Source organism: Vibrio sp. B181a (assembly GCF_030248375.1).
Lineage (GTDB): Bacteria > Pseudomonadota > Gammaproteobacteria > Enterobacterales > Vibrionaceae > Vibrio > Vibrio campbellii.
On the sequence record NZ_JAHGAD010000027.1, the window covers coordinates 1 to 57,671 of the forward strand.

The 57,671-nt window shown below is 45.1% G+C and carries 45 protein-coding genes (1 of these 45 running past the window's edge); 19 read left to right on the forward strand and 26 right to left on the reverse strand.

Going from position 1 to position 57,671, the window contains the following annotated elements:
* Positions 1-7,844, reverse strand: a 7,844-nt coding sequence (locus KIO97_RS13330; RefSeq protein ID WP_285382909.1) for an Ig-like domain-containing protein, incomplete at its 3' end; no start/stop codon positions are given.
* Between the two features lie 291 nt (positions 7,845-8,135).
* On the opposite strand from KIO97_RS13330, the gene KIO97_RS13335 reads away from it, so the two are divergent.
* The 3 genes from KIO97_RS13335 (at position 8,136) to cqsA (ending at position 11,978) form a co-directional block, all read left to right on the forward strand.
* Positions 8,136-9,122 (forward strand): peptidoglycan DD-metalloendopeptidase family protein, encoded by a 987-nt coding sequence (locus tag KIO97_RS13335; protein WP_285382911.1) that lies wholly within the window; start codon positions 8,136-8,138, stop codon positions 9,120-9,122.
* Between the two features lie 320 nt (positions 9,123-9,442).
* A complete protein-coding gene (gene ylqF, locus KIO97_RS13340; RefSeq protein ID WP_005426767.1) occupies positions 9,443-10,387 on the forward strand; it encodes a ribosome biogenesis GTPase YlqF in 945 nt (314 codons plus the stop codon).
* A 289-nt stretch (positions 10,388-10,676) separates the two neighbouring features.
* Entirely contained in the window at positions 10,677-11,978 is a 1,302-nt protein-coding gene (cqsA, locus tag KIO97_RS13345) for an alpha-hydroxyketone-type quorum-sensing autoinducer synthase (protein WP_268989382.1), read from the forward strand.
* A 106-nt stretch (positions 11,979-12,084) separates the two neighbouring features.
* Here the strand turns inward: cqsA and KIO97_RS13350 are convergent, their stop codons facing one another.
* Positions 12,085-14,130: a response regulator gene (locus tag KIO97_RS13350; RefSeq protein WP_285382914.1), complete on the reverse strand. Its 2,046-nt coding sequence runs from the start codon at positions 14,128-14,130 to the stop codon at positions 12,085-12,087.
* 304 nt (positions 14,131-14,434) lie between these two features.
* Between KIO97_RS13350 and KIO97_RS13355 the strand changes: the two genes are divergently transcribed.
* On the forward strand, positions 14,435-15,052 hold the full coding sequence (locus tag KIO97_RS13355; RefSeq protein ID WP_285382916.1) for an HAD family phosphatase: 618 nt from the start codon (positions 14,435-14,437) through the stop codon (positions 15,050-15,052).
* 339 nt (positions 15,053-15,391) lie between these two features.
* On the opposite strand, the gene KIO97_RS13360 is transcribed toward KIO97_RS13355, so the two are convergent.
* Positions 15,392-15,940, reverse strand: a complete 549-nt coding sequence (locus KIO97_RS13360; protein ID WP_005426812.1) for a GNAT family N-acetyltransferase — start codon at positions 15,938-15,940, stop codon at positions 15,392-15,394.
* Positions 15,941-16,233: 293 nt separating this feature from the next.
* On the opposite strand from KIO97_RS13360, the gene KIO97_RS13365 reads away from it, so the two are divergent.
* The 4 genes from KIO97_RS13365 to KIO97_RS13380 all read left to right on the forward strand — a co-directional run bounded on the left by KIO97_RS13365 (position 16,234) and on the right by KIO97_RS13380 (position 21,792).
* On the forward strand, positions 16,234-17,358 hold the full coding sequence (locus KIO97_RS13365) for a fatty acid desaturase (protein ID WP_045369066.1): 1,125 nt from the start codon (positions 16,234-16,236) through the stop codon (positions 17,356-17,358).
* Positions 17,359-17,740: 382 nt separating this feature from the next.
* The gene (gene dcuC, locus KIO97_RS13370; protein ID WP_012129600.1) at positions 17,741-19,108 is read left to right on the forward strand and encodes an anaerobic C4-dicarboxylate transporter DcuC; all 1,368 of its coding nucleotides are present in this window, start codon (positions 17,741-17,743) and stop codon (positions 19,106-19,108) included.
* Positions 19,109-19,333: 225 nt separating this feature from the next.
* On the forward strand, positions 19,334-19,924 hold the full coding sequence (locus KIO97_RS13375) for a LemA family protein (protein WP_038891689.1): 591 nt from the start codon (positions 19,334-19,336) through the stop codon (positions 19,922-19,924).
* The gene (locus tag KIO97_RS13380) at positions 19,924-21,792 is read left to right on the forward strand and encodes a M48 family metallopeptidase (RefSeq protein WP_285382920.1); all 1,869 of its coding nucleotides are present in this window, start codon (positions 19,924-19,926) and stop codon (positions 21,790-21,792) included. Before KIO97_RS13375 ends, KIO97_RS13380 begins: the two co-directional genes overlap by 1 nt.
* Positions 21,793-21,857: 65 nt before the next feature.
* Here the strand turns inward: KIO97_RS13380 and KIO97_RS13385 are convergent, their stop codons facing one another.
* Positions 21,858-22,214 carry a hypothetical protein gene (locus KIO97_RS13385; RefSeq protein WP_005447150.1) on the reverse strand — a complete coding sequence of 119 codons (357 nt, stop codon included), beginning with the start codon at positions 22,212-22,214 and terminating at the stop codon, positions 21,858-21,860.
* Positions 22,215-22,790: 576 nt separating this feature from the next.
* Here KIO97_RS13385 and KIO97_RS13390 point away from each other — a divergent pair.
* Both KIO97_RS13390 and KIO97_RS13395 read left to right on the forward strand, forming a co-directional pair.
* A complete protein-coding gene (locus tag KIO97_RS13390) occupies positions 22,791-24,023 on the forward strand; it encodes an OFA family MFS transporter (protein ID WP_010452181.1) in 1,233 nt (410 codons plus the stop codon).
* 95 nt (positions 24,024-24,118) lie between these two features.
* Positions 24,119-25,735 (forward strand): VRR-NUC domain-containing protein, encoded by a 1,617-nt coding sequence (locus KIO97_RS13395; protein WP_285382923.1) that lies wholly within the window; start codon positions 24,119-24,121, stop codon positions 25,733-25,735.
* A 19-nt stretch (positions 25,736-25,754) separates the two neighbouring features.
* On the opposite strand, the gene KIO97_RS13400 is transcribed toward KIO97_RS13395, so the two are convergent.
* Positions 25,755-26,828, reverse strand: a complete 1,074-nt coding sequence (locus KIO97_RS13400) for a tetratricopeptide repeat protein (protein WP_285382925.1) — start codon at positions 26,826-26,828, stop codon at positions 25,755-25,757.
* 10 nt (positions 26,829-26,838) lie between these two features.
* On the reverse strand, positions 26,839-28,161 hold the full coding sequence (locus KIO97_RS13405) for an anaerobic sulfatase maturase (protein ID WP_285382927.1): 1,323 nt from the start codon (positions 28,159-28,161) through the stop codon (positions 26,839-26,841).
* Between the two features lie 176 nt (positions 28,162-28,337).
* Between KIO97_RS13405 and KIO97_RS13410 the strand changes: the two genes are divergently transcribed.
* The 4 genes from KIO97_RS13410 (at position 28,338) to KIO97_RS13425 (ending at position 31,411) form a co-directional block, all read left to right on the forward strand.
* Positions 28,338-29,126, forward strand: coding sequence for an SUMF1/EgtB/PvdO family nonheme iron enzyme (locus KIO97_RS13410; protein ID WP_285382929.1), 789 nt, complete (start codon positions 28,338-28,340; stop codon positions 29,124-29,126).
* A gap of 166 nt (positions 29,127-29,292) precedes the next feature.
* A complete protein-coding gene (locus tag KIO97_RS13415) occupies positions 29,293-30,273 on the forward strand; it encodes an HAD family phosphatase (protein ID WP_285382931.1) in 981 nt (326 codons plus the stop codon).
* Positions 30,274-30,410: 137 nt separating this feature from the next.
* Positions 30,411-31,058 carry an AcfA family outer membrane beta-barrel protein gene (locus KIO97_RS13420; RefSeq protein ID WP_285382933.1) on the forward strand — a complete coding sequence of 216 codons (648 nt, stop codon included), beginning with the start codon at positions 30,411-30,413 and terminating at the stop codon, positions 31,056-31,058.
* Between the two features lie 17 nt (positions 31,059-31,075).
* Positions 31,076-31,411 carry a YgiW/YdeI family stress tolerance OB fold protein gene (locus KIO97_RS13425; protein WP_285382935.1) on the forward strand — a complete coding sequence of 112 codons (336 nt, stop codon included), beginning with the start codon at positions 31,076-31,078 and terminating at the stop codon, positions 31,409-31,411.
* Between the two features lie 65 nt (positions 31,412-31,476).
* Here the strand turns inward: KIO97_RS13425 and yegS are convergent, their stop codons facing one another.
* A complete protein-coding gene (gene yegS / locus KIO97_RS13430; protein ID WP_285382936.1) occupies positions 31,477-32,379 on the reverse strand; it encodes a lipid kinase YegS in 903 nt (300 codons plus the stop codon).
* 13 nt (positions 32,380-32,392) lie between these two features.
* Positions 32,393-33,298 (reverse strand): LysR family transcriptional regulator, encoded by a 906-nt coding sequence (locus tag KIO97_RS13435; protein ID WP_038892363.1) that lies wholly within the window; start codon positions 33,296-33,298, stop codon positions 32,393-32,395.
* A gap of 352 nt (positions 33,299-33,650) precedes the next feature.
* On the opposite strand from KIO97_RS13435, the gene KIO97_RS13440 reads away from it, so the two are divergent.
* The gene (locus KIO97_RS13440) at positions 33,651-33,869 is read left to right on the forward strand and encodes a hypothetical protein (protein WP_045384288.1); all 219 of its coding nucleotides are present in this window, start codon (positions 33,651-33,653) and stop codon (positions 33,867-33,869) included.
* 210 nt (positions 33,870-34,079) lie between these two features.
* On the opposite strand, the gene KIO97_RS13445 is transcribed toward KIO97_RS13440, so the two are convergent.
* The 18 genes from KIO97_RS13445 to KIO97_RS13530 form a co-directional block, all read right to left on the reverse strand.
* Positions 34,080-34,505 (reverse strand): bifunctional diaminohydroxyphosphoribosylaminopyrimidine deaminase/5-amino-6-(5-phosphoribosylamino)uracil reductase RibD, encoded by a 426-nt coding sequence (locus KIO97_RS13445; protein WP_285383164.1) that lies wholly within the window; start codon positions 34,503-34,505, stop codon positions 34,080-34,082.
* Positions 34,506-34,712: 207 nt separating this feature from the next.
* A complete protein-coding gene (locus tag KIO97_RS13450) occupies positions 34,713-35,150 on the reverse strand; it encodes a F0F1 ATP synthase subunit epsilon (protein WP_005431788.1) in 438 nt (145 codons plus the stop codon).
* A 15-nt stretch (positions 35,151-35,165) separates the two neighbouring features.
* Positions 35,166-36,551, reverse strand: a complete 1,386-nt coding sequence (gene atpD / locus KIO97_RS13455) for a F0F1 ATP synthase subunit beta (protein ID WP_005431749.1) — start codon at positions 36,549-36,551, stop codon at positions 35,166-35,168.
* A gap of 23 nt (positions 36,552-36,574) precedes the next feature.
* Entirely contained in the window at positions 36,575-37,435 is an 861-nt protein-coding gene (gene atpG / locus KIO97_RS13460) for a F0F1 ATP synthase subunit gamma (protein WP_005431811.1), read from the reverse strand.
* A 21-nt stretch (positions 37,436-37,456) separates the two neighbouring features.
* Positions 37,457-38,995, reverse strand: coding sequence for a F0F1 ATP synthase subunit alpha (atpA, locus tag KIO97_RS13465; RefSeq protein WP_285382940.1), 1,539 nt, complete (start codon positions 38,993-38,995; stop codon positions 37,457-37,459).
* 12 nt (positions 38,996-39,007) lie between these two features.
* Complete coding sequence (locus KIO97_RS13470) at positions 39,008-39,550, reverse strand: F0F1 ATP synthase subunit delta (protein ID WP_005431763.1); 543 nt, start codon at positions 39,548-39,550, stop codon at positions 39,008-39,010.
* A gap of 8 nt (positions 39,551-39,558) precedes the next feature.
* Positions 39,559-40,029 (reverse strand): F0F1 ATP synthase subunit B, encoded by a 471-nt coding sequence (locus KIO97_RS13475; protein WP_005431830.1) that lies wholly within the window; start codon positions 40,027-40,029, stop codon positions 39,559-39,561.
* A gap of 43 nt (positions 40,030-40,072) precedes the next feature.
* A complete protein-coding gene (gene atpE, locus KIO97_RS13480; protein WP_004727739.1) occupies positions 40,073-40,309 on the reverse strand; it encodes a F0F1 ATP synthase subunit C in 237 nt (78 codons plus the stop codon).
* A 49-nt stretch (positions 40,310-40,358) separates the two neighbouring features.
* Positions 40,359-41,126, reverse strand: a complete 768-nt coding sequence (atpB, locus tag KIO97_RS13485; RefSeq protein WP_285382942.1) for a F0F1 ATP synthase subunit A — start codon at positions 41,124-41,126, stop codon at positions 40,359-40,361.
* Complete coding sequence (locus tag KIO97_RS13490; protein ID WP_285382944.1) at positions 41,127-41,525, reverse strand: ATP synthase subunit I; 399 nt, start codon at positions 41,523-41,525, stop codon at positions 41,127-41,129.
* A gap of 606 nt (positions 41,526-42,131) precedes the next feature.
* On the reverse strand, positions 42,132-43,439 hold the full coding sequence (locus KIO97_RS13495; protein ID WP_285382946.1) for a BatD family protein: 1,308 nt from the start codon (positions 43,437-43,439) through the stop codon (positions 42,132-42,134).
* Positions 43,436-45,181: a VWA domain-containing protein gene (locus KIO97_RS13500; protein WP_285382948.1), complete on the reverse strand. Its 1,746-nt coding sequence runs from the start codon at positions 45,179-45,181 to the stop codon at positions 43,436-43,438. Before KIO97_RS13500 ends, KIO97_RS13495 begins: the two co-directional genes overlap by 4 nt.
* A complete protein-coding gene (locus KIO97_RS13505; protein WP_285382950.1) occupies positions 45,174-46,265 on the reverse strand; it encodes a VWA domain-containing protein in 1,092 nt (363 codons plus the stop codon). The genes KIO97_RS13500 and KIO97_RS13505 overlap by 8 nt, the downstream gene beginning before the upstream one ends.
* Positions 46,258-46,809, reverse strand: coding sequence for a DUF4381 domain-containing protein (locus KIO97_RS13510; RefSeq protein ID WP_285382952.1), 552 nt, complete (start codon positions 46,807-46,809; stop codon positions 46,258-46,260). The genes KIO97_RS13505 and KIO97_RS13510 overlap by 8 nt, the downstream gene beginning before the upstream one ends.
* A complete protein-coding gene (locus tag KIO97_RS13515) occupies positions 46,810-47,772 on the reverse strand; it encodes a DUF58 domain-containing protein (RefSeq protein WP_285382954.1) in 963 nt (320 codons plus the stop codon).
* 12 nt (positions 47,773-47,784) lie between these two features.
* Complete coding sequence (locus KIO97_RS13520; protein WP_038892350.1) at positions 47,785-48,768, reverse strand: MoxR family ATPase; 984 nt, start codon at positions 48,766-48,768, stop codon at positions 47,785-47,787.
* Between the two features lie 125 nt (positions 48,769-48,893).
* Positions 48,894-51,200 carry a tetratricopeptide repeat protein gene (locus KIO97_RS13525; RefSeq protein WP_285382955.1) on the reverse strand — a complete coding sequence of 769 codons (2,307 nt, stop codon included), beginning with the start codon at positions 51,198-51,200 and terminating at the stop codon, positions 48,894-48,896.
* A gap of 150 nt (positions 51,201-51,350) precedes the next feature.
* Positions 51,351-52,898: an arylsulfatase gene (locus tag KIO97_RS13530; RefSeq protein WP_005431765.1), complete on the reverse strand. Its 1,548-nt coding sequence runs from the start codon at positions 52,896-52,898 to the stop codon at positions 51,351-51,353.
* Between the two features lie 345 nt (positions 52,899-53,243).
* On the opposite strand from KIO97_RS13530, the gene KIO97_RS13535 reads away from it, so the two are divergent.
* From KIO97_RS13535 to KIO97_RS13550, 4 genes are all read left to right on the forward strand, one after another.
* A complete protein-coding gene (locus KIO97_RS13535; protein ID WP_005431821.1) occupies positions 53,244-54,809 on the forward strand; it encodes an arylsulfatase in 1,566 nt (521 codons plus the stop codon).
* Between the two features lie 209 nt (positions 54,810-55,018).
* The gene (locus KIO97_RS13540) at positions 55,019-55,777 is read left to right on the forward strand and encodes a response regulator transcription factor (protein ID WP_306417173.1); all 759 of its coding nucleotides are present in this window, start codon (positions 55,019-55,021) and stop codon (positions 55,775-55,777) included.
* Positions 55,774-57,114 (forward strand): sensor histidine kinase, encoded by a 1,341-nt coding sequence (locus KIO97_RS13545; RefSeq protein ID WP_285382959.1) that lies wholly within the window; start codon positions 55,774-55,776, stop codon positions 57,112-57,114. Before KIO97_RS13540 ends, KIO97_RS13545 begins: the two co-directional genes overlap by 4 nt.
* 108 nt (positions 57,115-57,222) lie before the next feature.
* Positions 57,223-57,671, forward strand: partial view of a TonB-dependent receptor domain-containing protein gene (locus tag KIO97_RS13550; RefSeq protein ID WP_285382961.1) — the beginning only. 1,477 nt of this gene lie beyond the right edge of the window; the window shows 449 of its 1,926 coding nt (coding positions 1-449); its start codon is at positions 57,223-57,225; its stop codon lies off the right edge, out of view.

Genomic DNA, 57,671 nt, shown 5'->3' on the forward strand with positions numbered 1-57,671 from the left:
GGCGTGATCGTCAAGATTGGGGTAATTGGCAATGTATATGACGTGTTATCCTCGCCCACATTTCCTACTAAGTCTTTATATTGACTCACCACTAGGCCGACACCGAGTTCTGGTACGTCTGGGACATTAACGGTACCGGTCCAAACTTTCTTATCAGCAGGATCAGCCGTTAGCGAAGTAACATTGTTCGCACCTAGTGTTGCCTTTGCTTCTTGTAACTCTTTGTCAAACTCAAGCTTAACGTCTACTGCCTTTCCGATATCTTGATGCAGTGGATCAAACGTTACTTTAGTAAGCGTTGGCAACACCCCATCAACGTCCAGTTGAAGGCTATCTCCTTTACCATTTATATTATTGGCACTCTTGTAAGTGTTATCTTCAACCGATATGGTTACTTTTTTATTTTCATCTTTTGGTGTTACGTATGTAACTGTCCAAGTTACGTTGTCAGTGGTACTCCAAGATAAAGGTTTTAGCTCACCGCCATTATTCTCATCTAACTTTACGTCTGAAATATCGAATTCTTCGACTTCTTCAGTAAAAGTAAACGTAAGCGGGACTTCGACGCCGCCAGCCAAAGGTGTGCTTGCAGTCGTCGATATTGTTAGCTCAGGGACTGTTGCTGCTTCTACTTTGTATGTTGTCGTTTTTTCCGTTTGATTGCTGACTGCATCAAACGCGGTTACTTTTATCGTATAGTCTCCTGGCGATAATAAGTAGCGGAACACATAAGGGTCGCCATCGTTAGTAGGTTTCTTGATTGGCTCTGGCCTTACTGTTTGACCCGAACCATTATCAGCTGTTGATTCTACTAAACTTAAGTTTTTATCAGTCACATCAGCAGTTACATCCAAATAATATTTGCCATCATCTGTCGCTTCGTCTTCTTGCTTGCTATCGCGAATCGACACTTCAGGATCTTCATAATCAACAACTGATGCGATACCCTCGGCATTATAAGTCTTATTAAAAAGCGTAAAGTCTTTAATAGCACGTCCCATTGAGTCAGTAACTGTCACTTTGTACATGTATTCAGCTTGATCATCGATTGCAAAATCCATGGTACCAGTCGGGGTTGACGGCGTGATATCTCCGTTGAATTTAAGCGTATCTCCGGATGTTGGGACCATATCAATGGAATATCGAGTTGCCTTGACAGGCCCCTTCTCTGTTGAAGTAATCGTGAATGATTGACTTTCTTTAGTGAATGCTAGCTTGCCTCCCAGCAAGCTAGCCATATCATTAAATGAGAGAGTAATTGTCGGCACTGTCAGATCGATAGTCTTGTCTTCACTACTTTGGTTATCCACCGCATCTTTCGCGATTACCTCAACCGTAATTTTATCAAGACCTGAAAGCTCACCTTTGGATAGCTCGAAATAAGTTATGTATTCCTTATCGTTTTCCTTATTCGTTTTTTCTTCTTCAAAGTCAAGCGCTCGCACCGTGTACTTAACCTTAGCTAAACCACTGACGTCATCTTTCATCTCGACAAAAGTGAACCTAACTTTGTCATCTGGTTGCTCAGTAACCGTGATCACATCTCCAATGACAGGAGCTACATTATCGAATCTAATATTTTCAACGTCTGCACTTCCGGCGTTATCCCAAACATCTGTAACAGTCACATTTACATTTAATGACCGGTTTGCAAGATCCTCATCCAACTTATCACTACGAAATGTTGAACAGAGAAATGTATCGTCATCAGTACATTCATTGAAATTCCTGAAGTTATCAGCATTATTTTTTGAGTCATAGGACTCGCCACCAAAGGTAACACTGACGTTTTCTATTTTCGAGTTTTCGGCAAGCTTAACTCTAAAGTCTACATCGAGGTATTCACCATTTAATACATCATTACCTTCAGGGCTTGTAATTTTAACATCTGGCTTTTGAGTTGGTAATACAAATTCAAACGCATGATCTGATGCTAAGTTGCCTGCATTATCCTTAATGTTCTTAATTATGTAGGGATACTTACCATCCAACTTTCGAATAATATCGTAATATTTTTCTTTGTAACGGCAAACAGCTTGCCCTTCACCATTCAAAACACAACTCTTGGCATCAAATGTCGTATCCCCAGACGTCTTACTTAACTGAGGTTTGTCGTTAATATCTACTCCAGACAGTTCATCTTTGAATATCAGGTCGAATGCAAGATACTTAGTTGAGTCATCTGAGTCATAGCTTACCTCACCGCCTTGAAATTCGAATTTATCATCTTTAGGTGAGACTGTCTCTGGAGCCTCTGCATCCATCATTTGAAAGTCAAACTTCTGCACTGCTGCGGCTCCGTTCGTGCCCTTGGTTTGTACAATTAAAACGGCAGGTTTTAACGAAGCCCCTTCAGAGTCAACGCTGCAGCTAGGATCTTGACCCGGAGAGATATTCTTCTCGCCAGAGGTAGGCTTTTCTTCTGGGGGAGGTGCGACCTCGCTACTGTATTCTTGACGAACCCAACATTGAATTTTGGCTGCTTTAACTTCACTTTTAGTTGTGAATTTAACGTCTAGCACCCCATCAGAAACATAGCTCTGAAAATCTGTAGGCGCTGGCTCTGCAATTTCAAGCTCGACACCATTACGCTGGACGCTTAACGTGCGGTTAATGTTGCTAACTAGTGGAGTACCGTTATGTTGGACATTATTTTCAACACTAATACTTAACTCATAGTTTCCATCTATACTTAGTTGAGCCTGGGTTAACGTCGCTTCCCAAGTGTCCTCTGAACCGTCAACTTTAGAAAACTGAAAGTCTGTCGCATTGCTTTCACCAGAGTATTTATAAGTAGATATAATTTTATTAACCCCACTCACATCGTTTACTTCGAGTGTGAGTTTAATGTCACCATTGTCATAGACCACGTTATTATTAATTTCTTGGCCTTCTGAGTCACCATTAGCATAAGTAATCCCTAATTTTAAATCAGGTTTCTTACTGCTCACGTTAATTAAAAAGTCACTTGTCGATGAGTTGCCACGAGTATCTGAACCTTTAACTTTAATTGTATGCTCACCATCACTTTGCCCACCTAAAGGAATTTTAAGAGCGTCGGCATTGACTATTTTCGTCCCCGGAGTTCCCGGAGCTAGTTCACCATCAAATATCCAATACTCTAGACTTTCTCGATCTACTCCTTCAGGAGAATCGTTGCCATTCGGGCCTAAGTCTTTAGCTCTCAGTTCAAAAACATAATCACTATTGTAATAACTATTAACATCGTGCCCCATCAAGCTAAATTCTGGGCCTTGATTGTCAAAAACTACGCTATTTGTATTCGATTGACTTTCAAAACCATGAACATCTTTTGCTTTAACATAGAGACGGATGCGATTTCCTTCATTCAGGTCAATATTCTTAGTCTCATCTTCCAAAAGTGGCATTTCGAACTTTTGACTTGGGTTCTCAGGCTTAAACGTTTTTAACACTGTAGGGTTATCTACCTGGAACAAGGATACTTCTTCAATACCGGAATCATCTGTCACAGATTCAAAAAGCACATTGAACTCACGTCCTACTACGGTGTTTTCTTTATTCAAAGCGTCTTCAATCCAAGGGGTAGAAAGTAGAATTACTGGTCCCTTATTATCAACTTGAAAGCTGAACGTCCCCTTCCTACTCTCGTTTGCTGGATAGGCTTTATCCTTTGCCGTTACATAAAATTCATTTTTGGAATCGTAATTAAAGGCTTCTGCAACCAATTGAACTTTAACATCCGGCTGCTCACCAATGAGGTATGGTTGATCACAAACGCTTGTTTCAGGATCGCAAGCTTGTAACGTTTGGGACTGACCTGAGCCTTTCCTTAGTTCGACTTTTACATTGCTACCTTGACTAAGATCACCCCAATCAATCACCGGAGTCCAAATATCGTTGCCACCCAATCGCTCTGTAATTTCCGCATCATTAACAACCGGTGGCTCAGAGTCGATATAAATACGAAACCTTGGGGCTCCATTGTCGGCATCTGATACCGCGTTCCCCAAGTTATCTTCGGCGCTAACTACCGCTAACCAGTCACCATCACCTGGGTTAATTGTTGTTCCTTGAGTCGAGCAATCTTCCTGACTGCATAGGCGTACGACAAACCGATCGCTTTGATTAGTATAAAACTGCTCATATGAAACTGGGTATCTTTCGCCAGATGTCTTATAGAAAAGTAAGCTACGTTTCTCGAGTTTATCATCAACCACATCATCCAACTCAAAAGTTAGATCGTGGATGTTATTTCTAATACTCAGATAAACATCTTCCCCTATAGGGTTATTATCTGGACCTATAGGAGGGATGTAACTTGCCTCCGGATAGTCATTGTCCACATACAAACGCTCCACAAGAGGGTTGGCCTCAGTATATCCATTACCTTTGGTATCGAATGCCGTTGTCTCCAACGCAAACTCGATGATATCGGTGAGATCTGCTGACTCTGTATTTAAGGTAAAGAAGTACTCTTTTCTAAATTTATTACTATCGCCAGATTCTTGTGGTTTAAGTTCCAATGGAATTTCAGTATTAGGGTCTCCCACTGCATACCACATGCTTTGGAATTTCGGGGCTTGGTCGCCTTCCTCTACAATCCCAGATGGATCTTCTAACACTACTCTAGATACCACTTCACCCGCGACATATAGCTTGTCGCCAACCATGGTTGTGCGGCCAGTCTCTATTGTTAGCGTTTGTTTCGGCGGATAAATATCAATACTGCCGCCCCCACTATCAAAGATATTGTCTTCGCCAAGTTTAGGATTAGCCGTAGAAATATCATCAGCATAAAGCTGAGCAATATTATCTGGGATGCCGTATTTTTCAGTCATGATGTTGTAGTAGGACTGAGCAAGGTCTTTACGGTAGGTATCAGGTTTAAATACATAACCATCTAGTTGGATTTGGTTCCCACCAGCGCCAATCCCGTTTGCTTTACCATCGTAGCTAAGATCGTCATAAATAGCGGAGGCGAAATCAGAAGAGTTATTACGAGGTGTGTCCTGAGATAAGTCATCAATTGCTTCAACAAGGAAACGGTGCAGGTAGTCGTTAGAGAGATCGCTAGGAATTGTCTCCTCAAGCATCTCATTTGTAGCGTACGCCGTGATGGTTGGATCGAATCCAAAGAACGATTCGTTACCGCCCGCTAAAGCGTATTTCACTTCCGTAAGAATTTGCGAAGCGCGTTCTGATGTTTTGTCACCAGCTTCTACCTGATTCCAACGATAATCGAACAAACCTGTCTGGTAAGTGGCAAGCTCGGTCACGTAATACGTATTTGAACCGTCAAGTTCAAAATATGCGCCGATATTGGCATTGTTTAGATTAACGCTCGCTTTGGCGCCTGCATCGTCTTTCCATTGATAGTAGTGAGGGTCCGTCCCTTCTACACCAATTAAACGTACTCGCATGAATTCATAATTGACAACGTCCGTCGTGGTTTCACACGAAGCAACATCAAGCGCGGTAGTTTGATCACTTTCTGGCTGCTGAATGGTGGTACAACTTGCTAGAGAGGTGAATTCACCATTTGGGTTCAAACCTTCTAATTGTACACGTGCGCCAATGAAAGGCGTGACAACTGTCATCGTAGGTAGGTCAAAACTGCTTCGGAAGTAAACTTCTTGAGTCGCACTTTCATTGTCGGACTCATCGATGGTTTGAATCACCAGTTTCTGACTGGCGTTTTCTGAAACGTTTTTAAAACCATCACCAAGCACCTCTTTTACGAAAGGAACGTAGTAAATAACCTCATCAACTCTGCCTTCGCTATCTAAAATAGTTTCATGGGGGATACTCGCGGTGATAGTGTCCGTCGATGCTACGGTTTGTGTTGTGTTTTGAAATGCGTAGTTGTTGTCGTTGTTTTGGCTTACGTAGTACTTCACTACGAGTTTAAGCTTGTCGGCACTTGAACCTAAAACCGTATCGGAGTTCACATCTGCAACTCGAACTCGCACGTAAGGGATCTTATTCTCTTTCAACACGTTGACGTGAAAATTGGCGAAATCAACGCCTTGAATAGACTTCAGGCCAGAAGCGGCATAGACATAATCGATCTTCAAGTAGTCTCGGCTCGACTGCACGTTATCTGAAGTATAAGTATCTTGCGTGTAAACCCCTTCGTACGTAGACCTTTCTCCATCGACGGTCACATTGACGTAGTTCATCGATGTCCCTTCAGGGTATGTAATGATCTGAGCAGGCGCTTGGTCGTCACGGCTTACTGCATGCTGGTATTCACCGACGTTGTCTTTGGTGTCAGTAGCCCTAACATCGAACGTAGTCGTAGATAAGAATTCGTCCGTCGAATAGGCTTTACTAAATTCACAAGCACTACCCGACTCTGCCGTTACAGGAGTACAAGCCACATCTTCTGGTAGCCCGCTTTTAAATGAAACGCTGACAGATTTAATTTCTTGAGATGCTTCTTTTACTATGCCTTTTAAGACGTACTCTTGAAGTTCGTTGTTGATAGCGCTTGCAGAAGTGACAGAGATAACCGGTGCGTCATTATCCCACTCGAAATTCACGTAGTGGCCTGAATTGCTACCAGGGATAAGTTCATTGCCCAAAACGTCTGCCGTGTAAAACACCAAACGTGCTGCAGTCACATTCGAAAGGCCAGTATCTGGGTTGACCTCAACGGCATCAATCGCCTTTGTATCGACACTTACCTTGATGTTTGTTTCACGAACACCGACTTCAAAGCCGCTTGCATCTACCGTACAAAACTCACTGCCAGACGTCTGCTGATCGTTACATTTGAATTCATCCGACCAAACACCGTTAAGTTGGTATTGCACATAAGCAGAAACAGATTGAACACCAATATCGTCATTGAGCCGGATATCTACATTATCTGTTTTAGTCAGTACATCATTATCGGTACGCGTGATGGTTGGTGGCACGGTATCAATATCAGTTTCATCGCGTGGTGGAATAACACCATCAGTTTCGCCATGGCTTCCCAAGTCATTAATTTTTTGACTAAATGCAACGTAATCATCAGCGTCCGTCCCTGAGATATTAAGCTCTGGATCGTTCACCACAATCAAAACGTGCTGGGAAAGATCTTGAGTGTAAACGTCGCTGGTAATTCTCTGCTGGCCAAACGTAAGCGGCGTCACCGCACCAGTAGACTCACTGATCTCTAAACCATCTAAAAGACCATCAGCGATGACATCGCGAAATTGAATGTCAGCGAAATGCATTGAGGTATAGACCTTGTCCTCAGACTGGCCATATTTTTGAATTAAGTCATATGAGTAAGACGAATAGGCAGTCAGCAAAGCACCATATTGGTGTCCTGGTGTAGCAAAACTGCTCTGGCCACCTTTGGTGATATCAATTGGCTTGGTTTCGTTAACATTAAACCCGTACATGCCATTGATACTATCTAAGGCTTCAGAAACCGCATCCGAACCGGATTCACCATTGGCGATTTTATACTTCGCAAGCCCAGAGACGATATTTGTCAGTGGTGTGAGCATTAATTTTTGGTCACTACCTTCACTAAAGTTCACGATCCCCTCTAAACGCAGGGTTTTATTCGCGCTCGACGATACAATCTCTTTTGTAAGGGGATCGGTATAGCTACCCTGTTGCGCGACAACATACAAAGGCATCGAAGAAGATTCGAATTCTAGCTTGTAGTCACCAAAGGCATCGGAAGTTGTGCTGTCTAGCTTACGACCAACCTTTCCATCCTTGTATTCAAACACATCGATCTTGGCACCGTTAACTGGAGCGTCAAAAACGTTACCCGATATGCTTCCGGTATTCCTAGCTGGCGGAGTGTTATCACCACCATCCCCACCGCCACATGCACTTAATAAAAGTGAAGCAGCCATGAGACCTAACGTTGGTTTTATCGTATTTTTAGTGAACATAGTAATTTGGCAGAGTCTATTTTGCCGCGATTATATTATTGTCTGGAATTTTCTCAACGTGACAAAATAACCATAAAATTAAGCATAAACGCTAAGCAAACAGGCAGTTTTCAACCTCTTTGGCAGCGCTACTTCACATCTATCGTTATTTACTTAGTAAAAACACAGGAATTGGCATTAACGGCGTGTAAGATTTTATTTTAAATATTATACTCCCCTCAATTTTTCGCCGATAAGCATAATTTCGATTTAATGACAAGTTTAATATTAAGACAGTATACTCAAAACATTGCGTTACCCCTCGTATTCATTGCATTCGTTATCATTGCTGGCGTGTCTTTCACTCATTACCTGCTCACTCCGGAAGAACAGGTTCAACCTGTCACCACTAGGCTTCAAGCAACTGTTTTTAAAGAGATAAACCACAACAACATTGAACACACCTACGAAATCTACTTTCAGCGGGAAAAGATCACTACCGGCGTTGTAGATTACTCTTTCGTGACGTCTTTAATTAACGCTGGACTGTCTCAGCATGAGATAAAGTCTTTGATAAAATTAATTGAGAATGAATTCGATATTATCGGCTCGGTCCGAAAAGGTGACAAATTCTCTATAAAAACCAAAACCAATAGTTATAATGAAAAATACATTAGTTCTTTTTACTATTCTGGTAGTAAAAGAGACTTTTTTGTTATTAATGATGGCAATAACAACGCGTACGATGAATATGGTAATAAGTTAATCCGCCAGCCTTATTATGCATTTCCACTAGCAAAAAAGTATAAAGTGAGTTCTGGTTTTAATTTAAAGCGAAAGCACCCAGTTACCGGTCTACTCACTCCACATCTAGGTACCGACTACGCAGTGCCGATCGGAACACCAATACAAAGTATCGCAGATGGTATTGTTGTTAAGTCACGTTACAACCGCTTCGCTGGTAACTACATTAACATCCGCCATAGCAACGGTTCCCTATCTCGTTATTTACATCTATCTCGTAGCGATGTTCGCGCAGGTGACCACGTAACTAAAGGACAGACCATCGGCCGCACAGGTAATACAGGAAGAACCACTGGCCCTCACTTACATGTCGAACTCATTGTAGAAGGCGTCCCTGTTGATTATGCACGTTACATCCGAACTAACCCTGCGCCGCCTGCAAACACGCAGATGATGCTAGCGGCAAGAACAGAGCGTGCAGAGCTTATTAAAGAACTGCATAAATACGCCTCTTAGTGTCTGGGGTGATTTCTTTTCAGCTCATCGCGAAACAAACTTTGGGGCATAATGAGCTGAGATCCCGTCACTGTTAATGAGCTTCGATTCGAAAGTGACCAAATCGGAGCCAAAGCTGTACTTAAGTCCTTAAATATCTTCCTATCGCTCTTGCTCTAACATTTCCGCTCCCCCAATAAAGTGTTAAGATCATCACATGACTCGCTGTAGTGGTAACGAGTGGTGATGATTAGCCCCACTCCCTTAACATCCTCATCAATGATGTAAGTAAGATGAATAACCCACCAGCATAACCATGAAACAATAAGGCGATTTTTCAGATGGTTAACAACTCTATCCAGTGGTTTCCGGGCCACATGCATAAAGCCCAAAAAGAGATTGCTGAAGCGATCCCTCAAATAGATGTCATTATTGAAGTGCTTGATGCTCGTATCCCTTTTAGTAGTGAAAACCCTATGATCGCGGAGCTCAAGGGCGATAAGCCAGTAGTAAAAGTGCTTAACAAACGCGATCTTGCGGATCCGGAGTTGACTCAAGTTTGGATTGACCACTTCGAGAAAGAGCACAACGTAAAAGCGATTGCCATTACTACTTCTCAACAGTCAGAAGTCCAAAAAATTATGGAGTTAGTACGTAAGCTTGCTCCGCATCGCGAAGAAATTGGCAAGAACATTCGTACCATGATCATGGGTATTCCAAACGTTGGTAAATCCACCATTATCAATGCCTTGGCGGGCCGAACTATCGCAGTGACAGGTAACCAACCAGCGGTTACACGTCGCCAGCAACGCATTAACCTTCAAAATGGCATTGTGCTTTCAGATACTCCTGGGATTCTTTGGCCAAAAGTAGAAAACCCGCACAGTGGCTTCCGTCTTGCTGCAACTGGCGCAGTAAAAGACACGGCAATGGAATACGACGAAGTGGCATTTTACACCGTCGAATACCTAGCCGCTCACTACCCGGAGAAGTTGAAAGAGCGCTACCAAATCGATGAGCTTCCAGAATCGGATATTGAGATCATGGAAGAGATTGGTCGTCGTCGTGGTGCACTTCGTGCTGGCGGTCGTGTAGACCTTCACAAAGTATCAGAGATCCTTCTTCATGAACTTCGCCAAGGCACCTTGGGCCAGATTACTCTAGAGCTTCCTGAGATGATTACTCAAGAGCTAATCGAAGTAGAAATCGAAACCGCTCGTAAAGAAGAAGAGAAAGCGAAACGCAAAGAAGAACGTCGTAAACGCTACCTTCGCAACAAACGATAATAGCGCTCCTATCTCCCTTCTCAAGGCACGTGTTACACGTGCCTTTTTTTGTGCTTAAATTTTTCATCTCAGTGCAAAAGCGCGACGCTTTTCTCATTACTTATGGAATGAAGACCACTAAACGTAGATCACCACTCAATACCTTCCAATTTGCATTTCATCTAAGTTTCGTAGGAAAAACCAAACAAATTCATAAATATTTATTATGTAATTTGACGATTACTTTTTAAGCACGATCTTAGTTAGACCCCCGAACAGTAAGGAGTTACAAAGCTCACCCAACCCTTAAATGCGGAGTTTGCAGGCGCACGCAAACTTATGCAACTTGACTAATGACACCGAGCTCATATTGGTCAAACTATATAGCTGTCAGCGCTGGCGTTTTCCTGTGTTACGAAGAGAACTTATTATGAGTGATAAACCGAAAACAAAACCACTTCCTTCCTTTGTTGAGGAACGCCTAGACTTTTATATTCAAGATCTGATTGAGCAGAACGAAAACCAAAAGCACTTGGTATTAGGGAAGCGACCACAACAAGGAGCGGTGGTCATGCAAAGTAACGACTACTTGTCGTTGTCCCACAATCTACAAATTCAGCAGGCACATCGTGATGCTATCTACGAGCACGATGATAACGTTGTCATGTCTGCGATTTTCTTACAAGATGACGACTCAAAACCTGCATTTGAAACGCAGCTCGCGGATTATGTCGGTATGGGCAGTTGCCTATTATCCCAGTCCGGATGGGCAGCCAATATTGGCTTGTTACAAACGATTTGTCCGCCAGAAACACCGGTCTATATCGACTTCTTTGCACATATGTCTTTGTGGGAAGGGATTCGAGCGGCAGGAGCCCAAGCGCATCCATTCATGCATAACAACATGAACCATTTGCGCAAGCAGATACAGCGTAACGGCTCTGGCGTTATCGTTGTGGATTCGGTCTATAGCACGATAGGTACGATCGCCCCACTCCACGACATCTACGAAATGGCGCGTGAGTTTGATTGTGCTTTGGTGGTCGATGAGTCCCACTCATTAGGCACGCATGGGCCAAATGGTTCTGGCTTGGTGAAAGCATTAGAACTCACTGATCAAGTGGATTTCATTACGGTGAGTTTGGCAAAAACATTTGCTTATCGGGCTGGGGCGATTCTTGGTCCAGAAAAGTTGGCTAGAACGCTACCCTTTGTCGCATTCCCAGCCATCTTTAGTTCGACGGTCCTGCCACAAGAGATCGTTCGACTTGAAAAGACTCTCGAAGTCATTCGAAGCGCAGATGATAAGCGAACCATGCTGTTCAATCGCGCTAAGGAGCTCAGAACAGGCCTAAAGCAGATTGGCTTTCATATCCGCAGCGAATCGCAAATTGTGGCGTTAGAATGCGGTAGTGAGCGAAATACGGAACGAGTACGTGACTTCTTAGAAGAACGAAACGTGTTTGGCGCTGTATTCTGTCGTCCTGCAACGGGCAAGAATAAGAACATTATTCGATTTTCGATCAATGCTGATATGACATCTCGTGACATTGACCATGTCTTGACGGCTTGTCAGGAAGCGTATAACCACCCAGAACTAGAATTCGCCTAACGAATCGAAAGCGGCACATTTGAATGGAAGCTTGTGAATGCCGGAATACAAAGAGCTCAGCATAGTGCTGAGCTCTATTCGTTTTCGTCACCCTATTGAGCAAGAACTAAATCCAGTTCGCAATCTTGTCGAACAACCTGTTCTTATCCGCAGGTTTAACGATGAAATCCGACATGCCAGATGAACCAATCTTGTCCAGTGTTATCGGTGAGCTATCACCAGTATGCGCAATAATAGGTACCGAAGCGTAGGCCTTATTTGAACCTCTGATTTGACGAGATGCTTCTACACCATCCATCACCGGCATTTCGATGTCCATTAGGATTAAGTCAACATTGTTCTCATTCAATGCGTTGATTGCCTGCAGCCCATCTTCGGTTTGGATCACTTCAAAACCCTGCTTCTCAAGCAGCATGGCCGTAAACTTGCGTAAAGACTCATTATCGTCAACCACCATAATGGTTCGCTTGTTTGTTGAATCGAGCGGCTTCGCTGGCATCGATGGAACAACATAATTAGCGTCATACAGTAAACGGTCGATGGTCGCTCGAGTATTCAGAAGCCAGGCTTGTGTCTCTACCCAAATAGGTTCAAAAGAAACGCTTCTCGCTCTTTGAGTTGGATGGTGCTCAAACATGAAAACAATGCGAGCTTCAGTGAACGACAGTAACGACTCAACCTTATCTATATGGCTGCCACGGGCGTCTAAACTCTCCATATCGATCAGGATTAAATCAAACTCGAACTCGTATTCTTTCTTTTTAAGAACCGCGGGAATATCGAGAACCGTGAGTTCGAATCTCATAAAACGAGCAATGTCCGTCACTTTCGAAACTAAGATGTTTTGCTCACTCACAAACAAAATCGTTTTTAGCTTGGTTAGCTCACTCTTAATCTCTTTGACTGCGCTTGAGCCAATCGTAGGGAAAGTCATCGTGAACTGAGACCACTCGCCGACTTCTGATTGGCAACGAATATCACCGCCAAATGAACGCATCACTTTCTTACAGAAAGGCAGTCCAAGGCCGTAGTTTCCTGACTTACCCGTAGTGTAGAAATCTTGGAAAATACTTTGAAGAACTTCTGGCGCAATGCCCGAACCGTTATCAGTCACCACAATTTGGTTGGCAAATTCATCACTGTACATGGTGACGTGTATGTGGAAGTCTTCTGAACTACGGTGGTGGAAGGCGTTCTTGAACAAGTTGTACATCACATACTTAAGCAATGTATCGCTGCCCAAGAAATCGAACTCACTTCTTACATCCAAGGAGATAGCAAAACGGTCTGTCGATCGTTTGTAACTGAAACTTTCAATCGCACTCTCAACGACAGATTGTGCAGAGTGTTTTTTAAATGTCGAGCGAGAAACACGGTTCTCATCAATTGAAGTAAGAAGCAAATCAATGGTTTCGTTTCCGGAATGAATGATCTTCATTGCGTCACTGCTGACTTCTCGTAACAGTGTCACGTCTTCATCACTTAACGTGTACTGCTCTTTCTTGCCCTCTTTCGGATTTGGCAACACGGATTGAATGACATCGATAGAAGTTAATAAACCACTAAGTGGGTTTCGCATTTCATGGGCGATACCCGCCCCAAAAGACTTTGCGATTGAGACTTTTGCTTCATGCTCTACCTGGTTTCGGAAGTAGAACAAGTTACCAAAGAGATAAATAAACAAGAAGATCGGTACGTGCGTCCAATCCATGGTGAGTTCGAGGTGAAACCCCTGTGCTACCCAAGCAAAAAACGTCGCAAGACCAATTCCCACAAATGTCTGAACAAACATCACCGATGTGATATGCACGAGCAGTATGTGCAAAAAAATCGCCGACATAAACGACATCACCCAAACATTCGACCAATTGTTCATCAGCAACATGTAAAAGAAGAAACAAGGTAAGCAGAGCGTTGTGACCACTTGATAATAGGCGGGTAAGAACCCACGCCACTCAAATGGCGTACGATTACGATAAATGATGCCGAAGAATAATATTGAGCAAAGAATACGAAGCGGTAGGTTTTCGTATGGCTGCGGGAACATGAACTCCCAAACGATGTAGTAAATAGGAAAGCCTATGAAGCCCATCCATCCTACGAGGCTAAGGTTGGGTTCTGCGTACTGATATACTTTGCGAATCGCGTCCATATTTACTTTATCTACTGAGCCTAGCACTTACTAATTTTATGTTTAGCATTGTTTTCTTTGTATTTGTCTTTCAATTATATATTAGTTATCGCACATAAGCAGTGAGACATTAATCAAATATTTCGCGACACTCCTCTTTTAAATTCAGAGTTTTATATTCACAAAAAGAATCTCCGGGTAACTTTGATTGTTAATTAATCAGAAACTGAGAAGTGGCGCAACGTCATGTACATGAATGCCATGCAGCATACAAACACCAGCACAGTGGTCACTTCCCTATTCAACTTATCAAACAAGGACACATATGCAACCAGTAGAAATTAAAAATGTCGTATTCGATGTAGGTAATGTACTCGTAAGGTGGTCACCAATCGAAATCGTGAGACTGACTTTTGGAAATGATGTCGATGCCGAGGCGTTAGCGAAAGATCTTTTCACGAGTGCGATTTGGTTGGATTTGAACAAAGGGCTGATTACAGAAACACAAGCCAAACAGCGGTATCAACTCGAAAAACAGTTGTCTGAGAGCGAAGCAGAGCGTTTCTTTTACTACGTGAAGCATACCCAACTTCTGATTTATGGCAGTGTGGACCTTCTAAAGCGCATAAAATCAGCAGGATATCGTGTGTTCGCTCTGACTGACAATGTAGTAGAGATCGTTGAATATCTAAAAGCTACGTATGACTTTTGGCCGTTATTTGAGGGCACAACAGTATCTGCAGAACTTGGCTTGTTGAAGCCTCAACCAGAGATCTATCAGAGCCTATTAGAAACCCATCAACTTTTAGCGAAAGAAACCGTGTTCCTCGACGATATGCCCTATAACGTTGAAGGCGCACGCGAGGTAGGCATTGAGGCGATTCAATTTAAGCACGCAGAACAATGTGAGTATGAACTAAAAGCCATGGGGTTGAGCTTTTAGGATTGGTTCTAACGACAAAGAGCAGCACTTCGCTGCTCTTTTAGGCTCTACAGGGTGTATACCCAAGTGACTTCAAGATGCAGGATTCAGAGCGTTGTCATTGATTCGAGAGCAAGAAAAACAACGCAGTGTAATAGCCAGCTATTTCCAAGTTGTTTGACGCAGCAATCGGGTCAATGACACGCTCCCAAAGGGCGAGCTGTTTTGGCTTGCATACTTTGTTGCCTATTCTTGATTTAGACCCACTAAACCTTTAAATCGCCGCCGCGTCTACAAACCAAGTCAGTCTCGCTGAACCTAGCATCTCGAGGTTACTTGGGTATAAGTCAATGACAAGGGCTATGAGTAAACCACGTTCTCTTCGATGCCATTAACGAGTGATTGCGCACTTGACCAACGAAACACCTTCTCTAGCACTTCATTACCACCTGGCGTTTTCCAGTTTCGCTCTTGGCATTCTTGTCCACCAATGTGTTGATAAAACTCAACCGCAGGTTCGTTTTGGGAGACCACCTCAAGGTATAAACCACTGTCCTTAAAGTATTGCTGGTGCCATTCTGCTACAGCAAGAAGTAACTGTTTACCAATGCCTCTTCCGCGGTAGCTATCATCAACGTGTAATGCCTCAATAAAGCTACCACGCTCAAAGTCATGATTACCAAACACGCAAATGAAACCAAGAAGAAGTCCCCCCTCTTCTGCTAAAACAATGTGTTGGTTGAATGGCGGGTTGGTTAAGCGCGTTTGCCATATCAACAGCTTGTCGTCGATGGCTTCACTATCCAAGTACGCATCACTTAACACTCCGCGGTAATGACGCTTCCAGCTGTCCGCATGTAACTGCGCGATGCGTTCATAATCCTTATATTCCGCTAATCGTAATTCCATTACGTATTCCTATTTTCTTTTATTGCTTCTCTAACGAGCTTTGGCATTTTCCACCTCATTAACTACATATTATTGGCAGATTTTACAAATCTATAGCCACAGCTCATTGATTAATACTACTCATTATTCGTTTAAAAGCAAAATATCCCACCGACAACCGCTGTTTATTGCGAGCTTGCCCTTAACGATAGAACTGTCACAACTCGAAACAAAGTCATCTAACTTTAGTTTGACTTACACGTGTACGCTGATATTCTGGCGTACAGTTGTTAGCTCAAAGTTAGGGACACACCGTGACGCATAATAAACCGCCTCTTATCTGGCTGAATATATTGATATTTTCTGCCAGCTTTATACTGACCTTCGTTGTATTGCCTTGGTATGCATACCATTACGGATTAGGTTGGGAACATCTGATCTGGGGCATTCTCGCCTTTAGCTTTACCAATCTCTCCATTACCGCGGGTTATCACCGCCTATGGAGCCACAAAACCTACGAAGCTCACCCAGTTTTACGATTCATCTTTGCCATCGGTGGTGCCTTCTCTCTTCAAAACAGTGCGATGCATTGGTCCTCTGATCATCGAGTTCATCACAAACATGTCGACGATAACGACAAAGACCCGTATTCAGCAAAACGCGGTTTTTGGTACTCGCATATTGGTTGGATGCTTCGTGATTACAACAAATCAAGAGAGAACGAGTACACGAACTGTCGCGATTTGAAGCGAGACAAAATCGTTGCATGGCAGCACAAGTATTACGTTCCTTTAGCTATTGTGACTAATATCGGCTTCCCTCTTTTATTGGGTCTTATCTATGGTGATATCTGGGGAATGTTCCTGATCGTTGGTGCTGCTCGCCTGTTTTTGAGCCATCACACAACTTTCTTTATCAATTCATTGGCACATGTTTGGGGCAAACAAACCTTTACTGATAAGAACACCGCTCGTGACAATGGTATTTTGGCATTCTTTACGTTTGGTGAGGGCTACCATAACTTCCACCACATCTTTGAAAACGATTACCGCAATGGTGTCTACTGGTGGCATTACGATCCAACAAAATGGCTGATCAAGTCCTGTTCTTGGTTGGGCTTAACAACGAAGCTTCGCACGACATCGACGTTTCGCATCGAGAAAGCGCGTGCAACTCAGTTATTGAAAAAAGCGAAAGAGAAACTTGAGAGTAAGCCGAACAGCCAATCAATCAGAGACCAGCTCCAGCAAGAGTTTGATGCTCTAGTCCATCATATGCAGGAATACTACGAAGTGCGCAAAGAAGTGCTCGGAGAGAAAACAGCGACAGTAGTGAAAAAATACGAGCGCTCGGTATCAAAGTTGAAGTACCAACAAATTAAAGAAGAATTTGAGCGTCAACAACGCAGTTGGAACCTTTTAGTACGTCGCTACGCCTAATCTGCGCTTCAATATAACAACGTTGAAATAACGACCTCAAAACAAAAGCTCCGATCATTCGGAGCTTTTTTGTACAATCAAGTCCCTTTAACGTGATCTAGCTCGAAGTATCACTTTTGCCACTTTTTAATCATTTCGTACGATTTTTATTCGATAAATTGTTCATATTTTCGTTTCATTAAAATCCATAAAACCAGTACATAACACCTAAAAAACGTAATTTAAACAATATAATCCAAGGCAATTATTTATTAATCTATTATTTGTTTTAGATCATGCTAGCTCTAATTTAGTCTCGTGCCACAGGAAAGAATTCTGTAAATTCACAGACATAAACTGAAACAGTTTCTTTCTTTTTTTCATAATATCTGGAGACAACCCTATGTTAGAGCTCTTAATTGGCTTGGTAGTGACCATTGCTGTGGGTTATTTCATTGTCAAAGGCTACAAAGCCGCTGGCGTGTTATTAACCGCGGGTATTAGTTTGCTTCTAATGACTGGCATCCTTGGCCATGACGTTCTGCCATCAAAAGTAACCTCAACGGGTAATATGGTGACGGACGCACTAGAGTACGTAAAATACATGCTTCAATACCGTGGCGGCGGCCTTGGTATGCAAATCATGCTACTTTGTGGCTTCGCGTCTTACATGACACACATCGGTGCAAACAATGTAGTCGTAAAACAGTTCTCTAAACCGCTTTCTGTCATCAAGTCTCCATACGTCCTTTTGGTAGCGGCTTACATCGTGGCATGTTTGATGTCTCTTGCAGTGAGTTCAGCAACAGGTCTAGGCGTACTATTGATGGCTACCCTATTCCCAATGATGACGGCAATGGGTATCTCTCGCCCTGCTGCGGTAGCAGTGTGTGCTTCACCTGCGGCAATCATCCTTTCGCCAACTTCTGGTGACGTGGTTATCGCAGCAGAAAAATCAGGCCTAGCACTTGACGTGTTCGCGGTTCAAACCGTACTGCCTGTTTCTATCTGTGCAATCATCGTAATGGCTGCAGCGGCTTTCTTCTGGAATAAATACCTAGATAAGAAAGACAATACGCCAATGGAAAAGATTGACGTATCTGAGATCAAAGCAGATGCGCCAGCGTTCTATGCGGTTCTTCCTTTCCTACCAATCATCGGCGTATTCCTATTCAACGGTCGCACGATTCCTGGCCTGACTCTAGACATCTACACCATCGTTGTAGGTTCTATCTTCTTGGGTGCAGTAATTCACTATGTGGTGAACAAATTTGACGGTAAGAAGTCGCTTGAAGATCTTGATTCTTGTTATGCGGGCATGGCAGATGCGTTTAAAGGCGTAGTAATGCTGTTGGTTGCGGCGGGTGTTTTCGCACAAGGTTTAATGTCAATTGGTGCTATCGATAACCTACTTCATCTTGCAGACAATGCAGGTGCTGGCGGTGTTGCACTAATGCTTATCCTAACTGGCCTAACTGTTGCCGCTGCGATTGCGACAGGTTCTGGTAACGCTCCATTCTATGCGTTCGTAGAGCTTGCACCTTCACTGGCTGCGAAGATGGGTTTAAACCCTGCGTTCCTAATCATCCCAATGCTACAAGCTTCTAACCTAGGTCGTACTATCTCGCCGGTATCTGGTGTAATCGTTGCGACTTCTGGTATGGCAAACATCAGCCCATTCGAAGTAGTGAAGCGTACATCAGTGCCTGTTCTCGCAGGTCTGATTACTGTGATCATCGGTACTATGGTGCTTGTACCAATGACGGCATAAACTGAAGTTACATCGCGCAAATCAACAAAAGCTCGGCTTCTATGTCGAGCTTTTTTATCCATTCAATACACCTTATCGTCACCTATCCCCTCTCTTAATACTCCGCATTGAATACACAATGTGTCTCTTATTTACAAAACACTGCACATTATAAGCAAGACCAATTTGCTTAATCTCTCAGGTACTTATATAACGTTCCAATACATTCACAAAATGGAACTTACTATGACTTCACTTATTGTTTTTATCGTCATCGTTTTGCTTATCGCGGTGTTTGCGGTCAGCATTTACAACAAACTAGTGACGCTACGTAATCGCTTTAAAAACAGCTTTGCTCAGATTGAGGTTCAGCTAAAACGTCGTTACGACCTGATCCCAAACCTTGTTAGCACTGCGAAAGGTTACATGGAGCATGAGAAAGAAACGTTTGAGCGTGTCATCCAAGCACGTAACCAAGCGATTTCTGGCTTGAAAGCAGCAAGTGATGCGCCAGATAGCGATGCGGCCATTAACCAACTGGCACAAGCAGAAGGCATGCTACAAAATGCGCTAAGTAAGTTAAATGTTGTTGTTGAAGCTTACCCAGAACTGAAAGCCAACGAAACAATGACTCAACTGCAAGAAGAGCTGACTAGCACAGAGAATAAAGTCGCTTTTGCTCGCCAAGCTTTTAACGATGCTGTCACCAGCTACAACACTTACAAGCAGACTTTCCCACCAGTTCTATTTGCCAATATGTTTGGCTTCCAAGACGGTAAGCTGCTTGAGTTTGCAGACAGTGAAGCAATTCAAGAAGCGCCAAAGGTTGAATTCTAATGGATTTCTTTGACCATCAAGATACCGCACGTCAGCGTACCGGGCTTTTGGTGTTTCTGTTTTCCTTAGCAGTATTAATCATCACTGCCTTGGTCAGCGTACTGTCGATTGCCATTTATTACGGGGTCACTGGGGAGCCGTTTGATCAACGAACCGCCATCACCTACACCTTATTGTGCTTTGGAGGCGTGGCACTGGTTGTCGCCATCAGCTCTATGTTTCGCTTATCTGAGCTCTCTTCCAATGGCGGTCGCGGCGTTGCTGAAAGTATTGGGGGTAAGCTTATCTCCTCGAATACAACTGACACGAAACACCGTCAATTGCTTAATGTGGTTGAAGAGATGGCAATCGCATCTGGCATTCCCGTTCCTCCTGTTTATGTCATGCAGGAAGAACGAGGTATTAACGCGTTTGCTGCAGGCATGAGTATTGATGATGCCGTAATCGGTGTCACACAAGGCGCGCTAGACAGCTTTTCCCGTGATGAACTGCAAGGTGTTATTGCTCACGAGTTCAGCCACGTATTAAATGGCGATATGCGTATGAACACGCGCTTGATTGGCGTCTTGTTCGGCATTACTTGTATTGCGCACTTGGGTCACTTGGTTCTCGACAATACACACTACACGAGCCGCGCATCAAGAAGCTCTTCGGATTCCGATAAAGGCTTCGCTGTCATTATGTTGATCGCGATTGTATGTTTGGTGCTTGGCTGGGTTGGTACTTTATTTGGATCAATGATCAAAGCAGCTATCTCACGACAACGTGAGTTCTTGGCGGACGCGAGTGCGGTTCAGTTTACTCGTAATGACCAAGGTATTTCAGGTGCTTTGAAAAAGATTGGCGGTCACGCATCTGGCTCTAGCTTGGATGCGCAAGCGAGCAGCCAAATGAGCCACATGATGTTTGGACAAAGCAACTTGTCTGGCTTTACCGGCTTCTTCGCTACTCACCCGCCTCTGGAAGAGCGAATCCGTCGTATAGAGCCCAACTGGGACGGCAGCTTTTCGCACAGAAGTCAGAGCAACACTTCAGCGTTTGGAAGTGAACAAGTCAGTGGATTTGCGTCGGATGCCGATTTCAACTCTCAAGACCATGAACCACAAAGAGCCACGCCAACTTCCTCAGAACTAAGTGATACAGGTAAACAACTGATCAGCCAATTGCCCCAAGACTTGGTAGACATTGCACGTGAGCCCTACAGCTCCCGCTTTATTGCATTGCTCCTGATCTTTGATGGCAGCGATGTGCAACGTGAGATGATCAAAGGTCATATTCCAATGGTCTCGCACGCAAAGCTGTTACCATGGCTGGATTACGATTTGCCCCTGCACTTAAGGCTTCCTCTGCTAGAGCTCGCTATCCCAGCACTTAAATCAATGAGTGAAGGTCAGAAAAATAGACTTTGCCAAGTTCTGCGAGAATTGTCTCAAACGGATAATCACTACTCACTGGGTGAATGGTGCGTCGTTAACTTGTTGGAAAAGCAGCTTCTTGCGCCTTTTGGTTCTACTCGCCAAAACAAGACCTTCAAGCAACTCCAAGAAAGCGTACACTGGTTGCTACGTGAATTGGCGTGGGTCACGCATTCAGAACGAGAAGGCGCACAACGCGCATTCAACGCTTCGCTCACCTCGCTAGGATTTGCAGAAACGACATTGGAAGAGCCAAACAACAACTGGCGTTTAAGTCGCGCGGCATTAGAACTGTTGCTACAACTGAAGCCAGCTCAACGACGCCAGTTCGTTAAGGCGTGTCGTTTAGCAATTGAGTCTGACGGTAAGATCACCGTTGCAGAAGGCGAACTGTACCGAGTGGTAGCGTGTTTCTTGGAAGTTCCAGAACCGCCGCTTACCGTGACGCTTTAACGGCACAAAGTAAAACGCCAGCGATGATCGCTGGCGTTTTTGTATTCGGCTATAAGTGACGCTGATTAAGCAGCTTTAAAGCGCTCTGGAATCTTGGTAATGCTTTGACGATAACTGAACCATAGGTAGGTTACTGCTAGTGAGAAGAACAAGTAAGACAAAGCAAACACGATAGGAGAAGTAATCAGCTCTGCTGACATACCCCACATTACGCCGATCACTGTAATCGTCAATTTAGATAACATGCCACAGATCAGTAGGAACAAAGCAAGCTGTGGGAAACGCGAACTACGGAATGCGAAGAAGTAGCAGCTACCTACTGCAAGCGATGCAATAGAAAGACCTAGCATGAATGAATGGATGTGATCTGCTGATGCGACACCTGCAGAAACAGAAGCCATAAGTAATAGGAACAATTTCATAAGTCACCTCACTACGAGTAGAGAAAAGCATCCTTTCATTAATGAAAACTCATTTTGCGCCCTATTTTGCTTATCTATTTAGCAATTACAAGCACATTTTTTGCTCACTTTATGTTCACCCTCCCCCTTGAAATCAAGTTATTACAAGTGGTTAACATTCTCTAATTTATAAACCCTTTAGATCCTGCACTTACAGAAAACAGTCTCTATTTTGGCCACTTTTGTTACAGAACATTAACACTAAAATATTTTGAAACTTTTTGCTTAAACTGTGAGCCAAACACTTAACTTCACGCTATCCATCTCGTTTCACTTAGGATCTCACTACCAAATCAACGATTCTTTACGTTAGATCAACATTTCCTTCATATATAAAACCATCCCATTACAAACATTTTTAATGTTTCAAATTATTTTTAGTCATAGGGGTAAAAAGAGATTCCAATCACACATTTATTGGTTATAATCCGCGCTCATTACGTTATACGTTGAAAAACGCAAACTTATTTTGAGCAAACCCTATCTTTAAACCGACCCCTCTTTGCTATCCGCCAAGAGGTATTACTGAGAACAAAAATGAGCAAGATTGATAAAGCTATGCGCATCCTGCTAGCAGGATTCTGTATCAACCTTTGTCTTGGCATCCTGTATGCTTGGAGTGTATTCAACAAAGCACTAGTGACTGAGTCAGGCTGGAGCGCAGCAGAAGCATCTGCACCTTACGCGACTGCAACTATTACTTTCTCTATCTGTCTTCTTGTTGCAGGTATTCTTCAAGACCGTATGGGTCCACGTTTGATCCTTATCCTAGGTACTGTTCTAACAGGTCTAGGCATGATCGCGTCTGGTTTTGTTAACTCACCACTAATGCTGAACATCACTTTCGGTGTGATCACTGGTGCAGGTATCGGTTTTGGTTACGCGTGTCTTTCTCCTTCAGCAATGAAGTGGTTCCACGCATCTAAGAAAGGTATGGTTAACGGGATCATCGCAGCAGGTTTCGGTCTAGCAGCTATCTACCTAGCTCCTGTGACTTCTGCGCTGATCGACAGCATGGGCATCCAAACGAGCTTCCTAGTTCTTGGTGTTGGTATCCTTGCTATCGCTGTTCCTCTAGCAGCAACAATCAACAACCCACCAGCGGATTACACGCCAGCTGAACCTAAAGTAAAAGAAGGTCAAGCACCTAAGGTTGTGAAGAAGTCTGACGACCTAACTTGGAAAGCAATGCTTAAAACGCCACAGTTCTATTCTCTATGGATCATGTACGCGTTCGCAGCTTCTGTTGGTCTTATGATCATCGGTAACATCACAACTATCGCAAGCGTTCAAGCGAACCTACCAAACGCGGTTTACCTAGCGTCTATCCTTGCGGTATTTAACTCAGGCGGTCGTGTAGCAGCTGGTATGCTTGCAGACAAGATCGGTGGCGTACGTACTCTTCTTCTAGCGTTCGTTCTACAGGGCATCAACATGGTTCTGTTTGCAACGTTCAAAACTGAGTTCACGCTGATCATCGGCACAGCAATTGCAGCAGTTGGTTACGGTACGCTTCTAGCTGTATTCCCTACTCTAACGGCTGAATTCTACGGTCTGAAGAACTACGGTACTAACTACGGCGTGCTATACACAGCATGGGGTATCGGTGGTGCAATCGGTGCTGCTGTTGTTGGTTTCTCAATGACTAACGGTGACGGTTACACGCTTGCTTACACTATCTCAGCGGCAATGATGGCGGTATGTATCGTACTAGCGTTCATCACTAAACCACTGACTGAAGCGAAAGTAGCGCAACTGAAAAACGCTTAATCGCCAGTTCAGTTCTATTTATCTAATAGATCTGCAGAAATTGATTCGAAAAAGGCTTAACCTATGGGTTAAGCCTTTTTTATTATTAGTTGGTTATGGAAAACACCGTCGAACTCGCGCCAGATTACTATCTCGATAACTTCTTTAAGCTCACACAGCACGCTACCGAGTGGTACAGCGACTTACTTAGCCCAGATGAACACCAATGGCTATCCGCGTTTGAGAGCTTGAACAAACCCGCACAGTGTCTTCTTGTTCGCCTATACAGCCGTAAAGGTTGCTGGTTTCGCAGCGACAAACTCAACTATCAAGAAATCGAGAATATCCAGTCTGCTTTGGATGAACTGGCAGCTCATGACTTTGTCTCGCTCTCCCCTGACCTAACAACGCAAGAGTTAGCAGCAAATCTACTGACTAAGCCAGAGATTGTCATGCTCTATCCTGAGCATCCCAAATCCCTCAAGAAAGAGGCATTAGTGGCATGCCTGAGTGAAGAGCGTTTCGAGCTATTTGAGGCTCTGGATTTCACAGTGATTAAGCTTAACTCCGCACACATGATTGATGTTTTGTTGACGCTGTTTTTTGCTAATACCCATCAAGACCTTAGCCAGTTCGTGCTCGACGATTTAGGCTTGCACCAATTCGAACAATACCAGTTAAGTAAAACGCGTCGATTCTTTGAGAGCAGAGAGCAAATCGATCGTCTTATTGAACTCAGCCAGCTCTCCAACCTTTATTGGCAATGCGACAGAAAACAAAAAGAGAACCTCGATATTCTTATCGAAGCGATGCCAGAACGGGTTGAACATCGCTACGTCGACCGTAAACGCGAGCACATGATTAACGACATTGCCCGTGATTACGAGCGCATAAACGAGCTTGAAATTGCAATCGCACTGTTTGAGACGACCACTCTCGCCCCAAGCCGAGAGCGTCGTGCTCGCATATACGACAAGCTAGAACAAAACGATTTATTTGGTGACATTGTCACGGCCATGCTCGCTGACCCTATCGATGTCTCTGAGTTTGAGGTGGCACAGAAGCTCGAACAACGTGTTAAACGTAAACAAGGCTTGAATGTCCCGAGAGCCACCAAGCCCAAGTGCAGCGAATACCACATCGAATTGGATCTGTCCCAACAACGTGTGGAGCTGGCAACCAAAGCGCATTTCGAAAGTTTAGGTTGGAGCGTTTTCTATTCCGAGAATACCCTACTCAACAGCTTGTTAGGATTGACCTTGTGGGATGCGATTTTTGCACCGATAGAAGGTGCATTCATTAACGCTTATCAACATCGACCATTGGATTTGTATCACGCCGATTTTGTCGATAAAAGAAAGCAGCTTATCGACAATGCGCTTGAGCAAGTTCAACAAGGGAAGACGCAGGCGCTGATTGATACATACAGAGATAAAGTTGGGGTAAGTAATCCCTTCGTCAGTTGGGCGTATGTGAACGAAGAGCTGATTTCCCTAGCACTTGAACACATCCCTAATGACCTGTTGGTCGAACTGTTTAACGTGCAGTTAAGCGACCTAAAACTCTATCGAAACGGCATGCCGGATTTGATTGCATTTAAAGGTGGGAAGTTTGAATGGATTGAAGTGAAAGGTCCGGGCGATAAACTCCAAGATAACCAATGGCGTTGGATCAAGGAGTTCAATCGCCTCAATGTACCGTTCTCAGTTTGTTATGTAACAGCACAAGCTTAGGGAAAGAGCTAAAAGAGCTTTAGCGGTTTACTTTGGCGTTCTTCTGCCCTTTCTTCTCTTTCAATTGATCAATCACGTAGCTTGGTGCGACTTTCTCTAGTTCGCCCAAGCACTCATCGGTTTTCGGGTTGTCGTAACGAACATAAATGTCGCAAACCGCATAAAGCTGTTCCGGCGCACCAGAAATCAAATACGCTTGCTCAAAAGACTTCACCGATTTGTCTAGGTTGTATTCTTCTTGCAGTACGCCATTGAGATACCAGTAGTAGCTGTTATCTTTCGCCATTTTGGCCGCTTTTTCGATTTCTGTGGCTGCATTCTTCTTCTCATCCAGACGCACTAATGTCAGCGCTTTCGAGTAATGCAAAGACGCATTATCAGGATGAAGTTTGATCGCAGAATCCAACGTCTTCACTGCATCAGCATCGCGTTGCTGCGCTCGGTAGTTATCCGCCAAGCTTAACCAGATTTGTGGATTCTCCGGCTGATTGGTCACTAAAGCTTGATAGATTTTATCCGCTTTATCCCATTCATGGTGCCAACGATAGACATCCGCTAACAGCAGTTTAGAGCCGTCGTCTTTCTTGTGCTCTAAGTAGCTGATCAGTTCAGCAACCGGGGCTTCAAGCGTTTGTTGTTGCTCGCTGCTCACGTTAGAAAAATCACGCACTAAGTTAGTCGCAGCTGTAATACGAACCATCGCCTCTGGATCACTCAACAGTGGCTCAATCATGCGCCAGCGATGTTCAATCGTGTAAGGTTCTGCTCCGACAATCGCAGCTTCACGAACCGCAGGGTCTTGATCTTGAAGACTGCGTGCAACCGCCACCAGCGCGTTTTGACTTGGGTATTTAGCCAGCTCATGCAACGCTTCAATACGCTTTTCTACTGGCTGTTTCACGTCTTGAGCTTGATAAGACCACTTCGCAACCACTTGCTGTGGCGACATCTGTGCCGAGTTTGCTTTTTGAGAGCTTGTCACGCTGGCAGAAGAGACTTGGTCTGGTGCGAGCAAGGTTTCATCCTGCGCTGCAACAGATTGGCTTGCGGTGACACCTAAAGCGACAGCTAATAACGTTTTTGAGAATGTCATATCAATCCCCTTAAAATTTGGTTTCGAATACAGGACGCTTCGCCGCTTGTTGGCGTAGCACTGCATCACTGTATTTGCCATGTGCCACAGGGTTACCCGTAGCGCGAAGAATGTATGCCATTGCCTTATCAGCATGAGAGAAGAACTTTTTCCAGCCTGCACACAGGTAGTTCAACCCTGGTTCACCGTCTTTGGTGCGAATGAAACGGTTTTTCGGACACTCGCCGTAGCAAGCGAATTGGTAATCACACTGTTGGCACTGCTTGGTTAGCGAGCGAGTCTTGGCAAAGCCAAACTTTTGTTGCTCAGGACCATACGCCAACGTGTCTAATTTTTCGTGGTGGATGTTGCCAATCTTGTATTCTGGATAAACATAGTGGTCACAAGCGAAAACATCACCGTTTGGTTCCATTGCCAAGCCTTTGCCGCAAATCTCGCCCAGTGTACAAAGTGGGTTTTTGCGCCCCATCCAAGTCTCTACACTCGCTTCAAAGTACTGAACAAACACCTTGCCAATGTCGTGTTGAATCCACTCATCAAAAATCGCGATAAGGAAGTTACCCCACGCCTCGTCTGCCACACACCATGGCTCAACCACAGAGTCTTTGTGACCAGGAATCAGACGCTTGTCGCCTTGTTTCAGCTGCTCTTGCGGCTCCCATGTTTGAGGAGCTGTAGTACGGAACGTTTTTTGTTCCACGATGGGAATAAACTGCATTTGTGGAGAACACACTTCATCACGCAGGAATCGGTACACCTCAAGAGGATTACGGCTGGTTAGATTGTTTACACAAGTTAGTGTTGCGAACTTCACTTCGTGTTTGTGCAGCAGTTCAACAGCCTTCATCACTTGATTAAACGTGCCACGCCCTACACGGTTGGTTCGGTAAGCGTTGTGCATCATTTCTGGCCCGTCGATACTCAAACCGACCAAGAAGTTATTTGCTTTTAGAAATGCACACCAATCGTCGTTGAGCAACGTGCCATTGGTTTGTAAATCGTTAGAAATAACCACGCCTTCAGGCTTGTACTTAGATTGAAACTCAACAATCTTTTTAAAGTAATCCAAGCCCAACATCGTTGGTTCACCACCCTGCCAAGAGAAGATGATTTCCGGCGTGTTCTGTCCTTCAATGTACTGACGAATATAGGTTTCTAACGTCTCTTCAGCCATCACAGGCGTGCAGCCTTTTTTGTACTCAAGTAAGTCCTGTTTGCTGAGGTAATAGCAGTAAGTGCAATCAATGTTACAAGCTGCCCCAATAGGCTTTGCCATGACATGCAAACGCTTAGAGGCTTTACCGTTGAACTGAGGACCTTGAGTAATGTGCATACGTCACCTTTTTCGTTATGAAATGCAGCTGAGAACGCTCATAAGCCTGCCATTCTCACCTTGATGACCTAATCATAAATCCCATTATTACAAGAGGCTTGTTATACCGTTTATAACCTTTTTTCATAGCGTTTATTGCTAATATTTATCGTGACTTTTTTGGCGAGAAACTATTGATGAAATCATTTAAAAGCAAATCGTTAACCGCACTTTCCATTCTATCATTCAGCGTATTAATGAGTGGTTGTGCAACTCAATCACCGCACCCTATCGCGCTTAACATTGGTCAAGACATGGTGTTGGTTGAAGGCGGTTCATTTGTCATGGGATCGGACAGCGACTCCGCCAAGAAGGCAGAAACCCCAGCACGTGAAGTAAAGGTAGACGGCTTCTACATTTCCAAATTCGAGGTCACTCAAGAATTATTCGAATCTGTCATGGGTTCTTCAATGAGCTACTTCCAAGGTGCAAACATTCCCGTTAATAACTTGAGCTGGCAACAAGCAAATTACTTCATTGAGAAGTTGAACGAACTGACTGGTGAAAACTACCGCTTACCGACAGAAGCGGAATGGGAGTTTGCCGCAAAAGGTGGTAACAAGAGCCAAGGTTTCACTTACGCAGGCTCAAACAACATTGCTGATGTGGCGTGGTACGTCGATAACTCTAAAAACCAAGCTCACCCAGTTGGTCAAAAGCAACCCAATGAGCTTGGTCTGTATGACATGACAGGCAACGTTGGTGAGTTCGTTATTGATGCTTATGACGACACCTTCTACCGCTTTGGTCCAACCGAGAATCCGAACAACGCTAAAGACGAAAAAGCAGGCCTAGCACACAAGTCCGTACGAGGCGGCAGCTTTGCCTATGATTCTGATGAATCAGAGAATTTCCGTCGAGACTTCGCTAGCCAGTCTATAATTATGTCGGACATGGGACTTCGCCTTGCTAAAGATGCTGATTAAGCACGATTACGCATGAGAAGCGACGTTACTGCCCCTTTACGCATTCTTACCAATTAACGCGTCTCTTGGTTAGGGAAATGGTTAGGGAAAGAGGCTAGATCCACGTTGTTCTCATTTAACCTCAAATGTATACAAGCAATACATTCAAACTTAGGTAAATAATAATATGAAGAAACACATCTGTGCCCTTGCAGTCTTATCTGGTTTATCGTTCTCAGCGATGGCTTTAGATTGCGACCCAAGCTTGCTGCCTTCTTGGAAAGATGGAGCGAGTAAGACCGCCATCGTTAACTACGTTGACCAATCTTTGGATACAACAAAATCGACATTCATCCCTGAGCAAAACCGTATTGCCGTATTTGATAACGACGGTACGTTATGGTCAGAGAAGCCTTTCTACTTCCAGCTGGCCTATGCGCTAGACGAAGTGAAAATCATGGCAAAAGACCACCCAGAGTGGAAGACGCAAGAGCCGTTCAAATCAGTATTGAACGATGATATCGAAGGCGTCTTTAAGGGCGGTGAAAAAGCACTGCTTGAGATCGTTAAAGTCACTCACAGCGGCATGACGGTTGAAGAATACCAAGAGAAGGTCGCACAGTGGCTGAAAGCTGCAAAAGATCCACGTTTTGATAAGGCGTATACCGAGCTAACTTACAAACCAATGCGTGAAATGGTGACCTACCTGCAAGAGCACGGCTTTAAGACATACATAGTATCTGGTGGCGGCGTGGACTTCATGCGAGTTTGGGCACCAGAGGTCTACGGCATTCCTGAAGAACAAATCATTGGTAGCGCACTAAAATACAAGTACGACTATAACGACGGTAAACCAACCGTGACTAAGTTAGGTGAAATCCTAACGATTGATGACAAAGCCGGGAAAGTGGAGAACATTCAACACATCATTGGTAAGAAACCCGTTCTCGCAATTGGTAACTCAGACGGTGACCACGCGATGATGCAGTGGGCAACCAGTCAGCCAAACTCGATGGCGATGATCGTTCACCATACCGATGAAGAGCGTGAGTGGAAATACGACCGTAAATCCAGCGTCGGTCACTTAGATAAAGCGATGGATGAAGCCAATCAACGCGATAATTGGCACCTTATCGACATGAAAAACGAATGGTGCACCGTCTACTAACACCATGACGACGTCTTTAAAGCTCCCCTTCTTGGGGAGTTTTTTTATTCATTTTAAACCGTTAGTCTTTTCTTCACGATCACTTCACGACTCTTCATACACAATGCCTCCCATCAAAACGAAGAGGTAAAAATATAATGAAAAGAACAGTCCTGACGATTCTAGCAGCAAGCTCATTTTCGGTAGCAGCCGCACCTTATGTGGGTTTGGAGTATGGATTCGGCACCACCGACCACGATTTTGAAACATCTTTTGAAGCTGACGGTGTGAATCTCAACCCTGAACAGGAAGACGGTATTTTTGGTGGATTTGTTGGCTACTCGATCAACGACTCTTGGGCAGTAGAAATGGGTTACAGCCAATTTGAACTGGACGATAGTCGTTCAAAAAACTTAGGCATCGAGAACGTTGATGGTAAAGACTACCACCGTGAAATGGAATGGGATTCATCCATCAAGGCAAAACAAATCACTCTTGCTCCTGTGTTTAGCTACGCATTAAACGACAAATGGACCACCAAAGTAAAAGCGGGTCTGAGCTACACACAATACGAATCGAAAGCCGGTAAGTACGAAGAGCACGAACTGGTTTCAAATGACGATGTGGAAATGAGCAAAACACTTTTCCACAGCACAGAAAAGAATAACGAGTTGGGTGCCGTGTTCTCTGTTGGTGCGGAATACAAAATCTTCCCTCAATTGACCATCGGTGCAAACGCGAAGTACCAACTTGATAGCTACGCAAACACAGCATCAATCAACGTAGGTTCTACTTACTATTTCTAAATTAGGAAGCCATTAGCATGAAAAAACTGATTCTTGCGTCAATGCTCGTCCTACTTTCAGGCTCAGCATTGGCTGCCTTTACCGGTCCTGAAACCTCTGCAATCAATACCGTCAAAGAAGCACAAAAAGCGGCTGATGACAGCTATGTGTTGTTAACGGGTAACATTGTGCAAGCGTTGGGCAATGAGACTTACCTATTTAAAGACAACACGGGTGAAATCCAAGTGGAGATCGACAACGAAGACTGGATGGGGCAAGACGTGTCACCAAAAGATCAAGTTGCTATCCGTGGTGAAGTGGATTCAGAATGGACTAAAACTCAAATTGAAGTCGATACGATTCAGAAACTTTAAGCACTAGCGATTATCCCTTGTTCCAATTAAGCAAAAGCCACCGTCAGCGGTGGCTTTTCGTTTTTCTAGTGAACTCTCAAGCAAGGACAATGTGGCGGAAGCACCAAGCGAATGCTTTGTGGTTTGACATCAAATCGAATCTTATTAGAACGGTAAGGCTCACCGTCTAAGTTCAATGGTAGCGTTTTAGGAAAATCAATCTCTAACCAACTTGCCTGAGTATGCTTAACGAAGTGCCCTGTTTCGGTTGGGTTTTGAATTTCATCAATCACCTGAGGTAGCTCATGGGGCAAGAATGGATGCACCAAAGTAATGTCCATTAAACCATCATCAATAAGTGCGTTTGGCGCAAGCTCTTGTCCACCGCCAGCTAAACGACTATTACAAAATGCGCCAACGAGAATTTCGCCCTGATAACTGCCCTGTTCTATCGTCAACGAGCCATCATAGGGTTTAAAGCCTAGCGCTTTTACTAGTCCTGTTAATGTGTAAGCGCCACCACCTAAAAAGTTCTTCAGCTCTAAGGGCGTCTCAGCAGTAATTTCTGCGCCAAAACCTGCTGCTGCAATGTTCATAAAATAACGGTCGTTGGCTTGAACGCTATCTACCGCAACGGCCTCACCTTTAACGGCAAGTTCTATGGACTCCCGAATCGTGGTGGGGATTTTCGTCGCAGTAGCGAAATCATTCGCAGTCCCCATAGGGATGATGGCCAACTCAGGTCTAGCATTTGAGTCTACCTGGTTGAGTGCTGTGACGGCTTCATTGACGGTGCCATCACCACCCGCGACAACGATACGTTTAATGCCTTCATTGACCGCTTCTATAACTAAGCGTTCCATATCCGCAGATTCCCAAGTGACCCGAACTTGCAGATCCACACCTTGCTCTCGCATTCGCATGATCTCACTGCGAAGCTCCGGTGTTCCGGCTTTCTTACCGTTTAGAATGGCACGTATTGCTGTCATGGTCGTCCCCTACTTAATATTCGATCGTCTTACCTGCTTGTTTAAGCTGTGCCCTCAACCACTGATGCGCACTTTCATTGTTGCGACTAGAATGCCAAATCGCACATAAATCATGTATTTTGTCGGTAAAAGGAAGCGGTATCGCTTTGATGTTATAGGTTTTAGAAAAGTGGTTTATCGTTGATAGCGGTAACATCCCAATGTATTCCGTTCCATCAATGACTGGCAACATCTCCATCGCACCAGATGCACGATAAACGATATTACGTTTCGCCAGATCTTCGATATCCTCTTCGCTCATCAAGCTTTTTCGTGCATGCCAACGGGAAACCACAACGTGCTCTTCTGCTAAGAATTGCTCGACAGAACATGAGTCATTGATTCGCGGATGATCTGCACTGCACACTACCATCAAACGTTCGGAAAATACTGGCTCCATCTTAAGAACCGTCCGCCCACGTGGTGGCATATCGATGATCAAATCATATCGCTGTAAACGCAGATCGCTCTCGTAGTCTTCAGTAAACAAAGGGTGTACTTCTAAGCCTACGTTAGGCGCGTTTTTACGAATCTGACGCATAAGTTGCGGCATCAACTCATAACTGGCGACGGATACACAGGCTATCGAAAAAATGCGGTTAGAAACTTTAGGATCGAAGCTGCTCGAAGCGGAAAGTGTGGAGGTGAAGTTTTTTAACGCCGCTACCATCGCTGGGTAAATATCCATGGCGAAGCTGGTTGGCTCTACGCCGGAAGTACTTCGATGAAATAGCGGTTCGTCGTAGATATCGCGAAGGCGTGCAAGCGCTTTACTGACGGCTGGCTGACTAATATCAAGACGAGCAGCGGCCTTAGAAAGATTTTGCTCTTCGTAAATCGCGACAAAAATGGGGATAAGGTTTAAATCGGTACTTTTCATTTTGTACACACACAACAGGACATGGTCTTATTTTAGCTAACAGTCTGATCTTTAACGACTCAGAAAATCGGATTTGAGCGCCCATGCATGTTTTAAGTAGTTTTAACCGTGTATTGACGAAGAAAATTCTGAAAATCACGATGAATTTTCCCAAGATATCGCCTCATTTCATATTGGTGGATATTTTAAAGGTAAGACTGATATTGCCGTTAATGGATACCTTTTGCCTATTCCATTCACCACTCAGTCCCTTCCTCTGGATGATCCTATTCGTCTCGATCTTAATCTTTTTGTTGACTTTTTCGCCTCAAATTATAACATGCATATAAAATACATGTTAAGAGGTGTGATTATGGAATTTAAGACTGTATCAGCGCTTGGTGGGATCGTAATGATTATTTCGTTGGCAATAATGAGCACAACAATATTGATCAGTTTTCCTTACGCGAATCACTTCTCGATCATTCAACAAGCCATCGCACACATCGGCACGATCGTCTTTGCAGGTATATTCAAGGTTGGATATGTCGCTTATATCGTTGGTCGCTACGAAAGAAAACTAGCTATCTGAGGAGTTCAGTATGAAGAAGGCATTTTTAATCTATTTCAGCATGGCGGCATCACTTGGCTTGATCGCACCTTTCATGGTGCTCTATCTCGCAACGCACAGCTAAGAAGAATTGGTCAATAATAAATTAGACGAGCTGATTCTAGGAGCGGCATGATATCCATGTCGCTCTTCGAGATTTCGAGGCTTTAGAGAAACCTAACCAACGTAAGATTATGACTTTCCTAAGTAAGGCGACAGGAACGCACTCGCCTCTTCACCGCACAAGCCAATTTCCACTTCTACGCCACCTTCTTTTAGGATATCAATACCACGACCAGCGTTACGCGGGTCAGGATCTAACATGGCAACCACCACTTTTTTGATGCCGCAAGTCACTAGGGTTTTTGCGCAAGCAGGTGTACGTCCAACAAACGAACACGGCTCTAGTGTTACGTACGCGGTCACGTCACTTAAATCGCCGTTGTAAGCCTTGAGAGCTTCAACTTCTGCATGATTGCCGCCAATCGCCTGTGTATGCCCCTCTGATACGATTTCACCGTCTTTGACCAGCACGCAACCAACTGGTGGGTTTGGTTGACAAGCAGGCAGCGCGTTGCGTGACACTTCCAACGCACGAAGCATAAATTGTTGGCTCATTTGGATCTGATACTCGTTATTCAAAGTTTGGGTGATGGATTCTAACGCCAGCATGCTTTCCTCGCTATATAAAAGTGTTTGCAAAGCTCTTACGTTTGGCCTCTCCAAACAAATCAATCCCTTTATGATTTTCACTAAAAATAAAACGGGGCGAACCGAAGTTGCCCCGTTGATTACCACTCTTCAGACCGCATTCCGAAAAAGTGACTAACGAATTCTCATCGTTAGTTCTACTGCACGAAGTTGCGCCAATGCTTTGTTCAACTCCATGTGTGCCTGTGCAAAGCTGATGTCGTCCACATGCGCGCGAATGTTTTCTTCCGCCGCTCTGCGAGCTTCTTCCGCCCTTGCTTTGTCGATGTCTTTACCGTGAAGCGCAGTATCGGCTAGCACAGTAACAACATCGGGCTGGACTTCGACCAAACCACCAGAGACATACAGAATCTCTTCAGGCTTAGACAAGTCACCGGTAATACGAGCAACACCCGGCTTGATTTTACTGATCAGCGGTGAGTGACCAGGACGAATACCTAACTCACCATCCGCGCCTGCTACCGCGATAGCGTGTGCCGGACCTGAGTAAAGTGTGCCCTCTGCACTTACCACATTCAGTTGAAACGTATTTTGTGAAACCGCTATGGCCATATTGCCTCCCGCGCTTTACAGTTTTTTCGCTTTTTCAAGCACTTCGTCGATGTTGCCGCAGTACATAAATGCCTGCTCTGGGATGTCATCGTACTGACCATCAAGCAGCGCTTTAAAGCCTGCAATGGTGTCTTTTAGTGGAACGAATACACCCGGTTGACCCGTAAACACTTCAGCTACGTGGTAAGGCTGAGTTAGGAAACGTTCAACTTTACGAGCGCGAGATACCAAGCGCTTATCTTCTTCAGACAGTTCATCCATACCTAGGATGGCAATGATGTCTTTCAGCTCTTTGTAACGTTGCAGCGTTTGCTGAACTTTACGCGCTACATCGTAGTGCTCTTGACCAACCACTTGAGGATCAAGCTGACGTGATGTTGAATCCAGTGGGTCAATCGCTGGGTACAGACCCAAAGCAGCGATGTTACGAGATAGAACAACGGTCGCATCCAAGTGCGCAAACGTGGTTGCTGGCGATGGGTCGGTCAAGTCATCCGCTGGTACGTAAACCGCTTGGATAGACGTGATAGAACCATTCTTAGTCGACGTGATACGCTCTTGAAGCACACCCATCTCTTCTGCCAGTGTTGGTTGGTAACCTACCGCAGATGGCATACGACCAAGCAATGCCGATACCTCAGTACCTGCCAATGTGTAACGGTAAATGTTATCCACGAACAACAGTACGTCACGACCTTCATCACGGAAACGTTCTGCGATGGTCAAGCCTGTTAGCGCAACACGTAGACGGTTACCCGGTGGCTCGTTCATCTGACCGTAGACCATGGCTACTTTGTCGAGAACGCCCGCCTCCTTCATTTCATAGTAGAAGTCGTTACCCTCACGAGTACGTTCACCTACACCGGTAAATACCGACAAACCTGAGTGAGCTTTAGCAATGTTATTGATAAGCTCCATCATGTTTACCGTCTTACCTACACCCGCACCACCGAACAGACCGATCTTACCGCCCTTCGCGAACGGACAAATCAAGTCGATAACTTTAACGCCCGTTTCTAGTAGCGCAGTGCTGTTAGATTGCTCTTCGTAGCTTGGGGCATCACGGTGGATCTCGTAAGATACTTGCTCACCGATTGGACCACATTCATCGATTGGATGACCCAACACGTTCATGATACGACCGAGGGTTTCTTCACCCACAGGTACCGTGATTGGGTTGCCCGTAGATTCCACTTCTAGGCCACGTTTAAGGCCATCCGAAGAACCCATTGCGATACAGCGAACCACACCGCCGCCCAACTGTTGCTGAACTTCCAACATCAGTGAGCCATCGCTGCCATCGTTGATTTTCAGTGCATCGTAAACTTTCGGGCCTTTGCCTTGTTCGAACTCGACGTCGACCACCGCACCGATGACTTTGACGATTTTGCCAATACTCATAATTTAAACCTCAAATTCTCTCTCTAAACCGCTTGTGCGCCGGATACAATTTCACTCAACTCTTGAGTAATCGCCGCTTGACGCGCTTTGTTGTAAACCAGTTGTAGGTCTTCAATCAGTTGCGCTGCGTTATCAGTCGCGGCAGACATTGCCATCATCCGCGCGGCTTGTTCACAAGCGATACTCTCAACCACCCCCTGATAAACCAGTGATTCCACATAACGTTGAATCAGGTGGTTGAGAATGTCTTGAGGAGACTGCTCGTAGAGGTAATCCCAACGAGCCTCTTTATCACGTGAAATGTCTTCTTTCGGGAACGGCAGCATTTGCAATACCGTTGGTTTTTGCACCATAGTGTTTACAAATTGGTTGTAAACAAGGAACAAGCGGTCGATTTTGCCTTCGGAGTAGTGCTCCATCATGGCGTTAACCGCACCCAACATATCTTCCAGTTTTGGTGCATCACCAAGGCCAGAAGTCTGTGCCATTACTTTTCCGAGGGACTGGAAAAAGCTGATTGCTTTCGAACCAATGAGCGTCGTATCTACTTCAACGCCCTTCTCTTGCCAGTCCTGCATTTCTGCCAATACTTTTTTGAACAAGTTACTGTTCAGGCCACCACACAAACCTCGATCGGATGAGATGATGATGTAAGCCACTCGCTTCACTTCGCGTTCTTGAAGGAAAGGATGGCTGTACTCCAGCGTACCGGACGAGACGTGACCGATAACCTTACGCATGTTCTCCGCGTAAGGACGGGACGCCTGCATGTTCTCCTGCACTTTGCGCATCTTGCTGGCGGCGACCATTTGCATCGCACTCGTAATCTTTTGCGTGCTACTCACGCTAGCAATTTTGGTGCGAATCTCTTTGGTATTTGCCATAACGGACTCCTGTTAGTGGTCCTACGATTGCAGCGCAGTGAACTCTTTCAGCAAGCTGTGTAGCTCACTCTCGATCTCGTCGTCGTAATCACCGGATTGGTTGATCTTGTCCAGTAGCGGCTGCGCGTTTGTACGACCAAATGCCATCAACTCTTCTTCAAAACGAGAGATTTGGTTTAACGCGACATCAGTGAGGTAACCCTTCTCAGCTGCAAAGATCGCCAGTGCTTGCTCAGCAACCGTCATTGGTGCGTACTGCTTCTGCTTCATGAGTTCTGTTACTTTCTCACCGTGGTCAAGCTGACGACGTGTCGCTTCATCTAGGTCAGAAGAGAACTGAGCAAATGCGGCCAATTCACGGTATTGCGCCAACGCGGTACGAATACCACCCGACAGTTTCTTGATCACTTTAGTTTGCGCTGCACCACCTACACGAGATACCGAAATACCTGGGTCAACCGCTGGACGTAAGCCTGAGTTGAATAGCTGAGTTTGTAGGAAGATTTGACCATCGGTAATCGAGATTACGTTGGTTGGTACAAACGCCGATACGTCACCCGCTTGGGTTTCGATGATTGGCAGTGCAGTTAGAGAACCTGTTTTGCCTTTTACTTCACCGTTAGTGAATCGCTCTACGTATTCTTCGTTAACACGTGCTGCACGTTCTAGTAAGCGTGAGTGGAGGTAGAAAACATCACCCGGGAAGGCTTCACGACCTGGTGGGCGTTTTAGAAGTAGTGAGATTTGACGGTAAGCCACCGCTTGTTTTGATAGATCATCATAGACAATCAGCGCATCTTCACCACGGTCGCGGAAGTATTCGCCCATGGTACAACCTGCGTATGGCGCTAGGTATTGCAACGCTGCCGCTTCTGATGCTGACGCAACCACAACAATGGTGTTTTCTAGTGCGCCGTGCTCTTCTAACTTGCGAACCACGTTGGCAATGGTCGATGCTTTTTGACCAATTGCGACGTAAATACATTTAACGCCCAGTTCTTTTTGGTTGATGATAGCATCAATCGCCATCGCGGTTTTACCTGTCTGGCGGTCGCCAATGATCAACTCACGTTGACCACGACCGATTGGCACCATGGAGTCTACCGCTTTGTAACCGGTTTGGATTGGCTGGTCGACAGACTTACGGTCGATAACACCAGGGGCAATCACCTCAACTGGGTCCATACGGTCGAATGACACTGCGCCTTTACCATCGATTGGTTGACCTAGCGTGTTCACGACACGACCTAGCAAACCGTTACCGACTGGCACTTCAAGAATACGACCTGTGCCTTTTACCTTCATCCCTTCTGATAAGTCCGCATATGGGCCCATCACAACCGCGCCGACGGAATGACGCTCTAAGTTCAGTGCCAACGCAAAGCGGTTATCTGGCAGTTCTAGCATCTCGCCTTGCATAACGTCTGCAAGACCGTGAATTGTGATGATGCCGTCACTCACAGAGACGATAGTACCTTCATTTCTCGCTTCACTTTCGAGGTTGAAGTTGACAATTCGCTCTCTGATTAATTCACTGACTTCATTTGAATTTAATTGCATTTCTATACCCCGTTACACATGTAGGTTGGTCGCCAATCGGCTTAGGTTGGTGAGGACACTGCCGTCATACACGGTCTGCCCTGCTGTGATCACCACACCACCTACAAGGGATGGATCCAGTTGTGTTTCTAGTGTGATAGCTTTACCGTACTTTTCGGTTAATGCTTGTTTAAGCCTTGCCATCTGTTCCTCATCCAGAGGTTCTGAAACACGTACTGTTACTGTCATGGTTCGTTCGTAATCCGCTTTCATCTCTTGGAACTGAACGTTTACTTCACTGAGCGCTTTTAGGCGTTTGTTCTCTTCCATAATGCGAAGAAAATTCTCGAAGTTTTGATTCAACCATTCACCACCAGCATGAAGAATCAGATCCAACAATGGTTGTTCAGAACCGTCTTCATCAAGATCATTCAAGACCAGAAGCGTGTTAGGTTGTTCCAAGACCACTTGGGTAATCGCAAACATTTGTTGCCAATCGTCCAAGCATTCTGCATCGCGTGCGTAATCAAACGCCGCTTTTGCGTAGGGTTGAGCTACCACTGTCAATTCGGACATGTGCCCTCCTACATTTCGTTGATGAAGCGGTTCACCAAGTCGCGGTTGGCCGAGCTATCCAGATTGCGATTAATCAGCTTGCTGGCACTTTCAATCACCAGATCCGCCATTTCATCTTTCAGCTCTTGGCGAACTTTGCTGCGTTCGCTTTCCACTTCTGCTTTGCCTTCTGCGACAATGCGCGCTTTCTCTTGATTTGCCAGATCAACCGCTTCCGCAACCATCTGTTCTTGACGTTGCTTACCTTGGTTGATGATGGCTTGAGCTTTTGAGCGAGCTTCTGTCAGTAGCGCTTCACCATTCGCTTTTGCCAGTTCTAACTCTTGTGCTGCTTTTTCTGTTTGCTCAAGACCTTGGGCAATTTCAGCACGACGCTCATCAAGCAGTTTTACAAGTGGTGGCCAGACATATTTCATGCACAGCCAAACGAAAATCACGAAGGAGATCGCCTGACCAAACATTGAGGCATTTAAGTTCATAGCACCCTCTCTTCTATAACGTTATGAAAATTATTAATTCGAATTACGCTACAGCGAAGATGATGTACAAGCCGATACCAACACCGATCATTGGCACCGCGTCCACAAGACCCATCATGATGAAGAATTGAGTACGAAGCATTGGGGTCAAATCAGGTTGACGAGCCACACCTTCAAGGTATTTACCTGCAAGGTTACCGATACCTGCTGCGGCACCCGCTGCACCAAGACCGATCAGTAGTGCACCCGCCACGTAAAGAACTGCGCTAACGATATCCATAACAACTCCTAGAATTGAATTTTTTAATTAAGAAACAAGATTTTTGAAATTAATGCTCTTCAACAGCCATGCCGAGATAAACCACGGTCAGTACCATAAAAATAAATGCTTGAAGAACAACAATAAGAATGTGGAACAGTGCCCAAGGAACACTTAGTGCCCATTGCATCCACCACGGCATTAATGCAATTAGAATGAAGATCATTTCACCTGCATACATATTGCCAAATAATCGAAGACCTAAAGATATTGGTTTAGAAATTAACGTCACCAATTCAAGAACTAAGTTCACTGGATATAACAAAGGATGTGAAAATGGTTGAGTAGTTAACTCTTTAATAAAACCTTTCACGCCTTTGTTTTTAAACGTATAACCTAATACCAAAATAAATACGCCTAATGCCATCGACATCGTAATATTGACGTCGGCGGATGGTAAGTCACGGAAGTGTTCAACGCCTACAGCACGAGTAAGTGCAGGAATTAAATCAATCGGTAACAAATCTACGGCATTCATTAATAACACCCAAACAAATATTGTCATTGCTAAAGGACCAATTAACTTGTCCTTGGCTTGAAATATTTCTTTTACGATGTCATCGACGAACTCAAATATTATCTCGATCAAACACTGGAATCGTCCTGGTACTCCTTTCGTTCCTTTCGTCACCGCATAACGGAATGAAAGGATGAAAACGAGCCCCGTCAGCCAGACCATGATCATGGAATCAAGGTTAATTCCAAACCAACCGTCGCCGGCGGTGAGAAAGGTCAGGTGGTGCTCAATATATTCATGAGCGGACTGGACAGTCTCCATTTATGCCTTCCTTTCGAAGCGGTCTCTGAACAGCGGCGTTAAGAAGTGACCAAACATCGTCACACAAAAGCCTATCAGGACCACGATGTTGCGAAGAGCCATAAATCGAAACGTCAAAACAAACATCACAATGGTGTAAATGACTTTGATATTTCGACTCAGATGCATGAGGTCACGCAAACTCTCTTCTGGTTTCACCCTAGATTTAATGGACGCTAATACCATGCCGAATAGAGATGGAAGAATCGCGATAAGCACCCCAGTAATCGCTGACTCAGCACTGAGAGAGCCGCTTCGCATGTACTCATACGCGATGAATACCAGACCCAAAGTTGCTTGAGCAATCAGAATCCTCTTGCCTGCCACCAATATTGGATCGTCGTGAATATTAGCTTCCATAAATCACCCTTTAAAATAATTTCGAATTAAACTTCTGATAATTAAACTTCACAAAATAAAGCTGCCTAGTGACGAAGAATTATATTAAGATAAATTTAATACACAGAATTAAATTTAATCTGATAATTATTATTCACATATTTAAAAATCAAAACGGAATCACTCCGTATTTCCGTTTCCCCAGAAATATACACCGATAATTTTAATAATCTAAATCGAAAAACTTGCAAATTATCATTCCATTTTTGAAGTGTTATTTTATTTGAACAAACCAAAAATGAAATATACATTGATTAAGCCGTCTTTATCAGGGTTAAGACGAAAAGCTTGTCACATGGAAGTGACACTCCATCAGAAAGGAATTAAAGTGATTTTAGGTTATATATTTTCAAATATAGCAGTTGTAAATATATAACCGATTAATAAACCTGTTTAATATCGCAATGAAATATCTTTTAAATAGAAGCTTAAAAGATAAGAATTAAATATATTTGAAATATATTATTTCTTTACGTCAGTTGTAGCACGTCAAAATAGACATCCCATTTACTTATTGCGATTAAAAAGAACAAAAAAAGGACGCTGAATCAGCGTCCTTTTTCGTTTTTACTTCTTATTACTTGCCTGCTTATCGAGTTGCGGCAAGGCCTTTGGTATCGCCCACTTAAGGCGTTTTGGCTTCAGCGCTTGTATCCCTTTCCAAAGCGCATTCATCAAGCTTGCGTCCTCCTGCCCCTCTTGTAGGCGCTGTGAACGCTTCTGCCAAACGTCAGAGTCACTGGCTTTACTCATTTCAAGGCCACCCGTGTTGCTTCTCAGCTGCTTATACAAGCTTGCTCGAGCAGCGCCCCATCGATTCGCTTTTACCATTCGTCTGAACACTAACCATGGCGGCGTAGGACGAGAACGATAATAACGGTGAATGCTCAAGGCGGCGATAACGAGAACAAATAGCGTCACTGCGCTGCCAATCAACCAGCCAGAATAAGCTCTAGCAAAGGATTTAAATGTATGCTTGGCTTTGAAGGCCTCACCCTCAATCACCACTGTTTCCAGCTGTTTACTCTTGCTATTCCACCATTGGAACTTATGTTCAGGTAAGGTGAACTCACCGCCCTGTTGGATCACATACACGCTTTCTTCTATTCGACTCGATTGGTAATCGCCACGCGTTTGCTTATCGTCTAAGCGGTTTGGTTGAGGGTATGCTTGATAACTGGCAGTAGAATCATTGGATAACAAGCCTGGAAGCAATACTGACAAACTGTCTTGTGCATTGATCGTTATGGTGCGAGTGATTGCATCACCGACTTTCAGCTCATCGTTAGACGTTGTCCATTTCTGATCCACACTCACTTTAGTCGCGGTAAACCATGCAGAGTCATCACTGAGCAACCCAGAAGGCATAGACGCTTCAAACTTAATTGGCTGCGTATAAAGCGTACCAGCCACTTTCGAGCCATCAGTCGCAGAGACTTGCACACCAACAGCGACAGGTGGAATCACAAACTGACCCGAGGCTTGCGGATACAAAGTTATTTCCCAACGCTGACGAGACCACGTTTGCCCCCCTTTGCGCTCGATATAGTTGGTTGCTAATTGGTTACGCTGCTTTGCAATCACGTTAGGGATTTCTACGCTGCCAATGCGTGTACCACCTGTGAACCAACGAGGCGTTGCGACTTCGATGTACAAAATCACCTGCTCATTCACACTGAACTTAGGTGCTTCCTTAGTATCGGTCCCTGCTCCCTGCTTGCCAACCCAAGCTAATAGCTCTACGTCATTGCTGCGCTGCAAGTCTTGAATGTCTTGTGCGTTCGCCAAACCAGTAAAAAACAAAGTAAACACCATCAAGATAGTGCTTAAACGCCCAACCACGGAGTCAGCGCCAAGTTTGGATGCATTCATCATTGTGCTTGCTCCTCTTCTTGTTGTGGTTGCGGTTGTGGCTGCGTTTTCACGGGCTCACGCAGCTGAATTTGGAATTTAGCGCGCAAGAAGTACTTAGGATCGGCCTCTACACGTTTTAACCACTTATCCGCCAATTCTTGGCTACCAAGGATTTCGTTCGCATTGAGTTTCTCTTTCAGCATTAATTCAGCCGCGGTTTTTTCGTCTGCCCCATCTGCCGTTTGCGGGTTGTCACCCAGTTCAAACGACTCTTCGGGTCCGTCTGTTGTCCCCGCTTGGCTTTCACTGGTGCGATTAATCTCTTCGACAATGCCACCAATGACTTTTAGGTTGTGTTCGACGTCTGGTCGCAATTGCTCAATCAAGGTGTCTTTGTCTACCAGTGTTTGCAACAAATTACGCGCGGCCAAGTATTCACGTTGACGCGCCAACGCACTCGCAGCGTTGTACAAGCCATAGTCTTTTACTGCATCTGATGGATCGTTTTGCATCTCCAAGAAAGCGGTATGAGCCAGTTTGTATTCGCCTGCGTAGTAATAAGCTGTCCCTTTACGCAACGGATCTGTAAAGTGCTTTGCTGCCTCAAGGTATTCGTTTTTGTTGAACAAACGCTGTCCTTGCTGATTTGGGGTGAGCCATAAATCCCACCACCATTGAGACGCTTTATCCCAGACGGTTACCTCTTGCACCACTTCAGGCTTATCCGCTTTGAGCGAGACCGTTTCCGCCATAGCTTTTGGCGTCATAAACAAAGACGTTGACACCATCGCCACCACACACCATTGCACTAGCCAGCCTTTGCGGAACCAAAGCATCATAATGAGCGCAATTGGGAACAACAGTTGATAACCCATGTCTTTCCAAGGCATTGAGGATTCACCATTGAGTTGCATGTTTCGCTCAACAAAACGATTCAGCTTCTCTATGTCACTATTGTCTACCGTCACTTCCACAAGGCGTCCACCAGTCGCGCTGGCAAGATTGTTTAACGAGTCCAAATCGACCGGGTTGTTTGAAACAATGTCCGAGTTACCCGCAGCCAAGATAAGCAATTGATAAGGCTTGTCTGCAAAGTAGTTTTTGTAAGTGGTAATGGTTGCAGGGTTCACGCCATCCGTAACCAACAGAACCGTAGAACCCGGTTGGCCTTGTAATTGTTGGTCAATCAAAGGCAACGCCGTTTCAGCAAGTTTACCTTCAACTGGCATGATTTCTGGTGTTATCGCCGCTAGAAACGGTTCGAATACTTTGCTGTCCTGCGTCACAGGCATCGCGACATGAGCAGAACCCGCATACACAACCAACCCAGTGCTACCACCTTTTCGTGCAGCCAAGAGGTCACGGATCTTTTGCTTAGAGCGTTCCAAGCGGCTTGGCGGAAGGTCTTTTTGCAACATTGAATCGTTGTTGTCCAACACCACCAGCATGGAGGCTTTGTCTTCGCCAAACGGTGAAGCTTGGCGCTCCCAAGAAGGTCCGGCACAGATGATGATGGCAATCGCTACTATCACCATAAGCAGCTTAAGTGGCAGTTGTTTTCGCCAACCATAGTCGCCAATCGTTAAGGCTTTACGTAAGTGTTCTGGAAGAATGTCTTTCCAGCTTGGTTTGGATTCTTCTCGCCATCTTAACCAAAGCAAAAGAAACATTGGGATGAACGCCAATAGCCACATTGGACGAATGAAATGGAACTGTGTGACAAACTGTTCTAGCCCCATGCTAGAGAAAGGAGAATCAAACATGGCGCTCTCCTATTATGTTGCCTGCTTGTGCAGAACCTTCACTGTTAACGGATAGTCGACGACGCTTAAATGTCGCCAACGAGAACGCGGTTAAGTACATCGCAACCACCAAAGCCATTAAGTAATGATGCAAACTTTGCTTTGGGCGGTAAGTGGTACTTTCATAAAGCTGTGGCTCTAGCTTACCAATCTCATCATAGGCTTTAGCAAGTTCGTCACGGTTGAGCGCTTCAAATGCCTCACCTCCGGACTCTTTCGCAATACGTTTGATCGTATTCATATCTAGTGCAGTTTCACCCACGGTTTGTGGATCACCCATGGCAATCACGTGGATACGTACATCTTTGGCTTTCGCTACTTTCGCCGCATCAATCGGTTCAACGAAGCTTCCCGTGTCATTACCATCCGTTAGAACAATGGCGACTTTTTCTTTGCTCTCTTCAACGTCGGTACGCGACTTTTCGCTTTGCTCAAACACCTTAATCGCCAAACCAATTGCATCACCTAAGTGGGTACTCTGCCCAGCCATCGACACATCCGTTTGGTTAAGCAGTTCTAACCACACTTTTTGATCGGGCGTGAACGGGGTTTGCACAAATGCCGCATCGCCAAACAAGATCAAGCCTAAGCGGTCGCCTTTGCGCGTTTTGGCAAAGTCGCTCAACACTTCTTTGGCGGCATCAAGGCGAGCGATCTTTTCTCCGGTTTTGGATGTAAAGTCTTGCTCTGCCATTGAGCCAGACAAATCGACTACAACCATGACATCACGCCCTAAGCTTTCACGCACCTGTGGCTCGCCAAGTACTGTCGGCTTTGCCATTGCGGTCACGACCAAAAGCCAAGAGATAATGAGCGTTGCGCGCTGCCACCAGCTCGGAGTAAGTTGGCTTGCGCCTTCTGATGGGGTTTCACCAATGGCGTCCACAAGCTGACTAAAGAACGGCACTTTGATGGCCATTTGTTTGGTGCGGTAAGCTGGGACGAGGAAATACACTACTAAAGGCAGCGGTAAGATGATGAACCAAAGCGGATGCTCAAATTCAAAGCTGCTCATACCAAGCCATGAGGCAAGAAGATCACCCATGGCGACCTCCTTTTAATGCACGCGCTTTGTAGGCAAGCGTGCGCTTTTCAATGTTGTGAGCGTTCTCATCGTGCTCTTTCACCCACTCAGATGCGCGTTCAAGAAGTTGTAAACGCTCTGATTTTTCCAGTTCAACACTTGGGTCAACGATACTTTGCAGCCAACGCTTCGAGACTTCGTCATCAAACATTTTATGCTTAGGGTTAAGCTCATCTAACTTGCGCAGGAACGCGGTATCAAACAAGCGAGCATGAGAGCTATCAAGATGAATCAAGACGATTTTCAGAATCGAGAACAGCGCTTTCGGCATACTGGCGTCATCTGGTGTTAAACGAGAAATCGCTTCAATGGCTTCTTTGCGGTAACGGTTATCCCACCAATGGTGTGCCAAGCGGTAGCCTAAATACATAAGTACAATCGCGCCAACGACAGCAAGGATCTTCCAACCGAGGGTTTGTGGTACCCAGCTGACGCTTTCTGGTACCGCGACGTCATGCAGCTCACGCAGAATATACGTGCTTGGAGGCGTGTGTAAGTCTGTCATTTATCGGCCTCCAACGAGTTTTTGGAATTGAGTAATGTGCTCACCTGTTGTATCGATTTCGATATGAGGCAGCTTTTTGATTGCCATGAGTTGTGCCAGTGATTGACGTTGTAACTGAGCTTTCTCAACCAAACTGGCGCTGGCTGCATCGACTTTGGCTTTACTGTCTAAATTGAGCTGGTAACGACCATCACCAATCACCCATTTCACTTTCGCCAAATCTTGCGGAAGCGACTGCTCTAAAGGATCGCTTACCATCACCGCGAGAACATCGTTGTGCTGTTGAAGCTGCTTAAGGTGATCTAGGTGGTGCTCTTCGCAATCACGCCAATCACTGATGAAAATCAGCGTGGATTGTTTTAGCTTCATCCGTTTGATGAGCTCAATCCATTTACTGAACGTCACTTTGTCTGAATCTAACGAGTCAACATTTAAGCGCTGGTTGGCTTGAGAGAGTCGTTTCAGTTGAGCGAGCAAATCGTTCTGGGAACGCTGAGCTTTGCTGTGATATAGAGCAGAGTCAGAGGCGATAACAAATCCGACTCGGTCACCATCTTTCAATACTCGCCAACCGCACATAGCCGCGACTTCAGCAGCAACAACAGATTTCATGACCTCAGTTGAAGCGAAAAACATCGCACTGCGCTGATCAACACAAACAATCACATTGCGGTCTTTTTCTTCGGTGTAACTGCGCACATGAGGCTTGCCTGTGCGCATGGTGACTTTCCAATCGAGGTTTCGGATGTCGTCCCCTAGCTGGTAGTGACGCAGCTCTTCGAAGTTCAGACCACGCCCACGGAATAATGAGTTGTGCCGCCCAGAAAGCACACTGCCCGCTTTTAAATGAGGCAGTAAACTGAAGGATTCGGCTTGCGCTTGTAAACGCACCAATCGTGAGTAATCGCAATACAAGCGAGGATCGAGCCCTTGGGATTGAGGAGCAAGCGTTGGCTTTGCCATAGTCCCTCCCGCTTATCCGATTTCTACACAATCAAGCAACTCTTGCACTACACGTTGATGATCAACACCATCGGCAAGCGCATCGTAAGAAAGTGAGAAGCGATGTCCCAGCACCGAAGGTACCATGGCACGCACGTCATCAGGCGTTACATGGTCACGCCCTTGTAGCCACGCATAAGCGCGCGCACATTTGTCTAAGGCAATTGAGGCGCGAGGACTTGAGCCAATTTCAATCCATTTTTGTAGTTGGGAATCGGCGTAACGCTCTGGTTTACGTGTCGCCATCACAAGCGCCACAATGTAGTTCTCGACCAAATCGGAAACAGTAATGTTTGGTAATTGGCGTCGCGCTTCAATGACGAGTTCTGGCTCAATGTGTTTTGGTGTCACTAATTCACTACTGGTTTCTGAACCCAACTCTTCACTTCGCACTAAACGAATAATGTCACGCTCTGCTTCATCTTCTGGGTAGTCGACGGTCACTTTCATAATAAAGCGGTCCATCTGCGCTTCTGGCAATGGGTAAGTACCCTCTTGTTCCACTGGGTTTTGAGTTGCAAGCACCATGAACAACTCAGGCAAGACGTGGGTCTTATCACCCACCGTGATCGTACCTTCTGCCATCGCTTCTAGCAGTGCAGCTTGTACTTTTGCTGGCGCACGGTTTACCTCATCCGCCAACACAATGCTGTTGAAGATTGGTCCCGGTTGGAAGTGCAACTGAGGCTTACCATCCAACTCTTGGTACACTTCGGTACCTGTTACGTCTGAAGGTAATAAGTCGGGAGTAAACTGAATACGACCAAAGCTGGTGTTAAGAAGGTTCGCAAGCGACTTTACCGAGCGCGTTTTTGCCGTTCCCGGTAAGCCCTCTAAAAGTACGTGACCATTGGTCAGTAACCCTATCACCAAAGCCTGAACCACATGGCTTTGTCCAATGACGCTTTTTTCAGTTTGTTCGATTAATTCATTAATGGCTTGTTGTGCGTGGTTCATGGTGTGCCCTCAAAATGCATAGTTTTTGCTGTGTACATCCTACTCACTAGCCCTATAACTATTGGTTATAAACTTAATACCTAACTAATTTGTAACCATTTATAGCCAATAGCTTATCGCCAATATTAGTTTGAAATAGTAGCTCGTAATTGCTCAATCACCTTCGGCGGAGCCACCTCGGCAAGCTGCTTAATACATTGCTCAAAAGCAAAAGCTACGGCCCCTTGTTTATAGTTGCGTGCTAACACTTCACACTCGGCGTACAAATGCTGTGGATTTCCACCCACTTGGTAGGCGGTGTTCAGTGCCTTACTTGCCGCAAGTATGTCGCTCTTCTCTAACGCCAAGCCATACACATACCAATACTGCGGGTTATGCTCTGCCGCTTCAGCCGCTTGTTTCAAATATTGGTTTGCCTTAGCGCTATCTCCAACACGAAGCCATGCCAAACCAGCGCTGTAAGGCAATGCACTCGACTTTGGCTGAGCTTCAATCCCTGCCATCAAGGTTTCTAATGCTTTTTTGTCGTTACCTTGTGCACGGTACAAATCCGCTAAGTTGGCGTAACTGTTCTCAAAATAAGGCTCTATTTCAATGGCTTTTTGATAAGACGCAATGGCTTTGTCTGTTTCACCAAGGTCTCGATAGACATTCGCTAAGTTGGTTCGCCCAAAGCCTCGATCCGCATTGAAACGCTGGATTTCCAAATAGTCTTCCAACGGCTGTTTGATCTTGTCGCGTTGCAGCGGATTCATTTCTGGATAATGACGAACCAAAGCACTCGCTGCTTCAGCACGAACGGACAACACTGGGTCTGTTAGTAATGGTTCAAGAATTTGCCAGCGGTCGTTGAACTCATACCCAGACGACCCAGCAACAGCCCCAAGACGAATCATGTCGCTTTCATGCTTCACCGCGCGAGCCAGAGATACCAAGGTATTTTGACCGGTATTGCCCCCCATACGCTCCAGCGCGGAGGCACGAATAATGTCACTCAACGATGAGTCTTGAGAGGAATACGCTAACGCATCAGGCGCACCACGATGACCAATAGAATCGGCGTAGAATGCCACTGCAAAGTGTTGTTGATTGCGGTATTTCGAATTCGGGAACCATTCGCCTATTTTCTTATCTGCCCACTGGTTGGTTTCGTCTTCATGGCATGATGTACAGACGTTTGGCGTATTGATGTGTTGGCTTAGATCCGGACGTGGCACATGCCAGCTGTGGTCACGACGCGGGTCAACTTGCATGTAGGTCGTTTCTGGCATGTGACAAGTGGTACATTGAGACGCCTCGGTATTTGCCTCATGGAAAGTGTGATTTTCCGGCGTGTAGTCAGACGCAATATGGCACTGAGCACAAACCGTTTCTTCAGGGATTTTTAGCTCTGCGGTATGAGGGTCATGACAGTTGGTACAGGTTACCCCTTTCTCTGCCATGGCAGACTGCAAAAATGAACCGTAGACGTAATCTTCGTCATAGATCTGACCATCGTGATAATAGAGCTCTGGTGAAATTAAGCTAAGACGATATTTATCTAGGAACGAACCTTTAACGTGGTCTGCACTTTCATTTAACTGTGTACGACGACTATGGCACTGCGCACAGGTTTGAACTTGATGGGTCATAACGATTTCTTTTGGCTGGAGCGTACTGTGCCCTTCTTCGTAGACCCATTCTTTTACTGCCATACCTAAATCTCGGTCAAAACCATAATGGTTCGCTGAGGCGATGGTATTCCCAGATTTTTCAGCTTGTTTGGCAAGCTCTACGTGTTCACTGGCTGGACCATGGCATGCTTCGCAACCGACATTGATTTCTGACCACGTGGTTGAATACGTATTGGCTTTGGCATCGTAGTTCTTTTCTAAATTGGTAGAATGGCAATCGGCACACATGAAGTTCCAATTTTGCCCCGTGTTTGTCCAGTAGAACTCGTCTGTTGGGGTGGTATCTGGGTAAAGATGGAACCAGCGCTGCCCGCCCTCTTCTTTAGTTCTTGAATCCCATGCGAATGGAATGAGCTGCACACGTCCGTCTTCGAACTCCACCATGTATTGTTGAAGTGGATCCCACGCAAAGGTGTAGCTGATTTTGTAATCATGCCACTCATCATCAGGCCCTTGAATATTGACCCAATACTCTTCCCCTTTTCGATAGAAGCGATTTGGCTTCCCGTTGAATGTAAACGTGTGATCATTAAAGTCACCCAATATGGACTGTGCATCAGCATGTCTCATCGCCATATCGTGATGAGAACCTTGCCACGCTTGGGTTTCTTTTTGGTGACAATCTACACAAGCGTCACTGCCTACGTAAGTTAACGTTGAAGATTGGTTTGATTGCGGCATTTCCTGTGCAAACAGAGAAAAACTGACGAGCGCTGCAAGGCCGATTAAGGCCTGCTTCCAACTTGCCCACTGAGTCATAGCTTTCCTTGTGTGATTATTTTTATTCTCTGATCAAAGATAGGAGTGTTTTTTCTTTTTAGACAAGCAATTACACGAGTTTTAAGAAAAACTGAAACGAGGCGCAAAAAAAGAGGCTCCGAAGAGCCCCAACGTTTAGTTGCAATCAATCTATTTATTGTGACTTTCTTGCAGTTTCTCCATCACTTGATCAAGTGAGAAGCTTGCTGCTTTCTGTCTTGGTGGGAATTCTTGGAACGTTTCTAAGAATTTGCCCACGTATGCCTGCGCAGGAACAAGCATGTACGCATGGTCGATCAACCAATCGTAGTAAGTGTTCGACGTAATATCGGCCACTTCGTATGGGTCCATACGTAGGTTGAAGATCTTAGGCACACGTAATGGAGTAAACGGTTCAGCCCAAATTTGTAACGTACCTTTCGCGCGCTGCTCTAGGAATACGATCTTCCAGTTACGGAAACGCAATGAACTCAAATCACCATCATCTGTGAAGTAGAAAATTTCTTCACGCGGCCCTTTCTCTTCCTTACCAGTTAGATAAGGCAAGAAGTTGTAGCCATCAAGGTGGTTTTTGAATGTCTTGTCACCCGCTGTATAACCTTTCAGGAGCTTCTCTTTGATTTGATCATCACCCGCGGCTGCCAAGAACGTTGGCATCCAGTCCATATGGTGCATGATCTCATTAGAAACACTTCCCGGTTCAATTTTACCCGGCCAGCGAACCATTGCTGGAACACGGAATGCCCCTTCCCAGTTGGTGTTTTTCTCACCACGGAATGGGGTTGTACCTGCATCTGGCCACGAGTTCATATGTGGGCCGTTATCGGTAGAGTAAAATACGATGGTGTTGTCTTGAATGCCTAGGTCATCTACTTTCTTCAAAAGCTGACCCACGTGGTTATCGTGCTCAACCATACCGTCGGCATAGAAGCTGATGCCTGTTTTACCTAGATTGCCTTCTTTGACGTGAGTACGGAAGTGCATGCGAGTTGCGTTCCACCAGACGAAAAACGGCTTGTCTGCTTTCACCGCACGATCCATGAAATCAAGCGCCGCGTCTAACGTTTCTTCATCTACCGTTTCCATACGCTTGCGCGTTAACGGACCGGTATCTTCAATCTTGCCATCAGCAAAAGACTTGATCACACCTCGAGGACCAAATTTCTTACGAAACTCGGGATCTTTCGGATAATCCACATTCTCTGGTTCTTCCTCGGCGTTCAAGTGATAAAGGTTGCCAAAAAATTCGTCGAAGCCGTGGTTAGTTGGAAGGTGTTCATCTTTATCGCCTAAGTGATTTTTGCCGAACTGCCCCGTCATGTAGCCGAGTGGTTTGAGCATTTCAGCAATCGTCGCATCTTCTGCTTGTAAACCCAGATCCGCGCCTGGGAGGCCTACCTTACTCAAGCCCGTTCGCAGTACTGTTTGACCAGTAATAAAGGTGGAACGGCCTGCGGTACAAGATTGCTCACCGTAATAGTCAGTGAACATCATGCCTTCTTTTGCAATCCTATCAATGTTTGGAGTTTTGTAACCCATCAAACCAAATGTATAAGCGCTGATATTAGATTGACCGATATCATCACCCCAGATGACCAGAATATTCGGTTTTTCTGCTGCGATACTGCTACTTGTCGCGCCGATAAAAGCAGCGGCAAGAATCGCTAATCGGCGCTTAACGCCATAATTCGCTGTCATATAAACCTCTGTCCGTATTAGAAAAGTACATCCTGCACACAAACATATAGCTCACAAAATAGGCTATTGCGAATCCGGTAGCATAATTAGATGCCAACTCAAACTAAGGCCTTATAAGGTCATCAAAAGAGTGGGTTTACGTGACCTGTGTCCCGCTTCAGTTTTCCGCACAAATTTCAAGGTTGAAGCATTTAACTGATAAAACAACAAGTTATTTCACTGCATAACTTATGGTTATAAACACTATAAAGCGACATTCTTCAATCGCATCATTAACTTATTAGCCAACGAAGCATGGGCGGTACCTAGGCTTCTTTTCCAACTTACAACCAATTTGGAGTTTTTATGGCTAACCAAATGAGCAAGCTGGCTGTCGGTCTCGGCGTACTGGCAACCTCAAGCGCAGCAGTGGCGGCAGACAAACCAAACATCCTAGCGATCTTTGGTGATGATGTTGGTTACTGGAACATCAGTGCATACAACCAAGGTATGATGGGTTACGAAACCCCGAATATCGACCGTATTGCAAACGAGGGTGCACTGTTTACTGATCATTACGGTCAGCAATCTTGTACTGCAGGCCGTGCAGCATTTATCACAGGCCAAGAACCGTTCCGTACTGGCTTGCTTACAATCGGTATGCCAGGCTCTACACACGGTATCCCGGATTGGGCGCCAACTATTGCAGACCTGCTGAAAGAGCAAGGTTATATGACGGCCCAATTTGGTAAGAACCACTTGGGTGACCAAGACCAGCACTTGCCAACTAACCACGGTTTCGACGAGTTCTTCGGTAACCTTTATCACCTCAACGCTGAAGAAGAACCAGAAACTTACTACTACCCGAAAGATCCTGAGTTCCGTAAAAACTACGGTCCTCGTGGTGTAATCAAGTCTTTTGCTGACGGTAAGATTGAAGATACAGGTCCAATGACGCGTAAGCGTATGGAGCACGCGGATGAAGAGTTCCTAGAAACCTCATTGGCGTTCATGGAAAAAGCCGTGAAAGCTGACAAGCCTTTCTTCATCTGGCACAACACCACTCGTATGCACGTTTGGACACGTTTACAAGAGAAGTACCAAGGTAAATCAGGCATCAGTATCTACGCTGACGGTATGCTAGAACACGATGATCAAGTAGGTATTCTACTGGACAAACTTGATGATCTTGGTGTGGCTGATAACACCATCGTAATCTACTCAACGGATAACGGTGCAGAAACCGTGTCTTGGCCTGATGGCGGTGCAACACCGTTCCACGGTGAGAAAGGTACAACATGGGAAGGCGGTATGCGTGTTCCTCAGCTTGTTCGTTGGCCAGGCGTGATTGAACCAGGCACGAAGATCAATGAAATGATGGCACACCAAGACTGGCTACCAACTCTAATGGCTGCAGCCGGCGTTCCTGACGTGAAAGAGAAGCTAGCGAAAGGCTACAAAGCGAACGGTAAAGACTGGCGCGTACACATTGATGGTTACAACTTCATGCCTTACTTCCAAGGTAAAGAAGAGAAAGGTCCTCGTGAGTCACTGCTTTACTTCACTGCTAATGGCGAGCTAAACGCAGTTCGTTGGAACGACTGGAAACTGCACTTCGCGACCCTAGAAGGTAACATTACCGATGCCGTTCGTTTCTCTCCAAACTGGCCGAAGATCATCCACCTGCGTGCTGACCCATTCGAGAAAGCACCGCACGAATCTGGTATGTACCTACGCTGGATGGCAGACAACATGTGGTTGTTCGTACCAATCCAAGACGTACTTGGTGACTTCTTCAAGACACTGCCAGATTACCCAATGCAGCAAGGTCAAATGATGAACCCTGCATCTATCAGCTACCAATCTCTTGGCCTACAAGGCAAGATGAAGCAGCTAGAGCAACTTCAACAAGAAGTTAAGAAAATGAAATAGTTTCTTTTACTACTACCGAAAAAACCCACCAGCCTTGGTGGGTTTTCTTTTTGTGGCAACTTTACATCGCCTCAGCATAAAACTTCCAAATATGTCGCAATTTAACGATACGATTGAAGTAACGAGCGACCTTCTTATTGACCAGATTGATTGTTACCCGGGAATTATTGATAATAATTTACATTATCAATAATTAATCATATTCCATTATGTTCAGCCCAATACTAAACGATATTCATATAAAGCCATTTAGATCTTCGAGCCCACCCTCTCCCGCTCCATCAATTTTATTGGCCGAAGATGACCCAGACCTGAACCTACAGCTGACAGAGCTTCTTAAAGCACAGTGCTACGACGTTGTGTCAATGCTTGAGGGAGACACCGCGTTAAAGGCATTCCAACAACAAGCCTTCGACTTGGTCATTCTGGACGTTAACTTACCCAACCTAGACGGCTTTGAAGTACTCAATGTGATTCGCTCGCAGTCACAAACCCCGGTTGTCATGCTTACCGCTTACGGTGCAGAAGAATATCGAATTCAGGGGCTTAAATGTGGTGCCGACGATTACATCACTAAACCCTGTAACTTCACGGAAGTGAGTTTACGCATTGAAGCGATTTTGCGTCGTACTCAACTTATACAGCAGCCCAACTCCCCCACACAATTGAGTGAAAGAGAACTGCTGCTCGATAAACTAAATCACACGGTCAATATACATCGTCGCCCTGAGATGACCCCAATTCAGCTGACCCCTATTCAATTCAAACTTCTGTGGACCTTGGTCGAGCAACGTGAAGAAGTTTTGAGTAAACCCTTCCTCTATCAAACGGTTTTAGAACGTCAGTTCAGCCAATACGATCGCGCGCTCGACATGCATCTAAGCCGTGTGCGTAAGCGTCTTATTGCTGAGGGTATGTCGAACGACCGAATCCAAACCGTGCATGGTAAAGGATATATTTTTAAATGAAAAAGATGCTGTTTTGGCGATTGTTTGTCGTCTTATCCCTGGGCGTGGTGATCTTTTTCTCCTTGATTCACAGCGCAGCCATTCTCTCCAACGAGAAAATGAGCTATTTGAAAAAATCTCACCGCCAACAAATTTTAGACTGGGGACATACCGCACAAACCTATGTAGACCAACAAGATTGGCAAGGACTGGACATCTGGTTAGAACAGCTCGCCATTGATGAGTCCACATGGGCGACCGTGCTGCAATCCCGCCTTGACGTAAAAGGGGGAAACCCACTCAACGAGCGTTTTTGGCAAGGCTATGGTATTGGCCGAAGCGTTGAATGGAAGATCCATCTCGATTTTCCAGACAACCCGATAATGGAAGTCCCTCTATCCCCTTCCGGATACCACTTTTTGATTCTGTTACCTGACCGGATGAGACCGGGAACCTACATGTCTCACGCGTTTTGGTTGTTTCGCTTCGTTATTCCCTTTCTTTCTCTACTCGCACTGACTGTTTATTTGTACCGCTATGTCATGCGCCCGTTACAGCAATTCCACCGCGCAAGCCAAGCTTTCAGTCAAGGCGATTACTCAGCGCGAATTGGTCAGACTATGAAGTTGGGCAATGATGAAATCAGCCAAGTAGCACGCACCTTCGATTATATGGCAGAGCGCACATCGGGTGTGATTCGCCACAATCGTAACCTTATTGCCGATATGTCCCACGAGATACGCACTCCACTCGCTCGAATTGAGATGGCCATTGATTGTGTAGATAAGAATATCGAACGTGAACAAATGTTGGAGCGAATCAAAAGCGATACCCACAAAATGCGCACGACCGCAGAAGACACACTCACACTAGCATGGATTGAAAACGAGCAACCAAATCTTAGGACAGAGGAATTTGACTTAGCTGAACTGGTTGAAATCATCGTCGAAGATGCCCGATTCGAGTACTCAGATAGACAGATATCACTACATCAAGACGAACCATTACCCATCCAACACTCCAATCAAATGGCTCTCAGTCAAGCATTGGAAAACGTCATTCGTAATGGCCTAAGATACACCCAACCCGATGAGATACTCGAAGTTCGAATACTAAACTGCCTCGAACATTATCAAATCCTCATCATTGATTCTGGCCCAGGTATAGACCCGAGTTTATACCAACAGATATTCAAACCTTTCTTCAAGGCCAACAATCAAGTCGTATCCCGAAAAGGCTTTGGTGTTGGATTGGCATTGGCGAAACGACACATTGAAGCGGTTGGCGGCAAGATCGTTGCATACAACGCACATGTGCAAGGTTTAACTATGGATATTACCTTGCCTAAGCGAGTTTAACGCCTGCTGACTACAAGGATTGTAACAGTTGTAAAAGTCGTTTACTCAGAGTGGAAGAATCACCAAAATCTCACCCGATAATAATTCTCATTAACAATGGAGGTTACGGTGTCCGCTTCAACCGTATTTAAGTTAAGCCCACTTACCATCGCCCTTTTCGTCGCTTCCCAAGTGACTTACGCCAACGATGACATGGAAGTGATGGAGGTGCTAGGCCACACTCCGGAAGGAATCGATATTACGATTGACTCCGATCAGCTCGCCAAATCGCAGGCACAAGATCTGAATGACATTTTCCGTAAAGATGCAGAAATTAGTGTTGGTGGCTCTTCTGGCGTTTCTCAAAAGATCTATGTCCGCGGTCTGGAAGATACCATGCTGAATGTGTCTATCGACGGCGCGGAACAATCCGGTAACCTATTCCATCACCAAGGTCGATTATCTATCGAGCCTGAACTGCTCAAGCAAGTTGATGTTAGTGCGGGAGCAGGACGAGCAACAGATGGCCCCGGAGCATTGGGTGGCGCTATAAAGTTCACCACTAAAGACGCACATGA

Coding starts and splice junctions, on each gene's coding strand:
- KIO97_RS13335 (WP_285382911.1), top strand. CDS start 8,136: ATGACAAGTTTAATATTAAGACAGTATACTCAAAACATTGCGTTACCC.
- ylqF (WP_005426767.1), top strand. CDS start 9,443: ATGGTTAACAACTCTATCCAGTGGTTTCCGGGCCACATGCATAAAGCC.
- cqsA (WP_268989382.1), top strand. CDS start 10,677: ATGCGGAGTTTGCAGGCGCACGCAAACTTATGCAACTTGACTAATGAC.
- KIO97_RS13350 (WP_285382914.1), bottom strand. CDS start 14,130: ATGGACGCGATTCGCAAAGTATATCAGTACGCAGAACCCAACCTTAGC.
- KIO97_RS13355 (WP_285382916.1), top strand. CDS start 14,435: ATGCAACCAGTAGAAATTAAAAATGTCGTATTCGATGTAGGTAATGTA.
- KIO97_RS13360 (WP_005426812.1), bottom strand. CDS start 15,940: ATGGAATTACGATTAGCGGAATATAAGGATTATGAACGCATCGCGCAG.
- dcuC (WP_012129600.1), top strand. CDS start 17,741: ATGTTAGAGCTCTTAATTGGCTTGGTAGTGACCATTGCTGTGGGTTAT.
- KIO97_RS13375 (WP_038891689.1), top strand. CDS start 19,334: ATGACTTCACTTATTGTTTTTATCGTCATCGTTTTGCTTATCGCGGTG.
- KIO97_RS13380 (WP_285382920.1), top strand. CDS start 19,924: ATGGATTTCTTTGACCATCAAGATACCGCACGTCAGCGTACCGGGCTT.
- KIO97_RS13385 (WP_005447150.1), bottom strand. CDS start 22,214: ATGAAATTGTTCCTATTACTTATGGCTTCTGTTTCTGCAGGTGTCGCA.
- KIO97_RS13390 (WP_010452181.1), top strand. CDS start 22,791: ATGAGCAAGATTGATAAAGCTATGCGCATCCTGCTAGCAGGATTCTGT.
- KIO97_RS13395 (WP_285382923.1), top strand. CDS start 24,119: ATGGAAAACACCGTCGAACTCGCGCCAGATTACTATCTCGATAACTTC.
- KIO97_RS13400 (WP_285382925.1), bottom strand. CDS start 26,828: ATGACATTCTCAAAAACGTTATTAGCTGTCGCTTTAGGTGTCACCGCA.
- KIO97_RS13405 (WP_285382927.1), bottom strand. CDS start 28,161: ATGCACATTACTCAAGGTCCTCAGTTCAACGGTAAAGCCTCTAAGCGT.
- KIO97_RS13410 (WP_285382929.1), top strand. CDS start 28,338: ATGAAATCATTTAAAAGCAAATCGTTAACCGCACTTTCCATTCTATCA.
- KIO97_RS13415 (WP_285382931.1), top strand. CDS start 29,293: ATGAAGAAACACATCTGTGCCCTTGCAGTCTTATCTGGTTTATCGTTC.
- KIO97_RS13420 (WP_285382933.1), top strand. CDS start 30,411: ATGAAAAGAACAGTCCTGACGATTCTAGCAGCAAGCTCATTTTCGGTA.
- KIO97_RS13425 (WP_285382935.1), top strand. CDS start 31,076: ATGAAAAAACTGATTCTTGCGTCAATGCTCGTCCTACTTTCAGGCTCA.
- yegS (WP_285382936.1), bottom strand. CDS start 32,379: ATGACAGCAATACGTGCCATTCTAAACGGTAAGAAAGCCGGAACACCG.
- KIO97_RS13435 (WP_038892363.1), bottom strand. CDS start 33,298: ATGAAAAGTACCGATTTAAACCTTATCCCCATTTTTGTCGCGATTTAC.
- KIO97_RS13440 (WP_045384288.1), top strand. CDS start 33,651: ATGGAATTTAAGACTGTATCAGCGCTTGGTGGGATCGTAATGATTATT.
- KIO97_RS13445 (WP_285383164.1), bottom strand. CDS start 34,505: ATGAGCCAACAATTTATGCTTCGTGCGTTGGAAGTGTCACGCAACGCG.
- KIO97_RS13450 (WP_005431788.1), bottom strand. CDS start 35,150: ATGGCCATAGCGGTTTCACAAAATACGTTTCAACTGAATGTGGTAAGT.
- atpD (WP_005431749.1), bottom strand. CDS start 36,551: ATGAGTATTGGCAAAATCGTCAAAGTCATCGGTGCGGTGGTCGACGTC.
- atpG (WP_005431811.1), bottom strand. CDS start 37,435: ATGGCAAATACCAAAGAGATTCGCACCAAAATTGCTAGCGTGAGTAGC.
- atpA (WP_285382940.1), bottom strand. CDS start 38,995: ATGCAATTAAATTCAAATGAAGTCAGTGAATTAATCAGAGAGCGAATT.
- KIO97_RS13470 (WP_005431763.1), bottom strand. CDS start 39,550: ATGTCCGAATTGACAGTGGTAGCTCAACCCTACGCAAAAGCGGCGTTT.
- KIO97_RS13475 (WP_005431830.1), bottom strand. CDS start 40,029: ATGAACTTAAATGCCTCAATGTTTGGTCAGGCGATCTCCTTCGTGATT.
- atpE (WP_004727739.1), bottom strand. CDS start 40,309: ATGGATATCGTTAGCGCAGTTCTTTACGTGGCGGGTGCACTACTGATC.
- atpB (WP_285382942.1), bottom strand. CDS start 41,126: ATGGAGACTGTCCAGTCCGCTCATGAATATATTGAGCACCACCTGACC.
- KIO97_RS13490 (WP_285382944.1), bottom strand. CDS start 41,525: ATGGAAGCTAATATTCACGACGATCCAATATTGGTGGCAGGCAAGAGG.
- KIO97_RS13495 (WP_285382946.1), bottom strand. CDS start 43,439: ATGATGAATGCATCCAAACTTGGCGCTGACTCCGTGGTTGGGCGTTTA.
- KIO97_RS13500 (WP_285382948.1), bottom strand. CDS start 45,181: ATGTTTGATTCTCCTTTCTCTAGCATGGGGCTAGAACAGTTTGTCACA.
- KIO97_RS13505 (WP_285382950.1), bottom strand. CDS start 46,265: ATGGGTGATCTTCTTGCCTCATGGCTTGGTATGAGCAGCTTTGAATTT.
- KIO97_RS13510 (WP_285382952.1), bottom strand. CDS start 46,809: ATGACAGACTTACACACGCCTCCAAGCACGTATATTCTGCGTGAGCTG.
- KIO97_RS13515 (WP_285382954.1), bottom strand. CDS start 47,772: ATGGCAAAGCCAACGCTTGCTCCTCAATCCCAAGGGCTCGATCCTCGC.
- KIO97_RS13520 (WP_038892350.1), bottom strand. CDS start 48,768: ATGAACCACGCACAACAAGCCATTAATGAATTAATCGAACAAACTGAA.
- KIO97_RS13525 (WP_285382955.1), bottom strand. CDS start 51,200: ATGACTCAGTGGGCAAGTTGGAAGCAGGCCTTAATCGGCCTTGCAGCG.
- KIO97_RS13530 (WP_005431765.1), bottom strand. CDS start 52,898: ATGACAGCGAATTATGGCGTTAAGCGCCGATTAGCGATTCTTGCCGCT.
- KIO97_RS13535 (WP_005431821.1), top strand. CDS start 53,244: ATGGCTAACCAAATGAGCAAGCTGGCTGTCGGTCTCGGCGTACTGGCA.
- KIO97_RS13540 (WP_306417173.1), top strand. CDS start 55,019: ATGTTCAGCCCAATACTAAACGATATTCATATAAAGCCATTTAGATCT.
- KIO97_RS13545 (WP_285382959.1), top strand. CDS start 55,774: ATGAAAAAGATGCTGTTTTGGCGATTGTTTGTCGTCTTATCCCTGGGC.